Genomic DNA, 57,671 nt, shown 5'->3' with positions numbered 1-57,671 from the left:
ATCGAGAGCGCGATCTTCTCGGTCAGCCTCGACGGAAAATCCTGGACCACTCTGGGGGAATACTCCAACCAGGTCAGCTCGCTCTATTCGGCGACGCCGTTCCTCTTCCTCAAGGTGGAGGACACCAGCCCGGTGATCGCCGGCCATGGCCGTGACGGCTATGACATCGACGCCATCGGCTTCGAAGAATATGTCGCCGCGGTTCCGCTTCCGGCGGCGGGCCTGCTGCTGATCGGTGGTCTGGCCGGCCTGGGCGCCATAAAGCGCCGCAAAGCGGCCTGAGCCTCAAGAAACGATTTTCGGAACGCCGGTGCGATTGCGCCGGCGTTTTGCTTTCCGGGCTGCTTCCAAGGTTTCCCTTGCATCCTGGGCGTTGCTGGATCACCTCTCAGGCATCATGCGGCCCGACAAACCCCTTCCCGCCCGTCAGCGTCCCCGCTTCCCGCGGCGGGAGGGCATTCTGACAGACCGAATGCGCGCCATGCCGGTGGTGCTCGTGCTGTTCGTGGCCTGCCTGATCCCGGAACTCATTCTCTCCGGAGCTGATTACGGGCTTTGGGGCGATCCCGGCTGGCGGCTCTGGGCCTGGCAGCATGGCGGCTTCTGGACGGGGCTTCTGGGCAACTGGCGGCCCAACTATGCCGCGCAACCCTGGCTCATGTTCCTGACCTACGGCTTCCTGCACGGGGGGATGATCCATTTCGGGGTGAACATGCTCACCCTGTTCTCTCTTGCGCCGCCGCTGGTGGAGCGGATGGGGCAGGGACGGTTCCTGCTGCTCTACATGGCCTCCATGATCGGTGGCGGTCTGGGCTTTGCGCTGCTGTCCCAGTCCCCGCAGCCGATGGTGGGGGCGTCGGGGGCGCTGTTCGGGCTGGCGGGCGCGGTCATGGCGCTGAGCTGGCAATATCTGCGGGCACGGGGGGAGAGCCTCAGGCCGGTGATCCGGTCCCTTCTGTGGCTTGCCGGGCTGAACCTGGTCCTCTGGTGGGCGATGAGCGGGATGCTGGCCTGGGAAACCCATCTGGGTGGTTTCGTCGTCGGCTGGCTCATGGGCCTGTGGCTGGTGAGGGATGGGCGATAGCTGCATTGCAGCGACTTGTCATGCTCCGGCTCTGCTGGCAGGCTGCCATGACGACTTCGGAGAGATATCTTTGACGAAACATGTATTGGTCACTGGCGGAGCAGGGTATATCGGTTCCCATGCCTGCAAGGCATTACAGCGCGCCGGCTATGTGCCCGTCACCTACGACAGCCTGGTTACCGGCTGGCAGCAGGCGGTGCGCTTTGGCCCGTTCGAGCAGGGCGACCTCGCCGACAGGGCGCGGCTGGATGAGGTCTTTGCCAGGTGGAGGCCGGTCGCGGTGATGCATTTCGCCGCCCTCTCCCAGGTGGGAGAGGCGATGCGGGAGCCGGGGAAATACTGGCGCGGCAATGTCGCTGCCTCCCTCACCCTGCTGGAGGCGGCAGTGGCGGCGGGCTGCCTCGACGTGGTGTTCTCCTCCACCTGCGCGACCTATGGCGATCAAGACGGCGTGGTACTGACGGAGGAGACCCCGCAGGCGCCGATCAACGCCTATGGCGCCTCCAAGCGCGCGATCGAGGACATGTTGCGCGACTTCGGCGCGGCCTACGGACTGCGCTCGGTGATCTTCCGCTACTTCAACGTGGCGGGGGCCGATCCGGAGGCGGAGGTGGGCGAGTTCCACGACCCCGAGACGCATCTGATCCCGCTGATCCTTGAGGCGATCTCCGGCAGGCGCCCGGCGCTCACCGTCTTCGGCACCGATTACCCGACGCGGGACGGCACCTGCATCCGCGACTATGTGCATGTCTCGGACCTGGTGGATGCCCATGTGCTCGGCGTGAAGGCGCTGGAAGCGGGACGGGTGGCGGATGGCGGGGTGGAGGTCTTCTGCCTCGGCTCCGGCAGCGGTTTCTCCGTCCGGGAGGTGATCGAGGAGGCCCGTCGCATCACCAATCGCGAGGTGCCGGTGGTCCTGGGGGAGCGGCGCGCGGGCGATGCCGTGGCGCTGGTCTGCGGCAGCGAGAAGGCGGGGCGCGAACTGGGCTGGACCCCGGCCCGCTCCGACCTCGGCACCATGATCGAGGATGCCTGGCGGTCCTATCGCACTGTGGGCTGGGACAGGACGGTGGCGGGTGGCCCGGCGCTGGAGAATGCCTGAGCCGGGCGCGTGATCCTGCGCCCCTCCGGCACGACCCTGCCCGGAGACGGCGAAAGAGCGACGGGCCCCGCCACCGGGCATGGTCCCTCCCGTCCGGTCGGTGCACCCGGATCCATGCCGCCATGCCGCCTCTCCTGCCAGCAGAGCTCCGCCGAAGTGCGGGCAGGGGATGTCACAATCGCGATTGGCTGTGCCGGCGCGGGTTTTCTTGGCGGGATGACGTGTATATTCACCTCCCGAGGGGCGGGACACCCGCGGGATTCGGAACAATAAAAGGAACGACATGCGCCAGCATGCCATCTTCTTCTGCCTCCCGCTGATCCTGACTGCCTGCACGGATGGTTTCGTCTATTTCCCCGTCGATGAAAGCGGCCAGGAGCGTGCGGCGCAGGAGGAGAATGTCGATATCATCCGTCTGACCCCGGATAATATCGCAAGCTTCGCTCAGCCCACCAAGGGCCATGTCGCCACCAGCATGCCGCGGGGCGGGCGCTGGAACTATCTCGTCGGGCCGGGCGACATTCTTGACATCATCGTCTTCGATCATCCGGAGCTGACGCTCCCTGCCGGGCCGCAGCGGGCGGCGGAGGATTCCGGTTTCCGCGTGCAGGCGGACGGCAGTTTCTTCTACCCCTTCATCGGCCAGGTCCGGGCCGAGGGCCGCCCGCTCGAGCAGATCCGCGAGGAGGTGACGCGGCGGCTGGCCGAATACGTCCCGGAGCCGCAGCTCGAGGTGCGTGTCGCCGCCTTCAACTCCCAGAGCGTCGTCGTCTCGGGCGAGGTGAAGATGCCGCAGCGGCTGGAGATGACGACCAGTCCCCGCACGCTGCTGGAAGCGATCAGCGAGGCGGGCGGTTTCACCGAGAATGCCGACATGCGCCGCGTCCGCGTCCAGCGCGGCAGCCAGTTCTACGACGTGGATGTGGAGGGCTATCTCTCCGCCGGAATGGCCGCCAACAACCCGATGCTCCGGTCGGGGGATGTGGTCTCCGTGCTGCGCAAACGCGCGCAGGAGGCCTATCTGATGGGCGAGATATCGGAGGCGGGGCCGGTCGACCTGTCGCTCGACACCGTCTCTCTCACCCAGGCGCTGGCCCTGCAGAAGGGTGTGCGCTCCACCCGGTCCGATGCGCGCGGCGTCTTTGTCTTCCGCAACGTGCGGGGGCGCATGACCGTCTTCCAGCTCGAGACGAGTTCCCCCACCGGGCTGCTGCTTGGCACGCGCTTCGTGCTGGAGCCGGGCGATGTCGTCTATGTCACGCGCAACCCGCTGCAACGCTGGAACGACACGATCTCCAAACTGCTGCCGACGGTGCAGGCGACGAATGTGGTCGCGGCGACCGACAATGCGCTGAACTGATCCTGGAAGAGCCCATGATTTCGAATGTGATGGTCGTCTGCGTCGGCAATATCTGCCGTTCCCCGCTGGGAGAGCGCGTGCTGCAGGCGGGTCTGCCGGGGGTCAGAGTGACTTCGGCGGGGATCGGGGCGCTGGTCGGCCATGCCGCGGATCCGCTGGCCGCGGAGGTGGCAGCGGAGCATGGCATCTCGCTCGAAGGCCATGTGGCGCGGCAGTTCACCGCCGAACTGGGCGGCACGCAGGATCTGATCCTGGTCATGGAGCCGGGGCACAAGGCGGAGATCACCCGCCTGGCCCCCGCGCTGTCGGGCCGCGTGATGCTGTTCGATCAATGGACCGGCGCCAAGGGGATCGCCGACCCTTATCAGCGGTCGCGGGAATTCCACGAGGCCGTGCATGGGGAAATCGCGGCGGCGGCGCAGGGCTGGATCGCCCGGCTCGGCCCCCGGCCTAGTTCCCGCCCAGGTTCAGGTTCCGGAGCCGGGGCATGAGCCCGAAGCCCCCGCGCGAGGCGGAAGCGAAGGAAGTCGATCTCGCCGCGCTGGCCGAGGAGCTTTGGGCCGCCAAGGGCAAGGTCGCTGGATTTACCGCGGCCGGGCTGCTCGCGGGGGTTCTCTACATCTTCCTCACCGCCCCCACCTATGAGGCGGATGCGCTGATCCAGCTGGAACCGAAGACCGGCAACCTCGCCGTGCCCTCGGGGCTTTCCGATCTGATGGGCGGTGGTCAGACCCAGGCCACGACCGAACGGGAACTGATCATGTCGCGTCTGGTGCTGAACCAGGCGGTGGCGGATGTGCATCTGGAATGGACAGCCCGGCCCCGGCAGTTCCCGGTGATCGGCTATGCGCTGCGGTCCCGCGCGCTGCCCTTCAAGGGAATGAGTTTTCTGCGGCCCTATGCCCAAGGGGGGGAGCGGATCCGCCTCGATCTGCTCGCCGTGCCGCCGCACTGGACGGGAGAAACCTTCACCCTCACCAAGGGCGACGGGGATACCTTCCGCGTGACCACCCCCGACGGCCGCCTGTTCGAGGGCCGCGTGGGGGAAGTCCTGCAGGATACCGATATCGGCTTCGCCCTCCGCGTGGGGGAATTGGAAGGCCAGCCGGGACGGCAGTTCGAGATCGCCCACCGCGAGACGCAGGATGTCATCGAAGGGCTTCGCCGGTCCCTGTCGGTTGCCGAAAAGACCCGCGATTCCGGCATCCTGGAGTTGTCCTTCACCTCCCGCGACCGGGTGGAGGCGCAGCGCACGCTGGCCGCCATCGCGCAGGCCTATGTCCGCCAGAATGTGGAGCGCTCTGCCGCGCAGGCAGAAAACAGCCTTGGCTTCATCCAGCAGCAGATCCCCAAGGCCCGGCAGGACATGCTGGATGCACAGGACCGGCTGAACACCTATCGCGAGTCGCAGCGTTCCGTCGATATCCAGTTCGAGACACAGAACCTGCTGACCCAGATCGGCACGCTGGAGACCGAACTTCGTGAACTCCGCTCGCAGGAGGACGAGGTCGCCGATCTCTATACCAAGAACCACCCGCGCTACCGCCAGCTTCTGGCGCAGCGGGAGCGGCTGGAGGATCAGCTCAACAAGCTGCGGGGGGAGATCGGCACCCTGCCCGACACGCAGCGGGAGATCCTGAACTACACCCATGACGTGGAAATGGCGCAGGAGATCTATACCGAGCTTCTGACCCGCGCGCAGGAAGTGGATGTCATGCGCGCCTCCACCGTCGGCAATGTGCGGATCGTCGATCCGGCAGAGACCCAGATCCGTCCCGTGGCGCCCCGCAAGGCGCGCGTTCTCGCTCTTGCCCTGTTGCTGGGCGGAATGCTGGGGGCGGGCTATGTGCTGCTGCGGAACTGGCTGCGGAAGGGTATTCAGAGCGCTTCCGACCTGGAGGACATGGGTCTCACGGTCTTTGCCACCATCAACAAGAGCCCGGATGCCGAAAGGCCGGAAGGCGGGCGCGGCGGGCGCGTTCCGCTGCTGGCGGCAACCAAGCCCACCGACCTTGCCGTGGAGGGGCTGCGTTCGCTCCGCACGGGGCTGCATTTCGGGATGCTGGACGCCCCCTCCCGCACGCTGGCCATCACCTCCACCGCGCCGGGTGCGGGCAAGAGCTTCCTGTCGGCCAACTTCGCCGTCGTCTCCGCCCAGGCGGGACAGTCGGTCTGCCTGATCGACGCGGACATGCGGCGCGGGCGCCTGCGGCGGATGTTCGACGTGCCCCGCGATGCACCGGGCTTTGCCGATATCCTGACCGGACAGGCGCGGCTTGAGGATGTGCTGGTGCCAACCGGGGTGCAGGGGCTGGTTTTCCTGCCTGCAGGCAAGTTCCCCCCGAACCCGGCGGAATTGCTGCTGCGCCCGACGCTTCCGGCGCTCATCCGCGAGCTGGACCAGCGGTTCGATCTGTCGATCTTCGACTGCCCCCCGGTTCTGGCGGTCACCGATCCGGTCATCATCGCCAAGGCAGCGGGGGCGAGCCTGCTCGTCGCCCGCTTCGACGAGACGCCGGAGGGCGAGATCCGCGCGGCTCAGGCCGCGATGGAGGCGGCAGGCACCGGCTTCAAGGGCGCGGTTTTCAATGCCTATGATCACCGCAAGGCCAAATCGGCGCAGAGCTATTCCTATCGCTATGAATACAAGGCGAAGGAGGAGTAACCTCCCTTTCGCCCGGAAAATGAAAGGCAAAAGATCGCCGATGGCGGCACAGGAGCAACATGGTCTGATGTGCCTGGGCCGCAAAACGATAAACATGGGTCGGCGACCGTTGCCGTTTGCCAATCATGAGCGATAATGATGGGCGTAGTTCGTGAGCCGTGCAGGACAATCGAATGAGACTTTACACCGGCAGGGCCTCCATGAATGCCTCCGGGTAGACGGTCCGGAGGGATGAGCCGGCGCCGGATGAAAAGGGCGGTCGTTCCTCCCCTTCCTTCAGGGCACCTGTCAGACTTGGGACAGCCCTGGAGGCAGTCCTCCACGATCCAGCCTCCTCGGAGGCCTTCTTTCCGGGCTGTCGCGGCCCGGTGCAGCGGGCAGTATTTCCAATGTGGCGGGATATCACCCGCCCACCTCAAGGTTCCGGCATGATCTTCGTCAACGCATTCGCCTTCGCGATCCTGGCAAGTTGCCTGTTCGCCACCGTTCTCGTCCTGACGCGCCATTTGCATGGGCATCTGACCCTCGACAGTCAGGTGGGCGTGCAGAAGCTCCATGCCGTGCCGACCCCGCGGGTCGGCGGGCTTGCCCTCATGGTCGGTGCGCTGGCGGGTGGTTTTGCCCTGCCGGATGGCGGGCGGGAGCTGTGGTGGATGATCTGTCTTGCTGCGATCCCCGCCTTCGCCTCCGGGCTGATCGAGGACGTGACCAAGCGGGTGGGCGTACGCACCCGCCTGCTGGCCACCATCCTGTCGGGGCTGATCTTCTGCCTGCTCTCGGGCTACGCCATCCGGGGGGTGGACCTGCCGGGGGTGGACATGCTGCTGGCCATCGGCCCGATTGCCGTGCTCTTCACCGCCTTCGCCATTGGCGGCATCGCCAATGCGCTGAACATCATCGACGGGGTGAACGGGCTGGCTTCGGGGACGGCGATCATCATCCTCGCCGGCTTCGGGCTCATCGCCTGGCAGACGGGGGATACGGCGATCATGGGTGTCTGCCTTGTCGCCATCGGGGCCATCGCCGGGTTCTTCCTGCTGAACTATCCGCTCGGGCTGATCTTCTTCGGCGATGCCGGCGCCTATGGGACGGGCTATCTGCTGGCGGTTCTCGCCGTCGCGCTCCCTGCCCGCAACCCGGAGATCTCGCCGATCATCGGCATCCTGCTCCTGGCCTATCCGATGATCGAGACCTTCGTGTCGATCCACCGCCGCACCGTGCGGACCGGCAGCCATCCCGGCCAGCCCGACCGGTTGCATCTGCACAGCCTCGTCTATCGCAGCCTCGCCCGCCGTATCGCACGGGGGCTGGGCAGGCCCCAGCTGCGCAACCCCGTGGCCAGCACGATCCTCTGGGCCTTCCCGCTGCTGTCCACCGTATTGGCGGTGTTCTGTGCGAAAAGCTCGCTCGCCATCTGGGGGGCGCTGCTCGTGGTGGCCTGCTGCTACCTGCTGCTCTACCGCCGCGTGGCGCTGCTGCGCGGCCGGGGCGGGAATGGTCCTTCCGGGCGGAACATCCGTCCGCATCATCCTGCGGCCCATCCGGCCGAATAGGCCGCAAGGAGCGGCGTATCATCCCCTGAGCGGGATGCGTGCTCCGGCCGGGACAGCGCCACCCTTTTCCGCGACGACCCGGCGGACGATCTCCAGATAGCTTTTCGCGCGTTCGGTGGGGCTCATACCTGCAAAACCCTGCGCGCGGATCATCTCCCGCTCCTCATCCGACGGGGGGGTGGCCAGTCCTTCGGCGATACAGGCGGCCGCTGCCTCCGGTGCATGGGGGTCGAAATAGCGCGCGAAGGGTCCGCAGATGTCCCTTACGAAGGGCCGGTCGGAAGCGAACACCCGCAGCCCCATCGCCATCGCCTCCAGCGGCATGACGGAGAAGCATTCGAGCAGGCTCGGGAAGATCGCGGCGTCCAGCCCCGCGTAGAAGGAGGGGCACTGGGCGAGGTCGAGCGGCCCGACATTGGTGACCGCGCTTCGGAACTCCGGGCTGCGTGCCTGCCATTCTGCTTCCGTCAGGGTGACGAGGAACTCCACCGCAATCCCATGCCGTTCACGGAGCGCGCGCGCCACCTCCGGCAGGATGGACAGGTTCTTGTGCGGGTAATCCCGGCCAAGAAAACCGATGCGCAGCCCCTTACGCTCCGGCAGCGCCACCGGCCGCCAAATCTCCAGCTGACGGAAGATGTCGCTCACGCAGTTCGAGACCACGCTCACCTGTCCTTCGCGGAACAGCCCGCGGGCGACGAGCCGCTCCTTCACATGCCCGGCCTCCACGATGGCATGGTCGGCATTCCGCCGCAGGATCGCCGCCTGCAGGCCGTATTTCAGCCGCGATTTCGCTTTGGCGAGCGGGGAAAGGCCTTTGTAGATGTCATTGTCGGGATAGATGATCCACGGCTGGGCAAAGCCCATCACGCTCACTTTCGGGCGGCGGCGGGCATAGAGCGGGCCGAATATGGTAAAGACCGCATCGGCCCGCGCGATCTCCTCATCCAGCACGGGGTCGAAGGGCGAGAGACCGGGAACGGAGCGCACCCGGTAGCGCGCAAAGGCGCCCGTGTCGCAGCCGATCTGGGCAAGGTTGCGGTCCACCCCCTCGCAGGCGAGCACGCTGATCTCCATTCCCTCCGGGCCGAGGCGCGCGATTTCGTCGATGGCGGAGATGCCGACCTGCACCACCCCGCCGACACGGAGGTTGGAAGCATTGATCAGAAGGCGAAAGGTCATGGGATATCCGGGCTGGGATCAGGGGATGTAATAGCCATCGCCCCAGGCATAGATGTTCTCGACGAAGGGGATGGTCTTCAGGCTGAAATAGACCAGAAGCGCCAGCATCAGCGGATGACTGGCCCGCCGCTCCGTCACGGCAAGGTAGAGCAGGAATGTGACTGCCATGACGTTGATGCGGGAGGCCCCGAAGACCGCCGCCGCCATCGCGATCGGAATGAGACCCACCAGGAATGCCTGCTTCCGGCGGAGCACGACCACTCCCACGATGATGAGCAGCCCCATGCTGGCCAGTTCGGCCACCCCGCCCCCCTGATACGCGGCCATCTTGCCCTGAATGGCGGGCAGGAAGCGCAGCACAAAGAGCAGAAATCCGATGATGGCGACCGGAATCCCCATGAGGATGAGAAGCAGCTGTAACGGGGTGACGTAGCGGCGCAGGAAGTCGGCAGACCCGACACGCAGACCCGCCCCCGCCGCGATCAGCAGGAAGGACTGGAAATGCGCCGTCATGGATATGAACAGGATCAGCGCCCTTTTCCACCCCGACACCAGCATGGCGAGCGTCAGCAGGATATAGGCGAGCTTCAGGCGTTCGAGCGACGTGAACAGCGTGATGAGGTAGAAGTTCGTAAAGATGAGAGCGGTCGGCAGCACACCAGCCCGATAGCGACGCAGGAACAGGAAAAGGACCAGCGCCAGTATTCCGTTCATCACGGAAATCACGACATCCTTGTCCAGCCCCGCGCTGGAGGTGACCCACATCAGATAGCCATAGAGCGGTTCGGCCGAGCCGGTGGTCATCGCCTGAACGATCGGCACGGCATCGGCCCGCACACCCCGTACCTCGTCATAGAAGGCGCGGTAGTTGAGCTGGTCTCCCCCTGTATAGGCTCCCAGCAGCGAGAGGGAGATGCCGAAGGCCACCAGGAAGACGAGCATCCCCGCCAGCAGATCGGCCCCCCTGAGGCCTGCCCGGAAAGGCTGTGCGACCGGACTGGCGTCAATGGCGCGGCTCGTCATCGCTTTCCCATGCTTGGCCTCCGGGGCGGGGTGCCGCCGGTGGCGGTACTATATGCAGCCCCGCTGCCGAGGTCGAGCCGACAGGGCGTCACGACCGGATGAGGACCTGCGCGCCGGAGCGGGCGGTCACGGTGCATCTGCGCCTGACGATTTTGTGGCATCGGAGCGGCGCGCGCCCGAAGCAGGAGGAGGGAGGCCGATGCGACTGGCCGTGTGCATCCCTGCTTCAGGAAATGCCGTACTCAAAATACCAGACTCAAATACCGGGCTCCCACGAAATACTGGGCTCCCACGAAATACCGGCCTCAGCGAAATACCGGGCTCACAGGCGGGCCGTGGCCATGCGGGCCTCCGGGATATTCTGTCGGGGGAGACCGGGGGGAGAGATCCGTGGGGGGAGATCGGGGAGAGAGGCCATCGGTTTCGCCCTCCCGGTCGGGTCGGTATGGGGATCCGGGAGGGAGAGGCAAGGAAGGCCCGTGGTCAGGCCCCTGCCTGCCCCTGCCCGGGTACCCCCTTGCCTGCTGCTTCTCCCTACCCCCCCGTGTCGCGTCCTGCCCAGCCTGCCCCCGCCCAGCCTGCCCCCACCCAGTCTCCACCTACCCACTCTCCTCCCGCCCGGCCTCCTCCTGCACCGCCTCGTCCTGCCCGGTGCAATCGACACCAGGCCACCCGCCATGGCAAAGCCGGTCACCGATATCGTGAGGGCGCCGCACTCCATCCCCTTCCGTGACATGGGGCCATTGGCGATTAAGGGTCGGGAGCCGGTCGAGGCGAAGCGGCCCCTTCCGCCTGCTTCCGCGCCAGGCGCAGCAATCCGCCTGCCCGCCCCTTCCCTTCCCTTTCCATGACGGCCCGCCCGTGCTAGGCGGCAGAACCAACCGAAGGCCCAGGATACCCGAGCCACCGCATGAAGATTTCCGCCGTCATGGCCTGCTACAATTCCGGGGCGACGGTCGCGCGGGCGGTTGAGAGTTTTCTCCTTCAGGACCATGCGGAGCGGGAGCTTGTCGTGGTGGACGGTGCGTCGAAGGACGAGACCTGTGCCGTGGTGGAGGGGTTCGCCAGCCCGCTCATCAGTCTCGCCTCCGGGCCGGATCGCGGCATCTACGACGCGATCAACAAGGGTATCGCCCGGGCGGAGGGAGAGGTGATCGGTATCCTGCACTCCAATGACCGTTACGCCCATCCGCATGTCCTCTCCCGCGTGGCGGAAGCCTTTGCGGGGGGTGATCTCGATGCGGTCTTTGCCGATGTGACCTTTCATCCGCCCGGCCAGCCGGACCGGGTGATCCGGCGCTATGACAGTTCCCACTTCCGGCCCGAGCGGATCGCGGCGGGGGCGATGCCCGCCCATACCGCGCTGTTCCTTCATCGCCGTGTGTTCGAGGCGCATGGTCTTTACCGGACAGATTACCGCATCGCCGGGGATTTCGAATTCGTGGCCCGCGTGTTCCGGAAGGGCGACATCCGCTGGCGGCATGTCCCGGAGGTCTGGGTCAGGATGGAGGCGGGCGGCGCCAGCACCTCGGGGCTGAGGAGCAAGATCCTCGGCACGCAGGAAGTGCGCCGCGCCTGCCGGGAGAACGGCATTGCCACCAGCTATCCGCGCATCCTGTCGAAATATCCCCGCAAGCTTCTGGAACTGGTCCGGCACTGACATGACCTGTCTCCCGGACAATTGCCCTTGCGGCATTCGCCATTCCCGTAGAGCCGGCCTGCCCGGCCGCGCTTCTGCAGCCCGCCCCGCCCGCCCGCAGGAGGTGCCGCTCTTCGTCCGTCGGCGTCCCGCGGTTATTTCCGCTCTTGTCCGCGCCCGGCGGATTTTCACGATAACCGCCTGCAGTCCGCGGGCGCCTTCCAGCCATCCCCGCCCGCTTTCAGCCAGGAGACCCCGATGAAAAAGGCCCTTATCACAGGTATCACCGGCCAGGACGGCTCCTATCTGGCGGAATTCCTGCTCGCCAAGGGCTATGAAGTCCATGGGATCAAGCGCCGCGCCTCGCTGTTCAACACCCAGCGGATCGACCACATCTATGAAGACCCGCACAACCCGGACCCGCGGCTGAAGCTGCATTACGGCGACCTCACCGACACGTCGAACCTGACGCGCATCCTGCGCGAGGTGGAGCCCGACGAGGTCTACAACCTCGGCGCGCAATCCCATGTCGCGGTGAGCTTCGAGGCGCCGGAATACACCGCCGACGTGGATGCGATCGGCACGCTGCGGCTTCTGGAGGCGATCCGCTTCCTCGGGCTGGAGCAGAAGACCCGCTTCTACCAGGCCTCCACCTCCGAACTCTACGGGCTGGTGCAGGAGATCCCGCAGAAGGAGACGACCCCCTTCCATCCGCGCAGCCCTTACGCGGTGGCCAAGATGTATGCCTACTGGATCGCGGTGAACTACCGCGAGGCCTATGGGATCTATGCCTGCAACGGCATCCTCTTCAATCATGAGAGCCCCCGCCGCGGCGAGACCTTCGTGACGCGCAAGATCACCCGGGGCCTGGCCAACATCGCGCAGGGGCTGGAGCAGTGCCTCTACATGGGCAATATCGACAGCCTGCGCGACTGGGGCCATGCCAAGGACTATGTCCGCATGCAGTGGATGATGCTCCAGCAGGAGGCGGCGGAGGATTTCGTCATCGCCACCGGCAAGCAGTATTCGGTGCGCGAATTCATCCGCTGGTCGGCGGCAGAGCTGGGGCTGACGCTGGAGTTCACCGGGACCGGCGTGGAGGAGGTGGCGACCGTCACCGCCATTACGGGGGACAAGGCGCCCGACGTGAAGACGGGCCAGGTCATCATGCGCATCGACCCGCGCTATTTCCGCCCGGCCGAGGTGGAGACGCTGCTCGGCGATCCGACCAAGGCCAAGGAGAAGCTCGGCTGGGTGCCGGAGATCACCGCGCAGGAGATGTGCGCCGAGATGGTGGCCGAGGATCTGCAATCCGCCCGCCGTCACCGGCTGCTGCGGGAGCATGGCTTCCACGCGCCGGTCTCGGTCGAAGCGTAAGGGGCGGGACATGAAATACTACGTCGCCGGACATCGCGGCATGGTGGGGGGGGCGATCCTGCGCCGCCTGCAGGCCCGGGGGGCGGATGTCGTCACCCGCACCCATGCCGAACTCGACCTGACCGACCAGGCCGCAGTGCGGGCCTTCATGGCGGAGGAAAAGCCCGATGCCGTGATCCTCGCCGCGGCCAAGGTGGGCGGCATCCATGCCAACAACACCTACCCGGCCGAGTTCATCTATGAAAACCTGATGATGGAGGCGAATGTCATCCATCAGGCCCACAAGGCGGGCGTGCAGCATCTGCTGTTCCTGGGATCCTCCTGCATCTATCCCCGCGCCGTCGCTCAGCCGATGGCGGAGGATGCGCTGCTGACCGGGGTGCTGGAGCCCACGAACGAACCCTATGCGGTTGCCAAGATCGCGGGGATCAAGCTCTGCGAGAGCTACAACCGGCAATACGGCACCGACTACCGCTCGGTGATGCCCACGAACCTCTATGGTCCGGGCGACAACTTCCACCCCGAGAACAGCCATGTCATGCCCGCCCTCATCCGCCGCTTCCATGAGGCCGCGCGCGAGGGCCGCGACGAGGTGGTGATCTGGGGCACCGGCACGCCCATGCGCGAATTCCTGCATGTGGATGACATGGCGGAGGCCTCGCTCTTTGTCCTGGGCCTGCCCCGCGCGGTCTATGAGGCGAATACCGAGCCGATGCTGTCCCATATCAACGTAGGGACAGGTCAGGACGTGACCATCGCGGAGCTGGCCGCGATGATCGCGAAGGTCACCGGCTTCGAGGGCCGTATTTCCTTCGACACGACGAAACCCGACGGGACGGCGCGGAAGCTCATGGATGTCTCCCGCCTCGCCGCGATGGGCTGGCAGGCGCAGACCGGGCTGGAGGATGGCCTGCGCGATACCTACGGCTGGTTCAAGGATCATACCACCGCGCTGCGGGAGGCCTGATCCCCGATGAGCCATCCCGTATCTCCGCCCGAGGCCGCACTCCCGGATACCCGAAACCCCGATCCCCGCAACCCCGCAGGGGAAGCCCCGCGGGGTGTGGAGCCGGGTGTAAAGCCGGCCGGTTCCCTGCCGCGGCTCGTCTTCCTGTGGGAGAACTTCGGCCCCATGCATGCCGACCGCTGCGACGCCGTGGCAGCGGAGGTCCGCGGAGAGGCGGAGGTGGTGGGCCTCGAACTCTATGGGCAGAGCGACACCTATGACTGGGTGCCGGAGACGGGCGAGGGCTTCCGCAAGGTGACGCTCCATCCCGCGTCCCGCCCGACGGGGCTGGCGCTCCTGCGCTCTCTCGCGGCTTTCCGGCGGCGGGAGGGGCGGGCCATCTGGTTCATGTGCCACTACAGCTGGATGCCGGTCTTTGCCTTTGCCTGCCTGCTGCGGCTGCGGGGGGACCGGGTCTATACCATGGGCTGCTCGAAGTTTGACGACATGCCGCGCAGGCCCTTCCGCGAATGGGTGAAATCGTGGTTCTTGAAACCCTATCAGGGGGCGATCGGATCGGGCTTCAGGACGCGGGACTATTTCCGGTTTCTCGGAATCCCGGAGAAGCGGATCACGGGGGTATATAATACCGTCTCTCTGGACCGCATCCGCCGGATGTCGGAGGGCCAGCCAGCCCCGGAAGGTATCCCGTTCGGGGAACGGCATTTCACCATCGTGGCCCGGCTCGTGCCGAAGAAGAACCTCTTCGTGGCGCTGGAGGCCTATGCGCTCTATGCCGCTGCCGATCCCGCGCCGCGCCCGCTCCATCTCTGCGGCTCCGGCCCGCTGGAGGCAGAACTGCGCGCCCGGGCCGAGGCGCTCGGCATTGCGGAGCGCGTGATATTCCACGGCTTCTTGCAGACCGATGCCATCGCGCGATTGCTCACCTCCACCCTGGCCCTCGTGCTGACAAGTACCGAGGAGCAGTTCGGAAACGTGGTGATCGAGGCGCAGGCGATGGGTGTGCCCTCAATCCTCTCCGATATCTGCGGCGCGCGGGACAGCCTGGTGCGCACCGGCGTGAACGGCTTCGTGGTGGAGCCGGACAATCCGGAGGGCTTCGCCTTCTTCATGCGTCTCCTGGCCACGGACCGCGATCTGTGGGAACGCCAGTGCCGCGGCGCCGCCGACTACGCCCCCCGCGGCGACGTGCCCGCCTTCGCCGCCGGCGTGCGGGAACTGATGAAGTGAGCTGACGGCTCCGCCCCGCGGGGGAGCCGGGCAGAAGCCGTGAAGATCATCCCAGAAGCGCGCGTTTTACCCGGGCGGCAAGGCCGAGCGTCATGACGGCCGGCCAGAGCGCGGACCCGGTGTTTCGCCGGTAGAAGGCTGCATGTTGCCGCCAGCTGTCCGGCCCCCCGAAATGTTTCTTCCAGCGTTTCGAAAGGGTCGAAAGATCCGCCGGGGGATTGCGGCTCGCATATCCGACCGGATTGCCGATCACGATACGGCGCACGCCGTTCCGGCCAAGCCCGTAACCCAGGTCGATATCGCCATAGGTGTGGTTGTAGCTTGGGCTGAGCCCCCCGAGCGCCTCGAACGCGACCCCGGGCACCATGACGAAGTTGCCGTTGAACGTGTCGCAGGCGATGTCCTGGCCCTTGGGAAAGACCGGCGCGACGGTCAGGGGGAAATGCCGCGATTTCCGGGCGTAGCCGCTGTATGTCGGCTCCCGGCTGTCGGGGTCGAGGAAGGAGCCGACACAGGCCGTCGGAGCTTCGCGATTGTAAGCGTCATAACGGGAAATGAAATCGACCACCGCCTCCCGGATCAGTACGGAATCGTCATTGTAGAGCAGATAGGCATCCCACGGCCCCTCTTCCCGGGCGGCGGCCTGGGCGCGGCGCATCCCCTGGTTCCAGAAGAGGTTTCCCGTTCCCTCTATGACCCGCACATCCGGAAAGCGGGTGCGAACCGCTTCCGCCGTTCCGTCGGGAGAGGCATCGTCGAGCAGGTATATCTTCCACTCCAGCCCCGGTGCGGAGGCGAGCGCGTTCCGCAGGCTTTCAAGGCCCTGGAGCGTGACGGCAACACGATTGAAGCTGGCGCACAGGATGGCAAGTCTCATGAGGGATTACCTACAGGCCGGAGATCGAAACGGAAAGGGAGCAGAGGCGGAGGATCACGTTGGTGCCTGCTGGTGCAGGAAGCGCTCGTTCATCCGTCTGAGGATGATACTGCCCAGGCCCGTTCCTGCGGAAATGGCCGCCACCGTGCCGTAGGGCCCGAAGATTTGCCCGATCACGAACCCCAGCGCGAAGGTCAGGGCAAGGGTGGCAAGGGCCGTCCAGATATTGTGGCGGAGATTTCCCGTCACGAAGCCTATCGATGCGCCGGGCGCATTGAGGAGGGCTGTGAGGATCCCCAGGGTCAGGATCACCGTGAACGCCCAGTAGCGCAGATCCACGTGCCCGAGCCAGAGCCAGGAGGCAACCGGTGCACCGAGGCAGATCGCCACGCCGACCGCGACTGTCACCTGCGCGGTGCGGCGCAGGATACGGCGATAGAGGGCACGGCTTGCTTCCGGATCGGTCTTGGTCTGATAGCTGAACGCGGGCATGGAGGCCTGAATGCTGGCCATCACGACGGAGCGGGGCAGCATGACCGTCTTGTAGGCCAGTTCGTAGATCCCCTGAAGCGCGGCATCGCCGAACAGGCTGACGAGCAGTTTCGTGGCAGGCTCGAAGAAGTTGGACAGCGTGCTCGCCACCTGAGCGCGCAGGCTGTAGCCGAGCATCTCGCGGAACCGCTCGCGGTTGAAGTGATACGGCACCCACCCGGCGGAAGGCACCCAGTGATGCAGCAGAAGCCACCCGACAATCGCCAGGGCGAGGTGCATCGCGATCTGGGCCCAGGCCAGTCCCAGCAGGCTGAAGGCCGGAATGAGCAGGAGGGCCAACAGAAGCTGCAGGATGTTTCCCGCCACGGAAAGCCGGGCCGCCACATAGCCGGCATGAAGGCCCTGAAGACTGCCCAGAACGATCCAGGACAGGTTGCTCAGAAAAGACAGAAGAAACAGCCAGGGAAGCAGCGCTTCCCCCTCCGCCAGATGATCGGCCGAGACAAGATAAGGCAGGGCCCATGTCAGGATGAGCCAGCCAAGAAGATTCAGCAGTCCGAAGATGGCGCTGTTGGAAAGTATCCCCGTTTCGATCGTATCCCGGATGACTTCCTGCTCATGATCCAGATCATGCCGTGCCACGAACCTCAACGTGGCCGTGGCAAGGCCCAGATCGCCAAGCCGGATCAGCGAGGTCCAGGCAAGCAGGAGAGACCATGTTCCGACAGCCTCGATCCCGCTGCGCTCGATCAGGATGCGGTAGGTCAGGAAGGTGAGAGCCAGGCTGACGGCGAAGGAGAACGCCTGATGGAGGACATTCTTCCTCAGGTTGAAGCGGGCTTCCGTCATGACAGATGCTGGTTCCCGGGGCGCAGATCGGCAGGGATCCCGTCAGGGCGGGACAGGGTCGCGGAGCCGCTCAGGGGGCCTCTTTCCGTACCGCAGTCCCGCGCATGGGGCGTGTCATGGACTGTCCCCTTGCCGGCAAGCACGGGGGGGATTGCGGAACCGAGGCTGCTTGCACCCTCCCGGTCGGAGAAAAGGGGTCGCGGTTGGGGATGATGCAGGTCCATAAGCTCTCCGGTCGGGAGATGGGCGGCTCGGAGGGCCACCGTCTCGCGCACCGGGACGGGAATAAAATCTGGCGAAGGGATAGGCAATGCCCGCCTGTGCTCCCAAGGCTAGAGCGGCAGGATTCCCGCGCGAAAGGCAAGGTTGCGCAAGTCATTCCTCATCCGCCTGCCGACCCCCTGGGGCGGCAGGCCCTGCCCTGAGGAACCCGACACGCCTTGCAGGCGCGGGGCGGGCCACATCACATAGCTGCGGGGAGGAAGTCCCTCCAACCCGTCGCGATAGCTGTGCTCAAGGTAATATCCCGCCGGATCGTCGACATCGCGGTAGCGATCGCGAAGATGGCGGTCGAAGAAATCGCGCGCGACAAGATAGAAGCGCGTATCGATGCTGTCGATCCGGGTGCGGCCCCAGAGATTGAAGCCAGCCTGCCCATTCCACCCCCGAAGACAGGCGGAAAAGTTACTGAGCCACAGCTTCCCCGTGCATTTGGCGAAAGCGGGGCTGTTTTGCAGGATCCTGCTGTGGCCGAGGGCATGAAGGACGATCTCGCCCTCGCCATAGCCCTTCCCTCGCCGGGCAACCATTTCCTGATCGTTGCGAAAGGAAAGGGCTTCATACCGCATATGGGGATGGGCCTGGCGCAGGGGAGCGAGATGCGGCTCCAGATCGTAACCCGAACCGTCGCAGATCACGATTTCCTCTACACCCGGCGTCCTGCTCCATTCCGCCAGACTGTCGAGATGGGCATCAAGGCGCTGTTTCGCATCGGTCAGGTTGGTCAGGGGCGCAGAGACATGGATGGCCGATGTCAGCAGGAGGGGAGGAGAAGGCGTCACAGGGTCGGCTCCGGTTGCGCTGCCGGGCAGAACCTGCCCCGGACCCTCCATAATGCCGCTCTCGCCGCCTTCGCAACCGCTTCGCTTCAGGCGCAACCGCTTCGCTTCAGGCGAAGAAGGGATAGTTGCAGACCGCATCGCCGACCAGAAGATGCATGCCTTCCAGAAGAAACTCCTCATCGCGGGACGTTTCGAACACGAGGCCGATGTGGAAGGAGGACACCTCATGCGGAACAAAACATGTCAGCCGGGTGATCCCGAGACCGGTGTCGCTCCGGGTGATGCCCTGCTCGGGAGCGGCGGTCGCCGCCGCCTGGGCAGAGGCGGGATCCGCATTCGCCCAGTAGGCGGCGCGCACCAGCCGTCCCTGTCCTGAACCATTCCACGCGCCGATGGCGGCCATCGTCACATAGCCTGCGTCCAGGGGCGCAAGGATCTGGAGCGGCACTTCCAGCGTCACCGCCTGACTGGCCGAACCACCGGCGAGATGCAGAAGGCTTGTCTGCTCGCCGGTCAGGCCGGATACCCGGGGGGAAAGGCGCAGGGTTCTGGAAAGGGATGTGAGACGCTCGGGCGGGATGCCGTTTCGCCAGGGGGACAGCCTGCCGGTGCGAAGCTGGCCCTGCTCCACGAGAGCTGTATCGAAAGCGGGATTTCGCCCGATGTAGTTGCCGCGAAAGAGCGCGACCTGCCAGGGGTTCGTCACGGCCCGGAACCCGGTCGCCTGGCCCAGGATATTCAGGTTGCGCAGGGTAACCAGGCCGTTCCTGTTATCCACCAGATGACGGCAGGTTTCATTGCCGATGAAGAACTTTGTCCCCTCGACAGCAAGCGGGGTGCCGTTCAGGACATAGGGGGCGCCTTTGTCTATCGTTGCGCGAAAGACCACGGGATAGTCGATATGTTCGATCCATCCTCCCAGCCACTGGACGGTGGAGAAGCTCCTCGCCTCCACGACCGCGCAGCTGAACTGTTCGGCCGAACAGTTCTCGAATGTCCAGCTCGCCCCGCAGCGCAATATATAGGCCGCCGGGAAATCCTTATCCGCGGCGCAGTGGTAGTGAGTGGTGTTCGTGACCTTGTTCAGGTTCACGGGGCAGCCGGTCGAGTCGGACCATGCCTCGAAAACCCTGAACGCCTGCCCGCCTCCCTGCCTTCCCCCGAAGAAGCCGAAGCGGCAGTCGTCGATCGACCAGTAGATCGGCACGCAGCGGAAGAGGAGCTGGAATTCGTTCGATATCTCCAGACGACGGATGCGGAAGCCGCCGGTGTATTTCTTCTGTGCGGGGCTGTCGTAGAAGATCACGCCGGGGGCGGCTGCCTGTGCGAAGAAGCCCTCCAGAACCGCCGCATAGATCGGTTTTTCATCCCGGTCACGGAAGATGGCCCCCCCTTTTACCGTGCAGACGAGGCCGTAGCGCCCCGCCTGAAGCTCTCCCCCCGGGCCTTCGATGCGCATGCCGGTTACGGGCTGGATCTCGTTGACCGCATAGGTATGCGGCCCGAGGCGCACCTTGCCGCGGGCGATGGCGCGTGTCAGGGCCGCGCTGTCATCCGTCCGCCCGTCGCCCGCTGCCCCGAAGGCGTCGAGATCCACGTAGCCATCCCGGTCCGCCTCCACCGCCAGCGTCGTTCCCCCCGCTGTGACCAGGTCGGGGGCGGCCGTCCGGTCTGCGGCCAAGGTGACATAGCCGAAGCTCCCGGCCCGCAGCCTGTCGCCCGGATCGAACGGATGCCGCGCCGCGCGGAGGCTGGCCACATCGGGGTAATGCGCCCCCGAGAGGAGCCGCCAGCGGCTGCCATCCTCATGGCGCGTGGCGCCCGCCGGGTCGCGCCGGTAAACCAGTTCCAGCCCGTCCCCCATGACCCGGGCGAGGCGGGTTGCGGGATTGAGGGGCGCGGAGAGGAACTCCGCCTTGCCGGGCCAGGGCATGGGCGTGGCGATCAGGCCCGCCTGCTCCAGCATCGCGGCAGCGGTCTCCGCCGTCTCCACAGTGGTCCGGCCCCAGTCGAGCCCGCCCGTCTCCGTCCCCACCAGCGGGCGCCCCGGCTGCGGATGGAGCGGCGCCACCGGCATGTCGAGCCTGAGCGCCGCATCCAGCCTCCGCGTCTGGTCCTGCAACGCCCGCACGATGAGGTCGAGCTGTGCCTCCAGTCCGTGCCGCCCCCCGCTCCGTCCCCAGCCCTGCGCAAGCTGGCTCTGCCGGAAGGGCAGAAGCAGACCCCCCGCCAGCCGCTCCGCCGTTTCGGGCGCGAGCAAAAGCTCCCCCGTCGTAGAGGAAGCGGGCGGGATCAGCCGGAACTCCGCCTCCGACAGTTCGATCCGTGTATCGTGATGCAGGACCAGCACCCCGATATCCCCCGCCTCATAGGGATGCGGGATGGCATAGGGGCCGGGACCGGAGATGCCCTGCACCGGCGAGGGGACGAAGTTCGGAACGGCCACGACGCGCCTCCTGGGGGCAGACCCTGGCTGGAGCCTTCCAGTCTTGGTGGTTTGGGTCAAGCGCGGGAATGTCGGGGCGGATCATGGCGGCTGGTTTCTGCTCCTGCCGCCATCCGATATTTCCGGTGAGCCATCGCCCGCCGGAGGGGCGCTCAAGGCAATTCAGGAGGTGGAAGTGGCCTGTGGCCCGGAGCTTTCCCGCACGGGGCTCCGCAAGCAAAACTCCTTCACGCGGGCATAGGTCGCGGCCAGTTCGTGCCGCGGTGCGTTGAAGAGTTTCTGCTGGTCGGCGGAGGCGAGTTCCGCACCGCGCAGGCGATCCCGCGCGAAGGTGGATTTCGCGCGCAGCCGGTAGAGCAGGGTCTTGTAGCCGGCAAAGCGCCGGGCTTCCGATTGTATCCGTGCCCATTCCCGCGGATTGTCGGACCTGTCCTTCGCCAGCACATAGGCGCGGTTGAGGATATGCATGACCCCCATCGCCCGCCCCGCGTCCCGCCGTTCGGGGGCCTTGTGGTGATAGATGAACGCCTGCGTCGCAGCCACGACGCAAAAATTGTCGAGCGTCCGCAGGGAGGCGTCGATATCCTCGAACAGCGCGTAACGGCCCAGCCCTTCATCGAACTGAAGGGCACGGATCACCTCTGTCCGGAAGGACATGCGGAAGCCGGTCATGTAGGGAACATGGATCGCCTGCACCTCTTCCAGCCAGTCCGGCTGCCGCAGGCGCGCAAGTTTCTGCGCGGCAAGGGTCAGGAAAGGGTCGGGGATCAGCCGGTCCTCCATCCGCCGCCGGAGGGGCAGAAGGGCAAGGGACATCGCATCGCTCCGCCGGCGGCGGTAGCCGGGGCGGTCGCTGGCCCCGGCGATGCCGGCGCTTTCATGAGGGGCATGGGCTTCCGCCGCGCAGACCCCTCCGATCAAACCCTCGGTATCCCGCTCATAGACCCGCATGATGTGATCCATCGCATCGGGATAGAGAAGGGAATCGTCATCGGGAAACAGCACGACTTCGCCGGTGACATGGCGCAGGCCGAGGTTGCGCTGCGCCGCCGCGCCCGGTCCGCTGCGGATGTAGCGCACAGGCAAGGGAGCCGCGGCCGCGAACTCTTCGACAAGGCTGCGGACGGCCGCTTCATCATCACTTGAATCAACGACAATGATGTCCTGAGGCGGACGGGTCTGGCCGAGCAGCATCGGTATGCTGAGCTTCAACGCTTCCAGCCGGTTCCGGGTCGCAATCACGCAGGAGTAGTTCATGGTGAGATCCTCGTACTCGTACTACGGCAAGGGAGTCACCACCAATGATCTTCAACATGATAATGTTTTACAAGATAAGACGTGACCGGGAGGCCAAGCTCGTAGCAAAAAATTTCCGGTCTGCATGCCTCTTGTGCGAAAGGCGTGCGGTCAGTCCAGAAATTCGATGTTCGGAACATGGGTGAGGCTGGTCCGATAGATCGCGCGTATCTTGTAATCGTTGCCGCTGTACAGTTTCACTTTGCGTCCAACGATCGCCGCACCGATGCCGATATGTAACCGGTCGGTCACGATTGTTTCATACCGGGCGATCTCGCGCAGGAAGTCGTCGCCGTTGGACATGTGATTGCCAAGCGCGCTGATGTCAATGTTGCCCGCGGCCTTCTCGAACCGATGAGAGGATTCCCGATCGCGCCGGTAGGCGTAGCCTACAGGGGTTTCCGGGGGGCCGAAATCGTACTTCAGTCCCTTGGCCATCAGGTAGAGCGCCATATCATGACAGAAAAGCGACCGCGGACAGGCTTCCTTGCTCTCATATTCATCTCGGCGAAACAGGGTTCCCCGCACTTTTGGTGCCTGATGGTATAAAGTGGAGGGTAAAACGATGAGATTGTCTGTGAAATAGGAAATAAAGGCACAGATATCGCCAGCGTGACGATAGTTGTGCCCCCAGGCGGACCCGCCCGAGTAGATGAAGAGATACCGGTTCCTGCGGGCGAGATAGGGCGCCAGGAAATAGCGGGCCGATCCCTTGCCGAGATGAATTTCGGTATGGGGAATCCGGTAGTCATACAAGAACCGCTTCGCCCCGTGACGGATCAGCCCATCCCCGAAGTTGCCGGGATTGGGCAGGAAAATGACCTGCCGCCCCGCCGATTTCTCCTGGATGACACGGGCCAGCGTATCGAAGGCAGGCAGGAGATGGCTGCTGGAAACTTCTGCAGGCGCTTTGGCCAGGGGGGTGACGCGCTCCGAGGAGGTGGGAAAGGGCAAGAGATTCATTTCAGGCTCCGGGAAGAGGCTCTGTTACAATGTCGATTGATTGCCACAAAAGGCAATGCAATACATTTTATTTTTTAAAAATAAAAGAATAACTCTGTTTCCTGGTCGGCGGCCGGGGCGATGTGAATCGGCAGGGAGACCGTCGGACCGGGTGAAACAGAAACAGCCCTGACCCGGAGGCAGGGCTGTTTCCTCCGGAGACTCCCGGAGATCCGTTTCCCGTGTCGCCCGTCAGGCGGCGGGCTGACCGGTCGCCACATGGCCGTCATGGGCAAGCATCCGCCAGATCATGCCCCCGATCACCGCGCCGAGCAGAGGCGCCAGCCAGAAGAGCCACAGCTGACCAAGCGCCCATCCCCCGGCAAAGAGCGCCTGGCTGGTTGAGCGCGCCGGGTTGACCGATGTGTTGGTCACCGGAATGGCGATCAGGTGGATCAGCGTCAGGGCCAGCCCGATCGCGATTCCGGCGAAGCCCGCGGGGGCACGCGGATGGGTCGCGCCAAGGATGATGATGACAAAGAAGGCGGTCAGGATCGTTTCGATCAGGAACGCCGACATCATCGAGTAGCCCCCGGGCGAATGGTCGCCATAGCCATTTGCGGCAAAGCCGCCGATCTCGAAGCCCGGCTTGCCCGTTGCAATCAGATAGAGTGCGGCGGCGGCGAGAATGGCCCCTGCAAGCTGCGCCACGACATAGGGCACGACATGGGCGGAGGGAAATCGCCCCGCGACCGCCAGCCCGACAGAAACCGCGGGGTTGAAATGCCCGCCCGAGATCCAGCCGACAGCATAGACCATGGTCAGCACGGTCAGCCCGAAAGCGAGAGCCACGCCTGCGAACCCGATCCCGAGTCCGGGAAACGCCGCGGCAAAGATGGCACTGCCACAACCGCCAAAAACCAGCCAGAAGGTTCCAAGCCCTTCGGCAACCAGCTGCTTCTGCATGATGGAGAACTCCCGAAATTGGGTAGACGTACTGAAAACCTCGTTAAGTTTGCACCCGCTTATCCCTTTAGACAAGATGCTGCGATCATCGCTCCGATATCCGGCCGGATCTGCGGTCTGCTTGTACCCGGGGCGAGGGCCGAGTGTATCCGTTGTAACATGACGTTTGTTCAGGCCCGCACGTCGCACGAGCGGGTTTTTTATGCCGCCTTTGTCAGGGACCATGCCGTTTGCACGGCATATAACGCCTTAAATGAACTCTGGCATTGACCGCCCCGGAGCGCCGACGCCTCCGCAGAACAATATCAATTGGCCATGCGGAGTTACATCTTGACCGGGGCATGACTTAGTGAAGGAGAAAGTCATTATCCCGCTCTGATGATTCATCATGATGATACCATAAGCAATACTATTGATTTTGGCGTAAATAATCGCGATTCATTGAAATCGATCCTGCAGACCCATTTCCAATACAAAAGATTTCATAAACTTCATAATATGTTATAGAGATCGGCATTCGGAAATCATGTGCCAGAATTGAGGTGCTGCGGGAAAAGAGATTAAATCATATCAAAATGAACTCATTTTACTTCTTTATGTATGGCCCGGGGCAGCATATTTATGAAGCCAATCGACATGTTCGATGCCAATAAAATCCTGTTGACGAAGACCGATAGGCTATATTAATTCCGAACCGGATTTCTTGACGCCAGAAATAGAAATGGTCACCCTGCGATGACTTAGTGATTTCGGATTATTACTGGCCGCATGTCCGGCCATGTATATTATTATATAGATATTTATATTAATCATGTCGCTTGCTCAATGCTTCCAGAGATAAAAATCGCCTGCGCCATCGCGATTATCGTCGTCACTGTAATATATTTTGCGCTTTCTGTTTCCACGCGCGAGGATCAGGAATGTCAGGATGAGGGCGGCGAGGATCCCGATTACCTAGATACTTTCTGGTGAGATAGGTCCTGATCACCCGCGATCAGAGGGGGGGCCTATTGTCCTGCTCTCTGCTGCGCATCAGGCGGAGCGCATCGGCGAGCCACAGGCGGGCGAGGCCGTGATAGAGCGGCTCCGGCGTCAGGATCCGGGCCACCCCGTAGCCGATGAGCGCCGTGGCCATGACGGGCAGGATGTCGTCATGATTGCCGGTCATCTCGAAGACGATGACGAAGGCGGTCATCGGCGCCTGAACCACTCCGGCGAAATAGCCCGTCATGCCAAGCACCGCCGCCATGCCGCCCGGCGTGCCGATCAAGGCCCCGATCACGCTGCCCAGCCCTGCGCCGACGGAAAGGGAGGGCGCGAAGAGGCCGCCGGGAATCCCCGAGACGGTGGAGGCCAGCGTGGCTGCGAGCTTTGCCAGAAAAAACTCGGGTCCCAGCGTCTCGCCCCCGATCGCCGCGCGGGCGTGGTCATAGCTTGTGCCGAAGGCCGCCCCGTGCGTGGCGATGCCCGCCACCGCCACGACCAGCCCGGCGATCCCTGCGACCGCCACGATCCGCCGCGCAGGTGATCCGGGATTCCAGCGCCGGATCCGCCGCGTGAGCCAGAGGGCTCCGGCAGAGAACCCGGCCCCCAGAACGCCGCCCGCCACGCCCGTGGCAAGGATCAGCGGCAATCCCTCCGCCAGCGCCAGCGTGCCCTGCGAGGCCCCGAAATAGGTGTAATGCCCCTCTATCGCCAGGGAGGCCAGGCCGGCGATCACGACGGTGGACAGCACAAGGCCATTCGTGCGGGCATGATAGCTCCGCCCCATTTCCTCGATGGCGAAGACGATCCCGGCAAGGGGGGTGTTGAAGGCCGCGGCGATCCCCGCCGCCGATCCGGCCAGGATCAGCCCCCGCGCCTGAGTCATGCCGCCGAGCCGGGCGGAAAGCAGCATGATCGCCGCGCCGATCTGCACCGTCGGCCCCTCCCTCCCGATGGAGGCGCCGCAAAGCAGGCCGGCCACGGTCAGCAGGATTTTCCCCACCGCCGTTCGGATCGAGAGATAGATGAGCCGCCCCCGCCCTTTCAGCTCTCGCGCCGCGATGGTCTGTGGGATGCCGCTGCCCTGCGAGCCGGGGAAATAGCGCCAGGCGATGAGGGCGCAGGCGATGAACCCCGCAGGGGTCAGCAGGAGCGTGGCCCAGAGCCGCCACGGCGGGCCGGAGATCATCCTGCCGAACAGATGTTGCGCGGTATCGGCGGCATGGGCAAAGGCCACGCTGACCAGCCCCGTGACAAGCGCGCCGATCCAGAAGACGAGCCTTGCCCGCCAGCGGGCCGGGGAAACGAGCAGCGCCTGCGACCGGCGGAGAGCCCCCCGGCGCAGCCGCGCCCGGACCGGGCGGGAGGGAGCACCGCCCTCCTCCGGCCTTCCCGCAGGGCCCGACCGCAGATCCTGCCCCAGATCCTGCTCAGGCTCCTGCTCACGCTCCTGCCGCGCATCCGGCTCCCCATCCGCCCGGAACATGGCAGAGGGGGGAGAGGTGCCGCTTTCCCCGCCTCCGGCATTTGCGGTGGAGGCAGGTCCGGCTTCGGCCGGTTCCTGAAGCGGGTGCGTGGCGGGGGGCCTCTTGTAGGGCATGACACCTCCGGGATTTCCTTTCCCGCCTGCACCCGTTCGGCGCTGGACGCAAGCTTCCTGCCCGTCCTGCGGCTGTCCAGCCACCCCCTCTGGCCGATCTTTACTGACAGCCCATCGTTCCTCCAAAGGGAAGGATGGCCATTTCCCGCTTTTTCGCTGTTTTTAGGGGTGGCTTTTGCACCCATTGCGATATGTCTACAAGTTCGGGGCATTCCGTGCCGGGACGGATACGGAAGGACCCCTGCAGGAACGGCTTTCCAGAGGGAGGTTCCATGTCACTCGTTCAGACGCTTTTAACCACGGTATTGTCCGGTCCTGTCGTGGACCGCATCGCCGGGTTGATCGGGGTCGATCCTGCCAAGGCGCGGCAGGCGATCACGGCGGCAGCCCCTGCCTTGCTGGCGGGTCTCGTCAGCGCAGCCACCAATCCGCAGGGCAGCAAGGCGCTTGTCTCTGCGCTTACCGGGCTCGGCAAGCAGGAGGGGGATCCGCTGGCTGACGACCTGACCGCCACCGGGGCGGGCGTGACCGGCGTGGGGGGGATACTCTCCTCCCTCTTCGGAGAGGGGACGCTCAAGACGCTGTCCTCCAAGGTAGGGGATTACGCCGGTCTTTCGCAGGAGAAGTCGGCCCCGCTGATGGGGGCCGTAGGCAGCCTCCTGCTCGGCTCGCTCGGCAAGGCCGTGGCGGCGCCGGGGGCTACGCCCGCGGGTATCCTCGATCAGCTCATCGCCGGAAAGGACGAGATCGCCAAGGCCCTGCCTTCCGGCCTGGCCCAGAGCCTCGGCGCGGCGGGCGGGTTGCTCGGCGGGCTGGGCGGGGCTGCCGCCTCTGCGGCGACCACGGCTTCGACTGCCGCGGCGAGCGGCGTGGAATCCGTGACGGCCAAGGCCGCAGCCGCCAAGACGGCCGTGGAAACACCGCCTGCCGCCACAGCGAAACCCGCGGCCACCCCCAAGAAAGAGACACCGCCGGCCCAGAAAAGCCCTTCGAAACTGCCGTTGATACTGGGGGTCGTGGTACTGGCCCTGCTGGCCGCATGGGCACTCGGCGCCTTCCGCTCGCCGCCCCCGGCTCCGCCCGCTCCCCCGCCCGCGGCAGCCCCGGCGCCGACATCTACGCCGCCGGCAACCTCAACGACCCCCGAGCCGGCGACTCCCGCACCAACCCCCGCACCGACTACCACCCCGGCTCCGTCCGGCGGGCCGACGGATGTGATCACAGGGGCTATCGACCGGCTGCGCAGCACGCTTGACACCGTGACGGACCGCGCCAGTGCCGAAGCGGCGCTTCCCGCCCTGCAAGGGGTGAGCGACAGTCTCGGTTCCGTTGCCTCGATGGTGAGCGCCCTGCCAGATACCGCGAGGACTGCGATCAACGGGGTCATCAACAGTGCCCTGCCTGCCCTGCAATCCACACAGGAACGGCTCTTCGGCAATAGCGAGATCGCCGAGGTGATCCGCCCGGTGCTCACCGATGTGATGAGCCGCCTGCGCGGGCTGGTCGAGTAACAGGTCGACTGATCTTGCGGGAGGCGGCACGAGCCTCCCGCAATTTGGCAATCCGGGTCACCCCTGTCCGGGGAGCGGCTCCTTCCTGCATGGGTCGGAAAATCCCCGTAGAGGTCGCCGCCCTGCTCCTGTTGCGGGGCGAAGGGACAGGGCCAAGGGACAGGGAACAGGGGACGACCCCACCCTTCCCTTCGGCGCCAGCCCACTCGCCGTTTGCTGAGCCGATCCACACCTTCAGCCCGCTTCCGATGAACATGGCGTCGTCGCCAGCGCCCCTGGTTCGCTCAGCGCCGTGGCGGCGTCCTGAAACGCCGCCCCTGGCAATGGCACGACCGCGACTTCGGCAGAGCGCCTCCACCCCGGCAGCGGCGGCGGCCCCATTGCCAATGCATTGCGATGCGGTGCGGCATGTGGAACCGCTGCGCCAGCCGACAGAAGGGCCCATGCCGGCGCCTTTCCGGCCCGCGGAAAGACTGGCATTTCGGGGCGATAGGCCGGAATGGGGGCGATCACGCTCCGCCCGATCAGCGGCGCTGGGCCACGCGTCGCAGCCCTTCTGGCGGATGACATCGACCTGACCGAAGCCCCGCCGGTGTAGGAAGGCGACCTTGGGCAGCCAGCGCAGGGGCTGTGGCAAAGGGGCCGCGCGGCAGCTCGCTATCCGCATGGCCTCCGGCGGACGACCGGGCCTCATGCTGCGGGAGGAGCAGGCCCTTGGCGTCTCGGTGAGTAAGTTTATCGGTAGAAATGGTAGAAATGATGGCGATGACGGGGATCGACCCGCTCCCGCGACAGCCTTGCATGCTCATCGGATAGGGCAGCCTTGCTGGCGAAGGGCCGCGAAAGGCAGGAAGCCAGACTGCAGGTCAGGGAAACATCATGACCCGCAGGATCCGCAACAGGACGGGATTCAAACGCGGATTCCCCTGCCGCCCTCCCCTTCTGAGGCCATTCAGGCCCTGCCCTGTTCCCCCTTCTGGAGACCTGCTGCCGGCCGTGACCGGGCGAGAAGGCTTCTCAGAACTCCCGGCAGCCGTTCCTGCAACTCGCCGAAACTATGGGCGGAGAGCCTGAGACCGGCGATATCGCCGGAGGTGGCCGTCCAGACTCCGGCGGCATCGTTCCAGCGGGTACTGACGGTAATCTTCGGCTGTGGCATTCCAGTCCTCTCGATCATCTTCTGTTCCTCAATCTCCGCACCCCCTGCCGGGTTCCCGCGTCTTTTGCGTCTGCGGCGATGGGGCGCGGCGCCTGATTGCTGTGATGTGGCTGCTGGGGTGGCCCGTCTGCGACCGGCCTGCAGTACTCAGGCCCGGAGCAATCGGCGCTGGACACCCGGCCCGGAGCATCCGGCCTAAACACCTGACCCCGAACACCTTGGACACTTGGCCCGGACTTGGTCGCCTTCGTGCCCATTTAGCGCGCACCGCCCGCCAAAGAGGCACAGGAAGAAGACAAATATCTCACCTTGTGTGACAAAGCGACACATGACACTCCCTTCGTTATGTGCCGAAGGCCCTTTGGCGGGCGCATCGGTTGCCTAGGGCAGGTGCGCCGATTATGGGGGCCTCATTGTAACAAGGGAGTGAGGATGACCCAGCAATCCCAACAGGCCGCCGAGCCGAAGTGGAGCATCGTCGGGCCTGGGCTCGTCGTGGCCGCGACCGGCGTCGGGGCGGCCGACCTTATCGCCACCACTGTCGCAGGCAGCAAATACGGCTATGCCCTGCTGTGGTCGGTGATCGCAGGCTGCATCATGAAGGTGATCCTGGTGGAGGGTGCTGGTCGCTATACCCTCGCCACGGGCAACACGATCTTCGAAGGCTGGTCGAGCCTTGGCAAATGGACCAGCTGGTATTTCGGTCCCTATATCGTCATCTGGGGCTTCGTCTATGGCGCGGCCGCCATGGCGGGCACGGGACTTGCGCTCTATTCGCTGTTCCCCTTCTTCAGCGTCGCCGTCTGGGGCATCATCTCGGGGCTGCTGGGCATGGCGCTCGTCTGGTCGGGCAAATACGACCTGTTCGAGAAGGTGCTGACCGTGATGGTCATCCTGATGTTCATCTCGATGGTCGCCGCCGCCGCCTTTACCGTACCGAACCTCGGAGAGATCGTGCGGGGGCTCGTCCCCCATATCCCCGAAGGCGCGATGATCAACGTGCTCTCCGTCGCGGGCGGCGTGGGCGGCACGATCACGCTTGCCGCCTATGGCTACTGGTTGCGGGAAAAGGGCTGGGACACGCCGCGCTACATGAAGGTCATGCAGATCGACAACGGCGTCGCCTATCTGGTGACCGGCATCTTCGTCGTGGCGACGCTGATCGTGGGCGCGGAGCTGCTTTACTCGGCCAATATCGCCATCGGTGGTGGCGATCAGGGGATGGTGGACCTCGCCACCGTGCTGGGCGAACGCTATGGCACCTGGATGAGCAAGCTGTTCCTGATCGGCTTCTGGTCGGCGGCCATGTCCTCTCTCGTCGGCGTGTGGAACGGGGTGAGCCTGATGTTCGCGGACTTCCTCGGCCATGTGCAGGGCAAGCCGCATAACGACCCCGACCGGCTCGCCGGCGGGCGGTATTACAAGTTCTACATCGTCTGGCTGACGATCCCGCCCATGGTGATGCTGTTCCTGGGCCAGCCGGTCTATCTGATCCTGGCCTATGGGGTGCTCGGCGCGCTGTTCATGCCCTTCATGTCGGTGACGCTGCTGTGGATCCTGAATACCGACCGCGTGCCGAAGCAATGGCGCAACGGGCTGTTCATCAACATCATGCTGCTGCTCTGCACGCTGGCCTTCGCCGCTCTCGCGGTGGATCAGCTCCGCGGCGCGATCATGCGGGTGTTCTGAGCTGCCCTGAAAACCGGAAAAGCCCCGCCTTCGCGCGGGGCTTTTTCATTTGGGGCTTCTCCTTTCAGGCAGAGGTCGGGCATGGTCGGCCCCCGGCATGAGGGAAACCATGGCCCAGAACATCTACGACACCCCCGATTTCTTTGCCGGCTACAGCCAGCTTCCGCGCCAGGTTCTGGGGCTGGCAGGCGCGCCGGAATGGGACGCCATCCGCGCCCTGCTGCCGGATGTGAGGGGCGCGCGCGTGGCTGATCTGGGCTGTGGCTTCGGCTGGGCCTCCCGCTGGTTCCGGGCCGGGGGCGCCGCCTCGGTTCTGGGGTATGATCTGTCGGAGAACATGATCGCACAGGCGCGGGCCAGAACCGATGATCCGGCCATAGAGTACCGCATCGCTGATCTGGAAGAGCTCACCCTGCCCGCGAGTGCCTTCGATCTGGTCTACAGCGCGCTCACCTTCCATTACATCGTCGACTTCTCCCGGCTGGCCGAGATGATCCATCGGGCGCTGGTGCCGGGGGGCAGCCTGGTCTTCACCATCGAACATCCGGTCTACATGGCCGCGGCGCATCCCCGCTGGACGGAGGATGAGGACGGCCGCCCGACCTGGCCCGTCAACGGCTATGCCGATGAGGGGGAGCGGCGCACCGACTGGTTCGCACCCGGAGTGGTCAAGCAGCACCGTAAGCTCGCCACGACGCTCAACACGCTGATCGCGGGCGGTTTCGATCTGCTGCGGCTGGACGAATTCGCTCCGACCAGGGCACAGGTCACCGCCATGCCGGAACTTGCGGTGGAGCGGGAGCGGCCGATGATCCTGCTCGTCGCCGCCCGGAAGCGCTGAGATATCGGGATCGGCACTGTAGGGGCCATCAGGCGCCGTCAGGGCGCGGGCATGGACCATTGACGGATTTCCGTTTTCTTCCAGCCATACTTTCTGTGATCACAGCAAGGGAGATGCGGCAAAGTCAATCGTGACTATCGGAAAATGTATGTGCGTTGGTGCACATATCATGTGTGATTACGGTACTTATCTACTTTTATGTTTGAGCCTATATCAGTGCCGTAGCCGATGGAAAGATCGGTGGACCGCAAGAGTGAAACTGCAAGACGGTCCAAACGAAGGATGAAAGAGATGTTTGCCAAATCCATGCTCGCCGTTGCTCTTCTGGGTCTTGCCGCTCCCGTCATGGCGCAGGGCGTCAATCCCGGCAAAGCCCAGCTTGCCCAGCAACTCGGTGTGAACCCCACGGAATTCAGCCTGAACGAGCTGGTCCAGCTCGACAATGCGAAACGCAACAATGACCATGAGCGGATCAACCTGATCCTCAGCCATGATGCGATGGTCACCCGCGGTGCCAACACCCCTACCGCGCTGATCGTACCGGATTACGTTGACGACTGATCCCCCGGATCACTGCACCACTCGCACAGGGCACGCCATTCGCGTGCCCTTTTGCTTTGCCGCCTGTGTGCCGATCCCGGGCAAGCAGGCGGACGACGGGGGCTTTTCCGCCATCGCCGCCCGGTGCGGCTTTCCGGGATATTTCCGGCGTTCCGCTCACCTTTCGGTGCTGCGGAACGCCGCAAGCCCGCCCCCAGCCTCATCAAAGAGAATAAGGGCCTGACCGGTGGGATCTATCTGCCAGCGCCGCGCCGCTTCGAGCGCCTGGAAAAGCGCCATTTCCTGCCCCATCGCGATGGGCGGACAGGCCATCATCGTGCTGGCGACGCGGCCGAAATCGATCCGCTCCCCCTCTATCCTCGCCTTGCCGGTGATCATGTTGCAGCCGCCAGAGCCGGACAACGTGCCATCTGCCGCAATCTCGATCACCGACTGGACGCCCGCCTCCGCCGGCTGACCCATGAGGCTTTCGAGCCGCCAGAGGCCCGCGGGGCTTGCGGCGGGGGTGGCGACGCGTTCCACCACGATTTCGGCCTGCCCTGCCGGGTGCTCGAAGGCCGGATGATGGGCTGTGGTGATGAAAAGCAGCTGCCCCCCTGCCGTGATGCGTGCCTGCAACGCATAGCTGTGGTTCGGCACGATGGCGGCCGCGTCATAATCCAGAGCGAAGGGAAACGGCGCGGCATGGTCGGACTGCAGCGTGGTTTCGCCAAGAACCGTCGCCGGCGCATCGGCGCGGGAGACATCGACGAGCTTCACCTCCACTTCGGCTCCGGGCGGCAGGGCCATACGCTCCCGATAGGTGACGGTTCCACGCAGGGTCTCGGCGGAAAGGGGACTGGTGGAAAGGGAACCGGTCAAGACAGCCGCGGCCAGCATGGCGCAGGCAGGGAAGCGGGAACGGATCATCTGCGGCCTCTTCATGTAAGGGCATGGACCGGCAGTGTAGCAGGGGTAAGGCCACTCTGTGGAGCAGTCAGCCGCTTCCTGACATTCTTTCGCCCGCGCCCCCTGTGATCACATGTTCAGAGCGGCGGGCCGCAGGGCATCGGGGGGCCATGCCTTCAGGAAGCGGTGAGTGGCATGGCAATGGCGCGCGGCGCAATGACGGCTGATGTCGACAGGTGATGCATCTGCATTCCACGGCCGAGGCTGTCCTTGGCCATTTGGAGAAATGGCTGCCGCCTGTTCCGCTCGTGGCAGCCAGCAGGCCGACCGCCCTTCAGGCCAATGCCCGATGGCTGGCGACCTCCTGCCGCCTGCATGGACCAGAAGAGGCAACCACAGAACCGCTGGTCGATGGAGGATTCACCCGCCGCCACCGTGATCTGTAACAACACGCCTGTTTACTGAGATATCGGATACTGTAGGCGCAGAATTTTGCGATTCCGCGCGCCACATGAAACGACCAGACTGTCCTCCATCATTACCGATAAGTTGCGCTTATCGAATGAGATGCAATAATGACAACGCGGCGTCTGAGAACACCCCGTAATGATCGCATGAATCGCCGAAATGGGCGGGTATCCGGGATTTATCGTGTTCTGAAAGTCCTCCGTCCCGCCATCCCTACGGGCCGCGATGACCCCGGCGGGTGCAGGGCGCAAGAATGATGCCGAAACGGGTTGCCTTCTTACCGGTGCTGCGCTGGCTGGCCGCTTCTGTGGTTCACGGCGGAGGCGCATAAAATTCTGACCCCCGCACATCGTTCTGAGTGACAGGGCCGTGGTATTTTTGCATCCAGATGTTCTCGACGGGAGCCAATTGGCCGCCACAGGGCTGTCCGGGAACGGGGCGGCGGGTGCCTGAGTCCCTCCCTGCGCCCGATCGACAGCACGGGAGGGTCCTGTTCGGTCCCGCCACGCCTCACTTGCCGATCCACTGTCGTGACAGAAAATCGTTGGCGACAGCCAGATCTCCACTCCTGGCATGCAGGGACCGTTTCCTCCGCTGCGGGCTTTCCTGCTGCCCCGCTCACAGATAGCCACCGCCATTGAGCAACGCCTTCTTCCACGGGGGATCCTCATCGGATGCACGCCGTATTCGGCCGCCAGCTCCGACACAGGGCGCTCGCCTTTCACGGCTTTCAGCGCGATCGCGCCTCCGTCACTGTTTCGGGGGGAGCTCAGCCCGCGCTCGGTGGAAATGGTCTCCTCTCGGAAGACCCCGGGGCCGATGGCCTATCGGGAACCGGATCGTCCCATCTCGCGTGACCTGCGGCGTGTATTGCCACAATGGGTTGAAGGGAAACACCGATGTCTGGGAGGGCAACCGCGACTATTCTACGAGTAACATCGTCCCTGGCCCAATGCTGCGTGCATAAGGAACCTGAGCATGGCACTATTTCGGTATCGGCCTCGGGCTGCCAGGCTCGCGGGCAGCAGGCTCACTTCCTCGCCTCTCTGATCGCGAGATCGGGCTACGGCTTGCGTGCGCCACACGAGGAACCCGTTAGGTATACGACAGTGGGAGCAGTTATGTCGGGCATGCTGGACCATGACCCATACCCTTCGATCCGGGACGGCGTGCCGAATTTCGCTATGGACGGCTGGGTCTATGGGCTGCGCGGGGACGAGATCGAGGCGCTGGAACGCGCTGTGACCTTCTCTGGCCCGGCTCACGCCACCTTGGAGGGGATGGCGGTCGAGTTCCGCCTTGTCGGTACGGGAGGCGAGGCGGTCACCGGCTGGGTAAGCGCAGGCAGGATCACCGGTGGGGCATGGAGCGTCAGGCGGTCGATCCCGGCCACGAAGCATTGGTGCTGGCGGGAGGTCCGCCTGACAGCCAGCCCGGAGATCGTGGCGCGGAGCGTCGGGCGCTGCGCTGTCGGGTTCAAGCATCTGCTGGTTGGCCCGTCCTCGCTGGCGCGCGGAACCCAATGCCCCAATCCGAGCGTCTACGGCGCGGCGTTCACCATGCCTCCCCTGCCCGACATCGGAAAAGTTGCCTACTGCACCTTCTGGGAAGGGAAATCCACATTGGCCGGAGGGTCTGATGAGGCTCCTGCCCGGTACGGAATTACAGGGTCGGGGACGCCCCCCGTCAGCACGACCAATCCCGACAGCTTCCAGAACTGCGGTCAGATGCTCCTTGCCCAACAGCTTGCCAGCATGGTTCCGGGCATCCACGCCATCGTCAACGCCTCGGAGGCGGGGCGAGGCGTCTGGGGCGGGTCGAGGAACCTCCTCCGAATGCAAGCCGAGATTGACCAGCTTCAGACGATGATCGACCTAGCGGGAAACGACATCACGGTCCTGCTGTTCAACGAAGCCGTCAACGCGGGCAGTGCCACACAGACGCTGGCCTCCGTCCTCCGAGGGGGGGCGCCCGGCCAACTCATGCACTTCGACCAGATCATTCAACCGGGCTATAGGCTGGTAAATGCGCCCGCGCGTGGCCAACAGGCGGTCAATTCAAAACCTGCCAAAGACCAATATATCCAGTCAGCCATCCAATTCGCCGCTGAAGGGGGCGTGACGGGTGTCCTCGCTCTTACGCGCATGGATTTGCGCGACACCGCAGGCTTGGTCGGAAACCTTACAGCGCATCCGAGGCAGGACGTTACGAATGGCGCTGTCTTGCAGGCCCCGATAACAGGCATGGCTCTGGCAAGCGCTCTCGGACGCGGCCCGGGCATTCCTCATTTCGGACAAGCCAGATTTGGCAATGCGCGTCGAACGGAGATCATCGTGCCTGTCGTCGCGGCGAACCGCGGGAATATATCGGCCCTCAATCCGAAGAACATCTCGGGTTTCATGTGGACAGACGTGGCCGGCGGGACGACGAGTTCGTATCTCTTGGCAAGCCTGTCGGATGGGGAAGTCACGATTGTTCACCCCGAGGGAAAGGCGTTCCCGGTCAGCACCAAAGTGCGCATCACTCCGAGCCTCTATCACAGCGCCGGGGGCTACTTCCAGCAATGGCCGGGAAATGGGCAGCCGGGGGCGACTGCGATGAACGATGCCGGAGATCAAACCGTTTTCGAGGGGATCGTGTGGGAGGCATATCCGAAGGGGTTGTTCAAATACGGCCTCCCGGTGATAGGGCAGGTCAGCAAGGATGGGCTATATCTGCCGGTCTACGAGAAAGCGGTGCTGCCCTACGCCCCCTGACGCGCCTTGCGCCTGCGCCCGACTGCCCAAAGCGCAGCCGTCCCTGCCAGCAGCAGCGGGGCGGCAGCAGGAAGGGGGACGGGGGCAAGGGTTGATCGCACGACCGTAGAGGGTATTCGCTCGCTGATATCATCATATCCCTGTTCAAAAAGTTCATCCCAGAACGGGTTCCAGCCCGGCCCACCAAATATGTAATCTTCACTTCCACCGATAGCTTCAGAGCCAGAAAAAGATACTATCTGCCCGACGCTATCGAACGATATCTCAATCGAGTTTTGCATCGTCACAGGGTATCCGACAGGCCAAGCCCCTGAAAAGATAAGTCCGATTTCATGTAGAATGGTCTGCCCATCATCATCGGTTGTAAAGGCGTCGTATGTAGAGGATCCCGCTATACTTACTTCCGCCACCTGCGGCCAATAGTTCGCAGTAAATCTGAGTGTAGTGTTCGCAATTGAGCGACCAGGGTAGAGGGCTTCGTTTATAATTAGAGAACCACCAGATCGACGGAAATACCCTCCATTCACTGTGTCATCATTGATATTGGGGTCCCAGCTACGCTGTGTCCACTCAAAGTCGAACTTGTAAATCGCTGCATCAGCCTGCCCCACCGTCAGGCAAGCCGCAGCCGCCAGCGCAAACGCTCTCATCCCAAATCCTCCGATTAACCAATCGCCTCACGGTGCCGTGAGGCCGACGATTCGAGCAAGTGCAAAGATTAAGATGTATCAGTCCGCAGGGATGACGGATGCCTCAAGGCGGATCAGCGCCTTCGTCGCGCCCAGCAGGGGTGAAGAGCGTGGGGTTTTCTGATCGGAGACAGCGCCTTGTAAAGGCCTCCCGGCTCAGGCCTGCGTCTCGGCCCCCCGGCGACATGCCACGGGCGCGATCGGCCCCCGGTTGGGGCAGCAACACCAGCGGGGAGGCCAAACCACCGATCACACGGGGCAGGATCCAGGGGTATTATCGGACCGGACCTCGGAGGAAGCCGATCCCTGGAGATCGGCCCGAATATTATAACGAATATCGTTAAATATCGTACTGAACGAAGATCCTTCGGGCACCAACGCAGACCCTCGGTTCGTCCAAATTCAAGCCACAGGCTTGCGCAGCGCCTCCCAGAGCATCTTGAGTTCGACCTCCGAGAGCAGCCGGTGGAGGCTGCGCTTGATCGACTTCGCCGGCACGGTCAGCAAGTGACAAAACTCCTCCGTGGACACCACAGCCTGGGCGCTATCACCCAGCATGCAATGCAGACGCTTTCCTTAATGTTCGCCCGATGCCCGCTGTGCATCCGCACCGCCATCAGCAGCTCGCAGCCGACATCGGGTGCGCGGTGGAGATGAATGCCACGAAGAACACAACTCGGTAAGGTTATGCTTGCTTGAATCTCTTCGCACCCGCAGAATCCTGAAGTCCTCGTGTGCAGGAGAGAAAAATGCAGCCGGCCGTGTCCCGCATCTCTTCCATCGACCTATTTCGCTATCTCACCGTTAGCTTCGCGCTTTTTTCTCACACACTTCTCTTCTTGAAGTCGGACGCCTTCTCGGGTGGCGATGTGATACTGGGGCTGAAATCGATCACCCGCACCGCAACGCCTGCCCTGATGATCCTGTTCGGGGTCATGGCAGAGATTGTCTACCTGAGACGCTACCGAAGCGACCCGGACAGGGCAGCGCAGGGCATGATTTCGCGCGCGATCATCTGCTACATCTGCTATGTTGCGCTGGTCGTTCTCGCCTTGGTCTTCGGCCATGTGAGAGGAGGACAGGCTATACGGGCGACGCTGCTGGTGGCGCCCTCACCTTATGCCAATATCTTCAAAATCTATACCTTTCTGCTGCCGATTACACTCCTGCTTGTCCAACTCCGGGCGCGCACGGGCCTCCTAGGGCCTTGGGTGGTTGTCGCAGGCATCTGGCTGCTAGACTGGATTGTGCTGGACCACTTGCCCGCTCCTCCCGTTTTCGCCCACTTCGCGGGCTTCCTGTTCGGCATCGGAACCTCATGGGGACCGAGTATCCTGCACAGTCTAACACTCGTCGTGATGGGCATGACCCTGGGTGCCGCTTTCTTCAGCCCTTCCCGGCTGACAGAGAAGGCCGAGATGCATGCGGCCCGCCTCTGGCTCGGCATGGCCACTGGCCTGAGCCTGCTGCTGTTAGGCACGAAACTCGGCTGGTTCGGGTTGCATGGCGTTCTGCTGCGGATCGCGGACATCACGCAATGGCGGGGGGATAATGACATCGGCTATTACGCCTATGGCCTGCTCTCCGCCCTCGGGCTTCTGTTCCTCGCCCGATCAATCTGCATTATCGCTCCCCAGTGGGTCGTCACGCCGCTGGCCCGGATCGGCGGTGCGACGCTGGCCTATTTCTTCATTGGGAATGCGCTTCTCCTGATTCTGCCATCGCTCGACTGGCTACCCTTCTGGGGCAAGGCATCGTTCACGGTGGCTTTCCTTGTGTTCTGCGGAGGCGCCACCCTGATCTGGGACCAGCTAAGGAAGGCATTCCCGGTCCTACAGACGCCGGTTCGTGTCGCACAGCAGATGACCGGCCTATTGCTCGGACACAGAAAAAGCCGCACCCTGTCCAATCCCTAGCGGATGCCCTCTTCGACAGATAGCTGTGGTCAGAGCGCGATCCGGCCCAGCAGGCCAATATCGAACCGCCCTGCGTCGGTGAAATCATGCGCGGGGCGTTCCTCACCCTCGGCGCTGACGAAGCGCGCCTCGCAGTCCATCCTGTAGCCTGTACGGGCGTGGACAGTCTGCCGGATATGGGCAATCAGGGCCAGAACCTCGTCCGATGTAGCGCCGCCCCGGTTGACGATGAAATTCGCATGGAGCGGCGAGACCTGAGCCCCGCCCAAGGCAATGCCCTTCAGTCCCGCCTCCTCTATGGCCTTGCCGGGCGGGCCGACCACCGCATACATCGCGGGGTTCGACAGGAAGGTAGAGCCGCAATTGGGCAGGTTCTTCGGGAATTTCCGCCGGCGGGAGGCAAGGATGTCGATCATCTCGCGCCGGATCGCCGCCGGATCTCCCGGTTCCAGTTCCAACTCCACTTCAGTGATGGCACAGCCACGGCCCTGCAACGCCGAATGGCGATAGGAAAAAGCCATCTCTTCCTGCGTGAGACTGCGGATATCTCCCTCCGGCGTCACCACGGTGACGCGGCGGACATGAGCGCCGACGCCCTTGCGCTGGCTCCCGCCGTTCATCAGCACGAGCCCGCCGATCGTTCCAGGAATGCCTGCCACATGCTCAAGCCCCGTGAGCCCGCGCCGTGCCAGTTCCAAGGCCAAGCGTGGCACCCAGAGGCCACCGCCGCAGATGACCCGCGTCCCCTCGATGTGCAGCGCGGACATGGCCCGCCCGATCCTGAGCACGAGGCCGCGGTAGCCGTGGCTGTCCATCAACATGTTGGAGCCGTCGCCCAGAATGAAGACCGGTACGCCATGCGCTCGCGCCAACCGCAGACAGGCCGCCACCTCCGTGCTGCTTTCCGCCTCCACCAGCAGATCAGCCGGCCCGCCGATCCGCCAGCGAACCTCTTGGGCCAGCGGCCGCCCTTCGGCGATACGGGTCACTCCCGCCTGACGCAGTGCCACGAGAAGGGCCGCGATAGGTGCGGAGACATTTGCCCGCAGCAAAGCTGCCTCAGGCGGCATGCCGATCCTCACGCACCTCTATACGGCCACCGATGGTGCGCAGCTTGCCCTCCAGGTCGTTGTACCCCCGAAGCGCCATGTGGACATTGTTGATGATCGACCGCCCGTCGGCACAGAGCGCAGCCATCACGACAGCCATGGAACCGCGCAGATCGGTGGAATCCGCCACCCCCGGCTTGAAGCGCGCCGACCCGTTGATGGTGATCTTGCCCCGTTCCGCCGTCAGGTGGTCGCCCTGAACGAGCTTTGCCAGTTCACCCACGAAAGCAATGCGCTCCGGGTAGCGGTAGTCATAGACCCGAGAAGTGCCCGCCGCCGCCAGCGCAAGGATGACGTAGAAGGACTGCATGTCCGAAATCACACCCGGATGCGCCCCACAGGCCAACTCAAACGGCTGGACAGAACCGGAGGTCAGGCATCCCGGCGTCACATGCACCGAACGGGAGTTGCGGAAGAAGTCGATACCCGCCTGCTGCAGATGCAGAAGCGGCACTTCCATGCTCTCGAAAGGCACGTTATGCACGGTGAGTTCGCCGCCTGAGAGGATGCCGTAGACGATCCAGGTCAGCGCCTCGATCCGGTCGCTCATCACCGACATATGAGTGCCACCGAGCGGCTGGCCCCGCCCCTCCACCACGATGTGGCTGGAGCCGAAGACCTCTATGTTCGCGCCCATGCGGCGCAGGAAGGCGATCAGGTCCTCGACCTCCGGGGTGATGTAGGCGTTGTATATCTCGCTCCGCCCCTTGGCGATGGCAGTGCAGATCAGCGCCGTCTCCGTGCCGCCGACGGTGGAGATGCTGAAACGGATTTCTCCGCCCTGAAAGCCTTGGGGGGCTGTGATCTCGATATGGTCGTCCTTTTCCGTCACCTCGGCGCCAAGCGCCTTCCATACCATGATGTGCTGGTCATAGCCGCGCCCGCCGGCCGAGCCGCCGCCGATAGGGCAGCCGCCGGGATAAGGGATGCGCGCGATGCCGGAGCGGAGTACCTGCGCCGCCGAGAGCAGATAGGTCGTGCGGATCGGCACATCGTAGTCGTTGCGGGTTAGCAACCGGGACTTGAGCGCCTGCGCGCTGATGGAGGCCTGCTCCGTCTCGCGGTCCAGCGTGATCTCGGCCCCGAGCTTGCGGCAGAAGTTTACCTTGTGACCGACATCGACCAGTTCTGTGGGAAAGTTGCGCAGCGTGACGGGCTCATCGCTGAGCAGAGCCGCCGAGAGAAGCCGCGTTGCAGAATTCTTCGCTCCACTCACCCGGACATGGCCGCGCGGGATGATCCCGCCGTCAATGATTGCGTACATCCGCTTTCACCTAATGATGCTTGAAAACATACTGTGAGGCTCCACAGGCCTTGTCTCGACCGTAAACCAGTTTCTTCTTCCTGCCAATCGCTGCAGTGCAAAAGATACCGCTAACGATTCTATCGGCATATCTCTTTTTTCTAACAAAACATGATGGCAACCTCCAGACCCGCCGATTCATCTCAAAGTTAATCTCTGCATTGCAGCACGGCCACTTGAACCCCCGGATCCATTTGATACTGTTGAGAGGCAGTGGCCTTCCTGCAGGGTTCTTGCGAACCGGATTGGATGAGAATGACTCCTTCCCACCCCCGATCTCCGAAAGTTTCAGTCGTCTGCGCCTGGTACAACAGGGCGGATTTCGTGCGCGATACGGTAGACAGCCTGCTGGCCCAGGATTTCGATGATTACGAGATCGTGCTGGTCAATGACGGCAGTCCCGATCCCCGTGTGCGAGAGATCCTCGACAGCTACGATACTCCGCGCCTCCGGGTGATCCATCAGGCGAACGCAGGCTTCGTGAGCGCGATCCGCAAGGCCATCGACAGCTCAGGCGGCGAATACATCGCTGTCATGGGAGCCGGCGATGCTTCCCTGCCTGCGCGGCTGCGCAAGCAGGCTGAATTCCTCGACACCCACCCCGATCATATCGGCGTCGCCTGCGGTCTGCGGGAGGCGGAGGTAGATCGCGACTGGAAGATCGTCAAGGTCCGCGACCTTGGCCTCAAGGCGCGGCCCGAAATCACGCATGAGCAGGTTCTGGGGCGCATCCACTCCCCCTTCACCCATGGCGAGGTGATGTACCGGCGCTCCGCCTACGAGGCGGTGGGCGGATACCGGCCGTTCTTCCGTTTCACCCAGGATCTGGACCTGTGGTGCCGGATGTCGCGCTACGGGGGCAAATATGCCGTGATCCCGGATGTGCTTTACGAACGCCGGCTTTTCGCGGGCGATGGCATCGCCACCGACATGCAGAAACATGTCGCCCAGATCACCCTGGCCGTCATGGCGCTGCAATGCGCCCGTGAATGGGACCGGCAGGGGTTCGATTCCATCGATGTTTTCGGCATGCAGGCCGGGATGTTCCGGGAACCCAGCGCCTATCTGGCCAGCTATCTCGCCCGGATCGCGGTAAAATACCTCAAGGCCGGACTGGTCGAGGAGGCGCGCTACTTCGCGGCCCTCTCCTGGAAGGAACACCATACCCGAGATGGCCGCCTTGCTCGGAGCATGATCGCCATGCAGGAGGGCCGCCTCTCCCGCCCGCTGGTGCAGGCGGCCTTCCGCTTCCGCAAAATCCAGGATCCGCGCCAGGTCAAGCCGATCCCGGTCCTCAGGCAATCCCGCCCCTTGTGATGGTCCATCCCTGAGCCGGGCCTGTGGTCCGCCGGGTGGAAATCGGCGCACTTGCGCGCCATGAGGTGCCGGTCGCGACGCATGTCCTCATAAACCTCGGGTGTCACGGGATCGGGATTGTAACTGCCCGGCGTCCAGCGCATGACGGTCGGTCCCTGTCTGTCGGCCTCGAAGCCCAAAGGGGCGAAAAGCATCTGGAAGAAGACTTCGTCGCTGCAGAACGTTCCCCGGAAGGCTTTCGCGCACCAGGGATTGGCCTTGTGGAAATCCCGGAGACTATGCCGCCCGGCGCTCCAGCAGCCACCACTGCCAGCCCGCATGGGAAACGCGCCCGCGCAGCAGCACCTCCGCCTTGCGCCGGGGAAGGATCCGGGCTGCGCGTTCAAGCCAGATCGCCACGCCCGGCGGATTATCCCGGAAGAACCGTTTCTCGATCCTGGTCATCGGCTTGTCGGGAAAAGGCATTCTGGCGATCTCCAGGAAGTTCCCGCCCTCCCCTCCCTTGTCCCGCGTTGCGCCGGCGATCCCCTGGCGGATCTCCTCATCGCTCCGAAGCGGATAGTCCTGGCCGCTCATCAGGTAGAGATGGGTCACCTCCGGGTTTGCCAGCGCCGCCTCGATCAACCGCAGCGTCGCCTCGACCTGGGAAAAACCGCCCCAGTAGACTGCGACCCGGTCGTGCAGGAAGTCGGCCTTTCCGAAAAGCGGTGAAAAAATTCCGATGTCGGACTTGGCATCTATATGGACATACCGTGCCCAAGCTCCCCCGAAAGCCGGTCGAGCAGTCTTTCCATCAGGTCCGGGCGGTGATGCGCTTGAATGAGGGCCGCGATCTTCATGAAAGAACCCCGTGGAAGTCAGATACGATAATACTCTCTGTACCACTCCACGAAACGGGCCACCCCTTCATTGATGTCGGTCTTCGGCAGGGGATGGCCCAGCAAGCGGGTGATGAGTGTCGCATCCGCCCAGGTGGCGGGCACGTCGCCGGGCTGCATGGGCAGGAAGTTCTTCTCCGCCTCCCGGCCCGTCGCCGCCTCGATGGCGGAGACGAAATCCATCAGCGGCACGGGCGCGCCATTGCCGATATTGACCACCCGCCAGGGCGCCACCGGGGAGAGGCTGTCGAATTCTCCCACCGGCTCCTGCCCGGGCGCCACGTCGATCAGCCCCGCGATCCCCTCCACCAGATCGGCGACATAGGTGAAGTCACGCTTCATGTCGCCGTGGTTGTAGATGTCGATGGGCTTGCCTTGCAGCACGGCCTTGGTGAACTTGAACAGCGCCATGTCCGGCCGGCCCCAGGGGCCGTAGACGGTAAAGAAGCGGAACATGGTCGTCGGCAGGCCGTAGAGATGGGCATAGGAATGCGCCATCGATTCCGTGGCCTTCTTCGTCGCGGCGTAGAAGGACATCTGGTGGTCGGCCCTGTCCGTCTCCGCATAGGGCATCCTGGTATTGGCGCCATAGGCAGAGGAGGTGGAGGCCAGCAGCAGATGTGCGGGCGGCACCGCCCGCGCCGCCTCCAGCACCTCGAAGGTGCCGATGAGGTTCGCCTCCACATAGGACCGCGGCGCATCGATGGAATAGCGCACCCCCGCCTGGGCTGCGAGGTGGATCACCGCATCGGGGCGGAACTCCTCCATCAGGCCGCGCACCAGCCCCGGATCCTCCACGCGGCCGATCACCGCGCGGAAGCCGGGATGTGCGCCCAGCATGGCGTGGCGCTTCTCCTTCAGCGAGACCTCGTAGTAGTCGCTCATCGCGTCGAGGCCGAGGACCTGCCAGCCATCGGAGAGCAGCCTTTCGGCCAGATGGTAGCCGATGAACCCGGCCGAGCCGGTGATGAAAGCCCTCTGCCCCGCCATCTTCTCCGTCCCCTCAGCGCCCGACGCCGGCATAGGCGGCAAACCCCGCCTCCAGCACGCCGGTCTCGTCATAGACGTTGCGCAGGTCGGCCATCCTCGCCACGGCCATCGTCTCCGCCAGCCGGGGCAGGTCGAGGGCGCGGAACTCGTTCCATTCGGTCAGCAGGACGACGCAATCGGCGCCCTTCGCCGCCTCATAGGGATCCTCGCTCCAGGCGACGCCGGGCAGGAGCTTCTCCCCCTCGCGTTTCCCTTGCGGATCGACGACGGAGACCCGCGCCCCCGCGCCCACCAGCGCCGGTACGATGGTGAGCGAGGGCGCGTCGCGCATGTCGTCGGTGTTGGGCTTGAAGGTCACGCCGAGGACGGCGACCTTCTTGCCGTTGACCGAGCCGTCGCAGAGGTCGACGACCTTGTCCACCATGCGCCGCTTGATCGCGTCGTTCACCGCAATGACCGTCTCCACGATCTGCATCGGCACGGCATGGTCCTGCCCGATGCGGGCCAGCGCCGAGGTATCCTTGGGGAAGCACGACCCGCCGTAGCCCGGCCCCGCATGCAGGAACTTGTTGCCGATCCGCCCGTCGAGGCCGATGCCCTTCGAGACCTGCTTCACATCCGCGCCGACCTTTTCGCACAGCCGCGCGATCTCGTTGATGAAGGTGATCTTGGTGGCGAGGAAGGCGTTGGCTGCGTATTTGATCATCTCCGCCGTTTCCAGATCCGTGTAGAGGATCGGGAAGTCGCGCAGGAAGAGCGGGCGATAGATCGCGCCCATCACTTCCTTCGCGCGCTCGGAGGTGACACCCACCACCACGCGGTCGGGGCGCATGAAATCGTCGATCGCAGCACCTTCGCGCAGGAATTCGGGGTTGGAGGCCACGTCGAAGTCTGCGGCCGGATTGGCGTCCCGGATCTCTGCGGCCACCTTGGCATTGGTCCCGACGGGCACGGTGGATTTCGTCACGATCACCGCATAGCCGGTCAGCGCCTCGGCCACCTCGCGCGCGGCGGCGAAGACATAGGTCAGGTCCGCATGCCCGTCCCCCCGCCGCGTCGGCGTGCCGACCGCGATGAAGACGGCATCCGCACCCTCCACCGCCTCCTTCAGATCGCCGGTGAAGGACAGCCGTCCGGCCTGCACGTTCTTGGCCATGAGCTGATCGAGGCCAGGCTCGTAGATCGGCACCTCGCCCCGCTTCAGCATCTCGATCTTGCGGGGGTCCTTGTCCACGCAGACCACGTCATGTCCGAAGTCGGAAAAGCACACGCCGGAGACGAGGCCCACATAGCCCGTGCCAATCATCGCTATCTTCATGGGGAGGTTGCCTTTTGATGCTTGTTCAAGGGGGTGTTCAGAAAAGGAGGGGTGTTCGGGAAGGTTAAAGCGACAATCATCTGCCCGCACAACTGCGAAACGTTCCGCCTCATGCAGAACTCCCCTCTCGCTGCCGGCGGGCGGTGCGCGCGAGCTCGAAGAAGACATAGCCGCTGGAGAACAGGTAGAAAAACACCATTATCATGCTGTAGCTGGCCACATAGACCTCTGCCTCCGCCCCGGTGCGCCGGCAGGCCCAGTAAAGAACCAGCAGCAGGGCCACGCGCAATCCGTTGATGATCAGATAGGCCGCCAGATTGCCCATGATGTTGAACACCTGCATGAGCGGCGTCGAAGTGACCTGGAACAGCATGTAGAGCGCGAGCCATGAGGCGAAATATCCCGCCTGCGCCCAGTTCGCCCCGAAGACCAGGGAGAAAAGGGACGGTCCCCAGAAGGTCACGACGAGCGTGGGCAGGATACCCACCAGAAACAGCCGCTTCTGGATGATCTTGCTCAGATCGAAGATGCGGCCCGCCTGACGCCGGCCGAGCTTGGCGATCTCGCCGTAATAGGCATTGCCGAGGGTCTGGGAGATGATCACGATCGGCAGCGCCATGACCTGCATGGCAAGGCCGAACTGCCCCGTCGTCGCGGGATCGTAGAGCGAAGCCGAAAAGATGAGGGGCGCCTGCATGGCGAAGGCCAGCAGGAAATGCGAGGGCAGCCGGAAGATCGGAAAGCTGCGGAAGCGCCAGGCGAAGTAGCGCATGCGCCGCCAGGAAACCATGCGGAAGCTCTTGCGGAAATCCGGCAGGAAGGCGCGCAGCATCCGCCCCGACCCTCCCCCGCTTGCAAGAACCCCGCCGAGCAGCAGGCCGATCGGCCCGGCAGCGGCAAGGCCGAACCCGATCTTGGCGAGGCTGCTGGTGATGGACTGGCTGATCTGGGACTGCGAGATCACCCGGTAGTTCCGCCGCCTGACGCCCCAGGACAACAGCATCTCATAGGTTACCGAGGCGATCAGGCCCACGGGGACCAGCCACCACCAGGGCGCCAGATCCTCCATGGACATGCGGGCGAAAAGCCGCTCTCCCCAGAAGAACAGCACAAGCGTCACGACCGCGATTATCGTCAGGGCGCAGGTCAGGGAAAGCACGAAGAGGTTCATTGCCGCGCCGTCGCTGCGCTGCTGGGCGATCGGCGTGCCATAGCGCAGCGTCAGCAGCGGCGCGATCATCCCGGTAAAGGCGAGCATGAGCGCCGCGATGCCGAAATCATGGGAACTGTAGAGCCGGGTCACGATCGGATAGCTGGCAAAGCCGATGACCCGGGCCGCCATCCCGCCGATCGCCAGAATGCTCATGCCCCGGAACACGGCGCCCGCGGGCCCGCCGAACAGGGCTGATTTCAGTTTCTGCCGCATGGGTGCTCCGCGGGAAGGAAGGGGGGATTGCATGCCAACGGGCGTTCCACTCTGGTCGGGTTGCCGCCCTGCGGCGGGATCGGAGGTCATCGTTCCGCTGTCACTCGCCACTCCGCCATCATCCCTGTCACCCGATACCGAGATCCCGCGCCAGACGCAGGTATCCCTCCCCCAGCCGGTCGGGAGGCAGTTTCAGCAGCTGATCGAGCGCGCGGAGCGCGTCGCGCGTTCCCTTGAGTTCCGCCCGCGCCTCTGCCGAACGGATCCGCGGCAAAAGCCCCATCATCCGCAACCGGGCATAGGAATAGGTGCGCGCACGGATATCGGCGACCTGCGCCGGAGCCAGCCTGCCCGAGCCGAACTGCTTGGCGAAGATGAGGCCACGGTTCAGGATGCTCATCGCGGCGTGATGATACGGATCCGGCCGCCCGGCGGGGGCACGATGGTGATAGACCCGTGCCCGCCTTGCCGCCACGAGCGCACCGAACCGCATGGCCTGAAAGCTCGCGTCGATATCCTCGAACAGGCCGTAGCCCGCGAAAGCCTCCTCGAACCCGGAGGGGCGGATCGCCGCGGTGCGGAAGGACATGAGATAGCCGGTCATCCAGCCGACCTTCACCGCATCCTCCTCCTCCAGCCAGTCGGGAGCGGGCACGAGATCGGCAAGCGCATTGCCCATCGCGGGGAAAGGATTGCGGTCGGCGATGCCCCGTTCGAGCCGGTGCCGGAGCCGCTTCATCCGTGCCTCGCTCCGATGGGCATCGCTGATCTGGTAGCTGCGCCCCAGATCGATGCCGGGGGGCGGCTCGGGCGCATCGACGCAGCGCACGCCGGCGATCATCTCCTCCCCGTCCCGCTCATAGATGCGCAGGAGCGCCTCCGTCGTGCCCGGATGACAGAGGGAATCGTCGTCGGGGAAGAACACGACCGGGGCCGTCACTTCCGTCAGGCCGAGGTTGCGCTGCCGCGTCAGCCCCTTGGCCGACCGCATGAGGCGCAGCGGCACGTCGGACTGCGGGCGCAGCCGTTCGACCAGATCGGCAACGGGCGCCGCATCGTCCGAGCTGTCGACCACGATGATCCTTGAGGGCCGGCGGGACTGCCCGATCAGCAGGGGAAGGCAGAGTTCAAGCGCATCCGGGCGGTTTCGGGTAGCCACGACAACGTCGAAATCCATAAGTCTGGCAGCCCTTACGCTAGTTCGTCCCCGCATCGGAAGGCCCCGATACATTCTTCAATATAAACGGAAGTTCGGGAAACACAAAGTGGGTTCTGCATTGCAGCATCGGAGGGATGGCCTGCAGGCAGGGCTGTGCTTCCGGGGCACTCCCCTCCGTGAGGAAAGCCCGTGCCCGCGCGGCCTCCCCCTCCCTCCCCGGCTCCCGCGGGTTGCCGGGGCCCGAAACGGCGCGATGAGGGGCAAGCGATCAGGAAAAGATTTCCGCCCGGAGACGGGTGAGCAGGTTCTGACGGGAGAGGGACTCCTCCGCCTTCATGGGGGCGAGGTCCGGCTCCGACAGAAGGGCTTGCAGATCCTCGCGCGTCTCGGCGATGTGGATGCCGGGGATGCGGTTCATCTGGGAAACCGTCGCGAGCTGGTGATCGTTGCGGTGTTCGCCGAAGGCCACGCGCCGCGCCATCAGGACAAGGGGTTTCTCCGCCTTCAGCCCCGACAGGATCGTGCCGATCCCCGCATGGCCCACGATGACGCGGGCCGCGTCGAAATGCTGCTTGAACTCACGCGGGGCCAGGAAATCGACGCTTTCAAAGTTGGCAGGCTTCACGCGGGCATTGCCGATCTGTCCGAAGATGGCCTCCTGGAGGCTGGGCGCGACCTCGTCCATCGCCTTCACCAGACGATCGAACGGCAATTGGGTGCCAAGGGTCAGAAAGATCATATGACGCTTCCCCAGTAGGCCGGCTGGCTCTCCTTTTGCGCCAGATGCTCCCATTGTGTCAGGGTCACGTGACAGAATTTTCGGGCCAGCTTGCCGCTCAACGACAGCTTCTCGGAATTGGCGATGCTGTCGATCCAGATGGTCTTCGCCCCGAAGACCCGGCCCCAGAGCAGGCAAAGAAGCCCGGGAGCGGCGCCGGTGGACAGAATCACATCCGGTTTCAGCCGGCTGACCAGAACGAAGGTCTCCCCCAGACCGCGCAGCATCTTCAGCGGTTCGTTCTGGTTGTAATCCCGGAGCGAAAGAAAGGCGGGCAGATCGTAATGCTCCGCCTGGCGGGCGTCGGTGCAGGCAAAGGTGACGCTCCCCCCCTCGAAGGCGGGGGCGATCTGCATGAGCTGCTCCCAGTGCCCTCCCGTTGATGCCACGGCCAGAATTTTGGGGCTGTGGGATGAGCCACTCTTCTTCATCATGGGGAGTTCTCGGCTGACAGGGTCACCCGCATGAAACCGGAAGTTCGCTCCGCGTGCAAGCGGTTGCAGGGGCTTTGGCGGCGCGTTCTTCGGCTTGGGCGGGAGAGAGGCTGCCCGGTCACAGGCCGGCGGGGGAAGCTGGAAATGTCATAGAAGATCGACAGGCCGGAGATTGACAGGCCGGAGATCGACAGCCCGGAGATTGACAGGCCGGGGGTCTGCAGGGTCGGGAGCGCCAGGTCGGGTACAGGTCGGGTATCGGGCTCCAGGCGCTGGCCGGCCGGTGCTGGTCGGGAAACGCTGGCCGGGAGACGCTGGCCGGAAGACGCTGGCCGGGAGGCCGGGCCGGGGATGGAGGCAGGAAGAATTCCGCATCCGCCTGATACCGCAGCGGCCATGCGGGGCGGACAGGCCAACGGCTGGTCTCACATCTTCAGGGGCTGCTGGTTCAGGTGCTGCTGGCGCGCGCAGTCCGGCGCGCAGGACATGTCTCCGTGCGGAGCGCTCATCCGACCCTGTTTCGCGCGCGAAACATCCGAAAGGAAAGACCGCCCGAAGGCGGCCTTTCCCGGCAAGGATAATCCGGTATCAGGCGGCTTTGGCGTCCGACCGGCGGGTGCGGGAGACGATACCCGCCGCGCCAAGGCCGGCCAGCAGCAGAAAACCGGCGGCCGGAAGCGGCACCTGGGGCACCGCCTCGGATATCAGGGTGAGCGTCACGCCCACCGGGCTCGCCACGCCGTCAAAGAAGGTGACGTAGAAATCTTCCGACGTCGTGAAGCTGGGCAGCGTCCCGCCGGCGGTGGCAAGCTGCGCACGCCCGAAGAAGGTGCCGAAGGTGCTCCAGGTATAGGCTTGACCGCCGTTGATGGAGAAGGTCACGTCGAGCAGATCGGTGAAATCGCCCGATCCGGCCAGACTGAAGTCGAAGGTCATCGGGCTGTCCACGATGACGTTGAAGACCACCGTGCCGCCCGGAGAGAGCACGTCGGTGGCCGAAGTCAGCTCGCCTGCAACCGGTGTTATGGTGACCGCCGGAGCCGCGACGGGGAGTGCTGCAAGAAACGCAGCCGCGAGAAGATGTTTCATGTTGATCCTTATTGTTTGGGGCCGTCAGACCGCTTTGGGGGAGCGGAAAAACATTAATTCAACTTTTAGTAGCAAGACCAAGGTAACAAACTGAAAGAATTACAACAATAGGGTTAATACCGGCTCTCGAATGCATCTTTGAGGTGCATTCCGTCAACAATTTAACAACCTGAAGGCGATCTTATGTAACAAAGACAACCTTTTCGTTTCTTGCCCCCCGCAGATGCCTCGGAAACTCGCCTGACTGTTTTCCGATCCGCAAAGAACCGCCCCCCGGAATCCGGCGGATTGTTTACGGCGAGAGAGGCGCGCCCCGCCTGCCCTGCCCTCCACAGACCGGTCCGCGTGAAGCTACGATTCGGGAATGTTTCGCGCGCGAAACATCGGGTCAGCCCTTCTCCGCCGCCCGCGCCCGGACATAGCCGAGGAAGGCCTTCCGGGCGGAGGCCAGCCGCGGCCGCCCGGTCGCGGCCCAGTAGCGCCGCCAGTCCGCCTCCAGCGCATAGATATCCCAGCCGGGGGCCAGCGCCCGCGCCTCCTCGATCGCCTCGGGCGTGAGCTGCGGCGCGCCGAGCGGCGTGCGCGCCCGCTCCACCACCTCGCGCGGCGTGACGCGGAGCACATCGCCCGCCTCCTCCGCCAGCGTGTAATCGGGCAGGGTATCGGCGGCGATCATGTCGCGGATCATCTTGCGGAACACCCGGCGGGGAGAGGCGGAACCGGATTTCTTGTGCAGCACCTCGATCGACACCCGCCATTCCGGCTGCCGCCCGCAGTGCTTGCGCGCCAGCTCATAGACCCGCCGCTCCAGCGGCTTCCTGAGCCGGAAGTAGTCCCGCGAAAGCGTCAGGACCGATTTCGACAGCACGGCCCGGTAGAGCCAGTCCGACAGGGTGACGGAGACGGAGATCATCCGCCCGCCCCGGCTATGCCGCACGATCTGCCAGGCCTCGATCATGCCGAAGCCGGTGGTCGTCTCGGTTTCTCCGGTCACCATGTTGGTGGTGATGCGGGTGCCCGCCAGCCGCTCGAAAGCCTCGCGGAGCCGCTGGTAGCCGTCGCCCGACGCCTCCCGCCCCGTGGCCGCCATCAGGTCGGCCGCCTTGAGCCGGAGGCTCCGCGACACCGGGCGACCGGCGTTGATCGCGGCCATGAGCTGGCTCACGCAGAAGATCAGGATGTCCTTGTCGTGGATCGTGGCGAGGCCGCGGACGGAGGGGGTCACCGTGATCTCCACCCCGTTATGGGCATAGGCGAGGATGCGCAGGTCCGGCCGGGTGGAGAGCGAGAACATCGGATGCTCCATGCTCCCCAGATCGTCCTTGGGCAGCGCATCGAAGATATCCGCCACGAAGAAGCCGCCCCGCGGCAGTTCGGCCGGAAGGCTCGCAGCGGGCACAGTTTTGGGCACCGGCAGCCCCTCCGCTCGCGGGGGATTTCGGCGGCGGGAACCGGCGGCCGTCATGCCCCCCGCCCCCGGCTGCCGCCCGGTTCCGCAGCCTGTGCCGCGCCTGTCTTCCGCATCTGCCCGACCCTCTCCGGTCCCCTCTGACGGGGTGACTCGTTTCGTGGTTTCAGTGACACCCTAGAAAGCGCGCGTCCTTCCGTCCAGCGCCGCGGGGGAGGGCGATGCAGATCCTGCGGCCCGCCGAGCGTGGGATTGGAATCGGAGCGACGTGGTTTCCGAGTCGAAGAAACGGGGTTTCGGATTCACTCCTGCGCCTGCGAGCCACCGCTCACCCCGTGAATTCAGGGCTTTGCGGAGAGAGCGCGATCCCGTAACTATGAAATAACTCCATACCTAACACCGCCCCCCGCTGAAGCCGTGACAAGCGCGCCACAAATGAACGAAAAATTGCGCGCGCCCCTCCTTCGGAACCCCTTTATTTGCTGAGAAAAAATCGGCTGTGTTCGCTTTTATGTTTCATGTACCGCGTTTTGTGATATGTGTTAAAAAAAGCGATACATTGGTGGATAACCGCCGCGCGAAAGGGGCAGGTGCAGACCTGCCGGAGGGATGCAGATGAGCACGGGACCGGAGGCCGATCCTCCCTATTTCAACATCTCGCCCGATGCGGCGCTGGCGGAACTGGGCGCCCCGGTGACCAGCCGCGGCTTTGCCGAGATCGCCGCCGCCTGTGCCCGCGGGCGGGAGGATCTGGTGGGCCGGGGTCTCGATGCGCAGGGGCAGAAACGGCTCCGGCTCTTCTCCACCTGGGAGATCACCAGATACCTGATCCCCGTCGCGCCCCAGCATTTCCGCCGGGTGCTGCGCCAGAACCCCGAGCTGCCGCAGGGCGCCTCGGAGACGGAGGGTGGCGCCAAGTGGTTCACGCTGGATGAGGTGCTCAGGCTGCGCGCCCATTTCGCCGCCGAAGGCTCCCGCGCGAAGGAATACCAGCCCTACCGGCCGAAGGGTCAGCCCGCCAAGATCGTCGCGGTCGCGAACTTCAAGGGCGGGGTCGGCAAGACCTCCACCGCCGCGCATCTGGCCATGTCGGCGGCGCTCGACGGCTACCGGGTGCTGGTGGTCGATCTGGACAGCCAGGGGTCGATGACCTCGATCTTCGGTGGTCAGGTGGCGGATGAATGGGGCACGGTCTTTCCGCTGCTCGCCCGCCACTATGCCCGCCACCTGCGCGTCTCCAATGCCGGGCGGATCGACCGGGGGGAGGCGCCGATCCCGATCGACGACACACTGAACGACGCGCTGAAGGTCACGGCGGAAGAGCTGATCCGCCCGACCCACTGGCCAAACATCGACCTGATCGGCGCGCAGCTCAACCTCTACTGGGCCGAGTTCCAGATCCCCGTCTGGCGCATGGCCGCGCGCGGCTGGAAGCTCTGGGACGCGCTCTCCGAAAGCCTCGCCGAAGACGGGGTGCTGGAGAAATACGATCTCGTCTTTCTCGATACGCCCCCCGCGCTCGGCTACCTGACGATCAACGGGCTGTCGGCGGCGGATATCCTGCTCGTCCCGATGGGGGCCTCCTTCCTGGAGTTCGATTCCACGGGGCGGTTCTTCGACATGCTGCATTCCACCTTCGCCTCCATCGAGGAGGGGGAGAATGTGGCGGCCCGCGCGCTGGGGCGGCCGGAGCTTTCCTTCGAATGGGATGCGGTGCGCGCATTGGTCACCCGTTACGACGGCGCGCAGCAGGCAGAGCTGGCGGGGCTGATGCAGGCCTATCTGGGCCGTACCCTCTCCCCCTCCCGCCAGGGGTTCACCGCGCTGATCGGCCAGGCGGGGGAGCAGGTCGCCGGCATCTACGAGGCCGATTACCGCGACTTCAACCGCGACACCTATATCCGCGGACGGGAGACATTCGACGCGACCTATGCGGTGTTCAAGAAGCTGCTGCTGGGCTGCTGGCGGCGGGATGAACTGGCGTCGCGGGAGGCGGCCGAGTGATGTTTCGCGCGCGAAACATCTCGGGTCGTCCAGAGCTTTTGCAGGCCGGGACTTTTGCAGGAGCTTTTGCAGACCGGCGCAAGCGGCGTGATCCCGGTGCTGGCCCGCCCCGATGCGGCCCGGATGGCGGCCCATGGCGGCTTGCCGCCGGATGTGTCGCGGCGGGCTGGGGCAAACCCCGGTGCCCGGCAGAAGCCGACCAGAGCCGGCGGGGATGTCCTCATGTCCTGCCGTCCCGCCAGCAGGGCCTGCCCCGCATGGTCTGCCTGCCATGGGCAGCCCAACCAAATCCTGATGTTTCGCGCGCGAAACATTCCTGACCCGGAGGAGTCTCATGGCCCGTAAGCGCCTCACCCTGCCCTTCGCCGCCGAGCCTGATCCGGCCGATATGCCGGAGGGCCCGCTGGAGACGAAATCCATGCCCTTCGGCCCGGCCTCCCGGGCTGTTTCGCCCGTCCCGCCCGCCGCCCCCGCGCCGCGCCCGCCCCCCATCTCCCGCATCGCGGCGGAGACGGCGGCCACCGCCGCGCTGGAGGCGCTGGCGGGAGAGGTGGCGGAGGCCCGCGCCACGGGACGGATGGTGGAGGCGCTGCCCCTCGACACCATCGACACCGGCCATCTGGTGCGCGACCGGGTGAGTTTCGATGGCGAGGATTTCGACGCGCTGGTGGAAAGCCTGCGCCTCCATGGCCAGCGCGCCCCGGTGGAGGTGATCGACCTCGGCCAAGGTTTCCGTTCAGATCTGCACCCCAGTTCTGCAGACGGCGAGACCCGGGGCAGGGTGATGGGACAAGGCGATGCCGCGCGCGATGCCGCTCCCGAAACTGGGCGCCGCTACGGCCTGATCTCCGGCTGGCGGCGGCTCTCCGCGCTCCGGCGGCTCCATGCGGAAACGGGGGAGGCGCGGTTCGCAACCGTGCTGGCGCTGCTGCGGACACCCGAAAGCTCGGGCGCCGCCTATGTCGCCATGGTGGAGGAGAACGAGATCCGCGCGGGCCTGAGCTATTACGAGCGGGCCCGCATCGCCGCCAAGGCGGTGGAGGCGGGCGCCTTCGCTGATCGGGGAGAAGCGCTCCGCAGCCTTTACGCCACGGCGAGCCGGGCCAAGCGGTCGAAGATCGGCTCCTTCCTCAACCTCTACGACGCGCTGGATGGCAGTCTCCGCTTCCCGGCAGCAATCGGTGAGCGGCTGGGGCTGCAACTGGCGCAACGGCTGGCGGAGGAGCCGGAGGCAGGGGTGGCTCTGGCCCGCCTTCTGAGCAGCGGGGAGAGCGCGGATCCGGCCATGGAACTGGCCACTCTTGCCCGGTGGGCCGAAGCACCGCGATCCGCCCTCCGGCAGAAGACCGCCGCACAGGAGATCCTGCCCGGCCTTGCCATGACGGGTGGCGCAAGGCGCATCGTCCTCAGCGGCCCGGCAGTGACCCCGGCGCTCCGCGACCGGCTCGCGGAATGGCTGCGTCTGCAGGGCTGACGTTTCGCGCGCGAAACACGGGGGAGCTCGTGTTCGCCTTCGGGGCCAGGGGCCAGGCACCCGGGGACCAAAAATCCGGGGGGCCAGACTTTCGCAAGCGAAACAGGTGGGAAGGCCGAGCGTGTCACCCTTGAGGGAGCTGAATGTTTCGCGCGCGAAACATGGCCAGAGAGGGAAGCGGCCCCGAATAGCGGTGACGGATCGGGCGAAAACAGGATGGTCCTGCACATCTGCCCTTCCGGCCGCTCCCCCGGGGGTGGCGCGCGGCCCCTGCGCAGGGCCAGAGCTCTGGGCGGGATCGGAAAGTGATTTGCATTGCCGTCCCAAGGCGTCAGTCTCAGACGGACGGGCCTGCCGCTCCCCGCCGGGCCGCCAGATGCGGACGCTGACGCCATGATCCTCCCTGCCTTCCCCCGCCGCCGGGCGACGATCCATGCCCTTTCCCGGGCGAGGCACCGCTCGCCGCCGGGAAAACGGGGCACCTCGGCCCTCCGCCTGCTTCCCGCGACCTTGCTATGCGCCCTGCTGGCCACCGCCCTTGTCGCGCTGCCGATGACGCGTCCCGCGGCCGCCTCCCCCCCTTCCGGGCAGGTCGTGACGCCGGAGCCGACGGAGACCTTCACCGTCAGCTCGTCCGACGGGACGGTCCAGATATCGGGTCTGATGCCGGAAGGATCGCAGATCGGCTATACGTCGGACCCGCAGCGTCAGGCCGTCATCGTACCGCCTGCGGGCGGTATCGTGCGCATCGTGTCGCGCAGCCCTGCGACGACGACCGATGCCTATGGCCGGACGATCCACGGCGCCACGCTCAATCCGGGGCCGGAGCGCCGCGGATATGATCAGCGGGCCAAGTCCCAGGACGGCCGTATCAACGCCATGCATCAGCCCGAGGCGGTGGCGCAGTTCCCGCTCGAGATGCGGCGGGGGGACATCCTGGTGGCGGCCCGGTCCCATATCCGCCGCGCCGGAGACTCGGGCACGTCGCTGGTGGACGAATATTTCGGCCTGATGATCGGCGACACGCTGCCCGGGCCCAACGACTTCGCGCCCCCCGTGAACCGGGCGGCGGTGGCGCCCATCGTTCTGGAGCGGGTGGATGTGGATCACATCCTGCGCGCCCTTCCGCGCCGCTCCGCCGCCGGCACCCGCCCGCCGCGCGACCTTGAGGCTTATCTGGCGCGGGCGGAGAAGTTTCAGGCCTCGCTCGGCACGAACACCATTCCGGGAAACGGCGCGGAGCAGGGCGGTTACCGGGAATACATGCCCTATGGCACGGGGGTGATGGACAGCAACTACGGGCGGGAGGTCGCGGCGATGCAGGCCGCGATCCTGCCCCTCCTGTGGACCGATGCCGGCAGCCCCGAGCAGGTCAGGCGCGCGGTGCGGGCGGTGATTTCATGGGGCATTCAGGTCCGCGGTCTCGATCTCGGCCCGAACGGGGGGCTGTGGTCCTTCATGTTCCCCATGGTCTATCTCGAGCAGCACTGGGCGGGGGCGGATCTCTCAGGGTTCATCATCGGGGACCGGGGGCAAAGCTCCCCCGCGGGCGGCAACATCCTCGGCCAGTATTACGTGGAGACGGAAGAAAGCCTCGCGCGGTACCGCACCCCGCATGAAAGCCTCGACCTGCCGTTGATCACCCGCATCCGCACCGTTGTCAGCGTGGCGGGGCCGAAGGTCACCATCTCCAACAGCGAGACGGAACGGCCGAACAGCAACATGAGCAAGGGGGGGCTGGCGGGCCTGCTGCTGAAATCCGTCGATGGTGCCAAAAGCGCCCGTATCTCCCAGCCGCGGGGGGGCAATGT

46 protein-coding genes (1 of these 46 running past the window's edge) are annotated in these 57,671 nt (G+C 64.7%); 21 read left to right on the top strand and 25 right to left on the bottom strand.

What is annotated here, in order from left to right; genetic code table 11:
- From CN97_RS16170 to CN97_RS16140, 7 genes are all read left to right on the top strand, one after another.
- Positions 1 to 282: the 3' portion of a VPLPA-CTERM sorting domain-containing protein gene (locus CN97_RS16170; RefSeq protein WP_035713547.1), read on the top strand. 270 nt of this gene lie to the left of the window's left edge; 282 of the gene's 552 nt are visible here — the last part of the coding sequence; its start codon lies off the left edge, out of view; its stop codon occupies positions 280 to 282.
- 115 nt (positions 283 to 397) lie between these two features.
- Complete coding sequence (locus tag CN97_RS16165) at positions 398 to 1,084, top strand: rhomboid family intramembrane serine protease (RefSeq protein ID WP_248700107.1); 687 nt, start codon at positions 398 to 400, stop codon at positions 1,082 to 1,084.
- Positions 1,085 to 1,154: 70 nt separating this feature from the next.
- Complete coding sequence (gene galE, locus CN97_RS16160) at positions 1,155 to 2,186, top strand: UDP-glucose 4-epimerase GalE (protein ID WP_051911324.1); 1,032 nt, start codon at positions 1,155 to 1,157, stop codon at positions 2,184 to 2,186.
- A gap of 283 nt (positions 2,187 to 2,469) precedes the next feature.
- Positions 2,470 to 3,546, top strand: a complete 1,077-nt coding sequence (locus CN97_RS16155; protein WP_035713543.1) for a polysaccharide biosynthesis/export family protein — start codon at positions 2,470 to 2,472, stop codon at positions 3,544 to 3,546.
- Between the two features lie 14 nt (positions 3,547 to 3,560).
- Positions 3,561 to 4,037, top strand: coding sequence for an arsenate reductase/protein-tyrosine-phosphatase family protein (locus CN97_RS16150; RefSeq protein ID WP_051911323.1), 477 nt, complete (start codon positions 3,561 to 3,563; stop codon positions 4,035 to 4,037).
- Positions 4,034 to 6,211, top strand: a complete 2,178-nt coding sequence (locus CN97_RS16145; protein WP_035713541.1) for a polysaccharide biosynthesis tyrosine autokinase — start codon at positions 4,034 to 4,036, stop codon at positions 6,209 to 6,211. The genes CN97_RS16150 and CN97_RS16145 overlap by 4 nt, the downstream gene beginning before the upstream one ends.
- 428 nt (positions 6,212 to 6,639) lie before the next feature.
- Positions 6,640 to 7,764 (top strand): MraY family glycosyltransferase, encoded by a 1,125-nt coding sequence (locus tag CN97_RS16140; protein ID WP_084684215.1) that lies wholly within the window; start codon positions 6,640 to 6,642, stop codon positions 7,762 to 7,764.
- Between the two features lie 18 nt (positions 7,765 to 7,782).
- Here the strand turns inward: CN97_RS16140 and CN97_RS16135 are convergent, their stop codons facing one another.
- Both CN97_RS16135 and CN97_RS16130 read right to left on the bottom strand, forming a co-directional pair.
- Positions 7,783 to 8,946: a glycosyltransferase family 4 protein gene (locus CN97_RS16135; protein WP_051911322.1), complete on the bottom strand. Its 1,164-nt coding sequence runs from the start codon at positions 8,944 to 8,946 to the stop codon at positions 7,783 to 7,785.
- Between the two features lie 18 nt (positions 8,947 to 8,964).
- On the bottom strand, positions 8,965 to 9,969 hold the full coding sequence (locus CN97_RS16130; protein ID WP_035713539.1) for an EpsG family protein: 1,005 nt from the start codon (positions 9,967 to 9,969) through the stop codon (positions 8,965 to 8,967).
- Positions 9,970 to 10,879: 910 nt separating this feature from the next.
- Here CN97_RS16130 and CN97_RS16125 point away from each other — a divergent pair.
- The 4 genes from CN97_RS16125 to CN97_RS16110 all read left to right on the top strand — a co-directional run bounded on the left by CN97_RS16125 (position 10,880) and on the right by CN97_RS16110 (position 15,182).
- A complete protein-coding gene (locus CN97_RS16125) occupies positions 10,880 to 11,629 on the top strand; it encodes a glycosyltransferase family 2 protein (protein WP_035713538.1) in 750 nt (249 codons plus the stop codon).
- A 237-nt stretch (positions 11,630 to 11,866) separates the two neighbouring features.
- A complete protein-coding gene (gmd, locus tag CN97_RS16120) occupies positions 11,867 to 12,985 on the top strand; it encodes a GDP-mannose 4,6-dehydratase (RefSeq protein WP_035713535.1) in 1,119 nt (372 codons plus the stop codon).
- A 10-nt stretch (positions 12,986 to 12,995) separates the two neighbouring features.
- Positions 12,996 to 13,952 carry a GDP-L-fucose synthase gene (gene fcl, locus CN97_RS16115; protein WP_035713533.1) on the top strand — a complete coding sequence of 319 codons (957 nt, stop codon included), beginning with the start codon at positions 12,996 to 12,998 and terminating at the stop codon, positions 13,950 to 13,952.
- A gap of 6 nt (positions 13,953 to 13,958) precedes the next feature.
- Entirely contained in the window at positions 13,959 to 15,182 is a 1,224-nt protein-coding gene (locus CN97_RS16110; RefSeq protein WP_084684214.1) for a glycosyltransferase, read from the top strand.
- A gap of 46 nt (positions 15,183 to 15,228) precedes the next feature.
- On the opposite strand, the gene CN97_RS16105 is transcribed toward CN97_RS16110, so the two are convergent.
- The 8 genes from CN97_RS16105 to CN97_RS16060 all read right to left on the bottom strand — a co-directional run bounded on the left by CN97_RS16105 (position 15,229) and on the right by CN97_RS16060 (position 26,695).
- Positions 15,229 to 16,059, bottom strand: coding sequence for a glycosyltransferase family 2 protein (locus tag CN97_RS16105; protein ID WP_035713530.1), 831 nt, complete (start codon positions 16,057 to 16,059; stop codon positions 15,229 to 15,231).
- 54 nt (positions 16,060 to 16,113) lie between these two features.
- Positions 16,114 to 17,400: a lipopolysaccharide biosynthesis protein gene (locus tag CN97_RS16100; protein WP_035713528.1), complete on the bottom strand. Its 1,287-nt coding sequence runs from the start codon at positions 17,398 to 17,400 to the stop codon at positions 16,114 to 16,116.
- 332 nt (positions 17,401 to 17,732) lie between these two features.
- Positions 17,733 to 18,461, bottom strand: coding sequence for a hypothetical protein (locus tag CN97_RS16090; protein ID WP_140418197.1), 729 nt, complete (start codon positions 18,459 to 18,461; stop codon positions 17,733 to 17,735).
- Positions 18,462 to 18,567: 106 nt separating this feature from the next.
- The gene (locus tag CN97_RS16085) at positions 18,568 to 20,907 is read right to left on the bottom strand and encodes a hypothetical protein (RefSeq protein WP_035713523.1); all 2,340 of its coding nucleotides are present in this window, start codon (positions 20,905 to 20,907) and stop codon (positions 18,568 to 18,570) included.
- Positions 20,908 to 21,069: 162 nt separating this feature from the next.
- Positions 21,070 to 22,164, bottom strand: coding sequence for a glycosyltransferase family 2 protein (locus tag CN97_RS16080; RefSeq protein ID WP_035713520.1), 1,095 nt, complete (start codon positions 22,162 to 22,164; stop codon positions 21,070 to 21,072).
- A gap of 150 nt (positions 22,165 to 22,314) precedes the next feature.
- Entirely contained in the window at positions 22,315 to 23,166 is an 852-nt protein-coding gene (locus CN97_RS16075) for a polysaccharide pyruvyl transferase family protein (RefSeq protein ID WP_035713517.1), read from the bottom strand.
- A gap of 231 nt (positions 23,167 to 23,397) precedes the next feature.
- The gene (gene aqpZ / locus CN97_RS16070) at positions 23,398 to 24,111 is read right to left on the bottom strand and encodes an aquaporin Z (protein WP_035713514.1); all 714 of its coding nucleotides are present in this window, start codon (positions 24,109 to 24,111) and stop codon (positions 23,398 to 23,400) included.
- Positions 24,112 to 25,105: 994 nt separating this feature from the next.
- Positions 25,106 to 26,695, bottom strand: coding sequence for a chloride channel protein (locus CN97_RS16060; RefSeq protein WP_248700106.1), 1,590 nt, complete (start codon positions 26,693 to 26,695; stop codon positions 25,106 to 25,108).
- Between the two features lie 272 nt (positions 26,696 to 26,967).
- Between CN97_RS16060 and CN97_RS16055 the strand changes: the two genes are divergently transcribed.
- Positions 26,968 to 28,206 (top strand): DUF937 domain-containing protein, encoded by a 1,239-nt coding sequence (locus CN97_RS16055; RefSeq protein WP_035713508.1) that lies wholly within the window; start codon positions 26,968 to 26,970, stop codon positions 28,204 to 28,206.
- A 952-nt stretch (positions 28,207 to 29,158) separates the two neighbouring features.
- On the opposite strand, the gene CN97_RS16050 is transcribed toward CN97_RS16055, so the two are convergent.
- Complete coding sequence (locus CN97_RS16050) at positions 29,159 to 29,383, bottom strand: DUF1902 domain-containing protein (RefSeq protein ID WP_035713504.1); 225 nt, start codon at positions 29,381 to 29,383, stop codon at positions 29,159 to 29,161.
- 414 nt (positions 29,384 to 29,797) lie between these two features.
- On the opposite strand from CN97_RS16050, the gene CN97_RS16045 reads away from it, so the two are divergent.
- From CN97_RS16045 to CN97_RS16035, 3 genes are all read left to right on the top strand, one after another.
- Positions 29,798 to 31,054, top strand: a complete 1,257-nt coding sequence (locus tag CN97_RS16045; RefSeq protein WP_035713501.1) for an Nramp family divalent metal transporter — start codon at positions 29,798 to 29,800, stop codon at positions 31,052 to 31,054.
- 109 nt (positions 31,055 to 31,163) lie between these two features.
- Positions 31,164 to 31,895 (top strand): class I SAM-dependent methyltransferase, encoded by a 732-nt coding sequence (locus CN97_RS16040; RefSeq protein ID WP_035713498.1) that lies wholly within the window; start codon positions 31,164 to 31,166, stop codon positions 31,893 to 31,895.
- A 291-nt stretch (positions 31,896 to 32,186) separates the two neighbouring features.
- The gene (locus tag CN97_RS16035) at positions 32,187 to 32,456 is read left to right on the top strand and encodes a hypothetical protein (RefSeq protein ID WP_088217279.1); all 270 of its coding nucleotides are present in this window, start codon (positions 32,187 to 32,189) and stop codon (positions 32,454 to 32,456) included.
- Positions 32,457 to 32,612: 156 nt separating this feature from the next.
- On the opposite strand, the gene CN97_RS16030 is transcribed toward CN97_RS16035, so the two are convergent.
- A complete protein-coding gene (locus CN97_RS16030) occupies positions 32,613 to 33,365 on the bottom strand; it encodes a YbaY family lipoprotein (protein ID WP_051911321.1) in 753 nt (250 codons plus the stop codon).
- A gap of 1,568 nt (positions 33,366 to 34,933) precedes the next feature.
- Here CN97_RS16030 and CN97_RS16020 point away from each other — a divergent pair.
- On the top strand, positions 34,934 to 36,568 hold the full coding sequence (locus CN97_RS16020) for a hypothetical protein (protein WP_035713490.1): 1,635 nt from the start codon (positions 34,934 to 34,936) through the stop codon (positions 36,566 to 36,568).
- Here CN97_RS16020 and CN97_RS20765 read toward each other — a convergent pair.
- Together CN97_RS20765 and CN97_RS20760 are read right to left on the bottom strand one after the other, a co-directional pair.
- Complete coding sequence (locus CN97_RS20765) at positions 36,556 to 37,218, bottom strand: hypothetical protein (RefSeq protein WP_140418234.1); 663 nt, start codon at positions 37,216 to 37,218, stop codon at positions 36,556 to 36,558. The genes CN97_RS16020 and CN97_RS20765 overlap by 13 nt on opposite strands.
- A 441-nt stretch (positions 37,219 to 37,659) precedes the next feature.
- Entirely contained in the window at positions 37,660 to 37,815 is a 156-nt protein-coding gene (locus CN97_RS20760) for a hypothetical protein (RefSeq protein ID WP_156969593.1), read from the bottom strand.
- Positions 37,816 to 38,006: 191 nt separating this feature from the next.
- On the opposite strand from CN97_RS20760, the gene CN97_RS16015 reads away from it, so the two are divergent.
- Positions 38,007 to 39,173, top strand: coding sequence for a hypothetical protein (locus CN97_RS16015; protein ID WP_035713487.1), 1,167 nt, complete (start codon positions 38,007 to 38,009; stop codon positions 39,171 to 39,173).
- A 29-nt stretch (positions 39,174 to 39,202) separates the two neighbouring features.
- Here CN97_RS16015 and murB read toward each other — a convergent pair whose 3' ends face one another.
- Together murB and CN97_RS16005 are read right to left on the bottom strand one after the other, a co-directional pair.
- Positions 39,203 to 40,243, bottom strand: coding sequence for a UDP-N-acetylmuramate dehydrogenase (gene murB / locus CN97_RS16010; RefSeq protein WP_084684211.1), 1,041 nt, complete (start codon positions 40,241 to 40,243; stop codon positions 39,203 to 39,205).
- Positions 40,233 to 41,546 (bottom strand): UDP-N-acetylglucosamine 1-carboxyvinyltransferase, encoded by a 1,314-nt coding sequence (locus CN97_RS16005; RefSeq protein WP_035713485.1) that lies wholly within the window; start codon positions 41,544 to 41,546, stop codon positions 40,233 to 40,235. Before CN97_RS16005 ends, murB begins: the two co-directional genes overlap by 11 nt.
- Before the next feature lie 288 nt (positions 41,547 to 41,834).
- Between CN97_RS16005 and CN97_RS16000 the strand changes: the two genes are divergently transcribed.
- A complete protein-coding gene (locus tag CN97_RS16000) occupies positions 41,835 to 42,902 on the top strand; it encodes a glycosyltransferase (RefSeq protein ID WP_140418233.1) in 1,068 nt (355 codons plus the stop codon).
- A gap of 276 nt (positions 42,903 to 43,178) precedes the next feature.
- On the opposite strand, the gene CN97_RS20365 is transcribed toward CN97_RS16000, so the two are convergent.
- From CN97_RS20365 to CN97_RS15955, 9 genes are all read right to left on the bottom strand, one after another.
- Positions 43,179 to 43,787: a beta-1,6-N-acetylglucosaminyltransferase gene (locus CN97_RS20365; protein ID WP_084684209.1), complete on the bottom strand. Its 609-nt coding sequence runs from the start codon at positions 43,785 to 43,787 to the stop codon at positions 43,179 to 43,181.
- Positions 43,760 to 44,770 carry an NAD-dependent epimerase/dehydratase family protein gene (locus CN97_RS15990; protein WP_035713578.1) on the bottom strand — a complete coding sequence of 337 codons (1,011 nt, stop codon included), beginning with the start codon at positions 44,768 to 44,770 and terminating at the stop codon, positions 43,760 to 43,762. The genes CN97_RS20365 and CN97_RS15990 overlap by 28 nt, the downstream gene beginning before the upstream one ends.
- Positions 44,771 to 44,783: 13 nt before the next feature.
- Complete coding sequence (locus tag CN97_RS15985; RefSeq protein WP_035713482.1) at positions 44,784 to 46,088, bottom strand: UDP-glucose dehydrogenase family protein; 1,305 nt, start codon at positions 46,086 to 46,088, stop codon at positions 44,784 to 44,786.
- A gap of 109 nt (positions 46,089 to 46,197) precedes the next feature.
- A complete protein-coding gene (locus tag CN97_RS15980) occupies positions 46,198 to 47,514 on the bottom strand; it encodes a lipopolysaccharide biosynthesis protein (RefSeq protein WP_035713481.1) in 1,317 nt (438 codons plus the stop codon).
- 127 nt (positions 47,515 to 47,641) lie between these two features.
- Complete coding sequence (locus tag CN97_RS15975) at positions 47,642 to 48,691, bottom strand: glycosyltransferase (RefSeq protein ID WP_035713479.1); 1,050 nt, start codon at positions 48,689 to 48,691, stop codon at positions 47,642 to 47,644.
- A gap of 250 nt (positions 48,692 to 48,941) precedes the next feature.
- A complete protein-coding gene (locus tag CN97_RS15970; protein WP_035713477.1) occupies positions 48,942 to 49,412 on the bottom strand; it encodes a glycosyltransferase in 471 nt (156 codons plus the stop codon).
- On the bottom strand, positions 49,409 to 49,807 hold the full coding sequence (locus CN97_RS15965) for a glycosyltransferase family protein (protein WP_211253707.1): 399 nt from the start codon (positions 49,805 to 49,807) through the stop codon (positions 49,409 to 49,411). The genes CN97_RS15970 and CN97_RS15965 overlap by 4 nt, the downstream gene beginning before the upstream one ends.
- A 666-nt stretch (positions 49,808 to 50,473) precedes the next feature.
- Positions 50,474 to 50,974, bottom strand: coding sequence for a VPLPA-CTERM sorting domain-containing protein (locus CN97_RS15960; protein ID WP_035713475.1), 501 nt, complete (start codon positions 50,972 to 50,974; stop codon positions 50,474 to 50,476).
- A 388-nt stretch (positions 50,975 to 51,362) separates the two neighbouring features.
- On the bottom strand, positions 51,363 to 52,385 hold the full coding sequence (locus CN97_RS15955) for a replication initiator protein A (protein ID WP_248700105.1): 1,023 nt from the start codon (positions 52,383 to 52,385) through the stop codon (positions 51,363 to 51,365).
- 612 nt (positions 52,386 to 52,997) lie between these two features.
- Here CN97_RS15955 and CN97_RS15950 point away from each other — a divergent pair.
- The 3 genes from CN97_RS15950 to CN97_RS15940 all read left to right on the top strand — a co-directional run.
- The gene (locus CN97_RS15950; protein ID WP_035713472.1) at positions 52,998 to 54,386 is read left to right on the top strand and encodes an AAA family ATPase; all 1,389 of its coding nucleotides are present in this window, start codon (positions 52,998 to 53,000) and stop codon (positions 54,384 to 54,386) included.
- A 334-nt stretch (positions 54,387 to 54,720) separates the two neighbouring features.
- Complete coding sequence (locus CN97_RS15945; RefSeq protein WP_051911319.1) at positions 54,721 to 55,860, top strand: ParB/RepB/Spo0J family partition protein; 1,140 nt, start codon at positions 54,721 to 54,723, stop codon at positions 55,858 to 55,860.
- Between the two features lie 393 nt (positions 55,861 to 56,253).
- On the top strand, positions 56,254 to 57,671 hold a 1,418-nt coding region (locus tag CN97_RS15940; RefSeq protein WP_035713469.1), incomplete at its 3' end, for a hypothetical protein.

This window comes from Haematobacter massiliensis, assembly GCF_000740795.1.
Lineage (GTDB): Bacteria > Pseudomonadota > Alphaproteobacteria > Rhodobacterales > Rhodobacteraceae > Haematobacter > Haematobacter massiliensis.
Note: the sequence above shows the minus strand (reverse complement) of the source record. Positions and strands in the feature narration are given on the sequence as shown.

Coding starts and splice junctions, on each gene's coding strand:
- CN97_RS16165 (WP_248700107.1), top strand. CDS start 398: ATGCGGCCCGACAAACCCCTTCCCGCCCGTCAGCGTCCCCGCTTCCCG.
- CN97_RS16155 (WP_035713543.1), top strand. CDS start 2,470: ATGCGCCAGCATGCCATCTTCTTCTGCCTCCCGCTGATCCTGACTGCC.
- CN97_RS16150 (WP_051911323.1), top strand. CDS start 3,561: ATGATTTCGAATGTGATGGTCGTCTGCGTCGGCAATATCTGCCGTTCC.
- CN97_RS16145 (WP_035713541.1), top strand. CDS start 4,034: ATGAGCCCGAAGCCCCCGCGCGAGGCGGAAGCGAAGGAAGTCGATCTC.
- CN97_RS16140 (WP_084684215.1), top strand. CDS start 6,640: ATGATCTTCGTCAACGCATTCGCCTTCGCGATCCTGGCAAGTTGCCTG.
- CN97_RS16135 (WP_051911322.1), bottom strand. CDS start 8,946: ATGACCTTTCGCCTTCTGATCAATGCTTCCAACCTCCGTGTCGGCGGG.
- CN97_RS16130 (WP_035713539.1), bottom strand. CDS start 9,969: ATGACGAGCCGCGCCATTGACGCCAGTCCGGTCGCACAGCCTTTCCGG.
- CN97_RS16125 (WP_035713538.1), top strand. CDS start 10,880: ATGAAGATTTCCGCCGTCATGGCCTGCTACAATTCCGGGGCGACGGTC.
- gmd (WP_035713535.1), top strand. CDS start 11,867: ATGAAAAAGGCCCTTATCACAGGTATCACCGGCCAGGACGGCTCCTAT.
- fcl (WP_035713533.1), top strand. CDS start 12,996: ATGAAATACTACGTCGCCGGACATCGCGGCATGGTGGGGGGGGCGATC.
- CN97_RS16110 (WP_084684214.1), top strand. CDS start 13,959: ATGAGCCATCCCGTATCTCCGCCCGAGGCCGCACTCCCGGATACCCGA.
- CN97_RS16105 (WP_035713530.1), bottom strand. CDS start 16,059: ATGAGACTTGCCATCCTGTGCGCCAGCTTCAATCGTGTTGCCGTCACG.
- CN97_RS16100 (WP_035713528.1), bottom strand. CDS start 17,400: ATGACGGAAGCCCGCTTCAACCTGAGGAAGAATGTCCTCCATCAGGCG.
- CN97_RS16080 (WP_035713520.1), bottom strand. CDS start 22,164: ATGAACTACTCCTGCGTGATTGCGACCCGGAACCGGCTGGAAGCGTTG.
- CN97_RS16075 (WP_035713517.1), bottom strand. CDS start 23,166: ATGAATCTCTTGCCCTTTCCCACCTCCTCGGAGCGCGTCACCCCCCTG.
- aqpZ (WP_035713514.1), bottom strand. CDS start 24,111: ATGCAGAAGCAGCTGGTTGCCGAAGGGCTTGGAACCTTCTGGCTGGTT.
- CN97_RS16060 (WP_248700106.1), bottom strand. CDS start 26,695: ATGCCCTACAAGAGGCCCCCCGCCACGCACCCGCTTCAGGAACCGGCC.
- CN97_RS16055 (WP_035713508.1), top strand. CDS start 26,968: ATGTCACTCGTTCAGACGCTTTTAACCACGGTATTGTCCGGTCCTGTC.
- CN97_RS16050 (WP_035713504.1), bottom strand. CDS start 29,383: ATGATCGAGAGGACTGGAATGCCACAGCCGAAGATTACCGTCAGTACC.
- CN97_RS16045 (WP_035713501.1), top strand. CDS start 29,798: ATGACCCAGCAATCCCAACAGGCCGCCGAGCCGAAGTGGAGCATCGTC.
- CN97_RS16040 (WP_035713498.1), top strand. CDS start 31,164: ATGGCCCAGAACATCTACGACACCCCCGATTTCTTTGCCGGCTACAGC.
- CN97_RS16035 (WP_088217279.1), top strand. CDS start 32,187: ATGTTTGCCAAATCCATGCTCGCCGTTGCTCTTCTGGGTCTTGCCGCT.
- CN97_RS16030 (WP_051911321.1), bottom strand. CDS start 33,365: ATGATCCGTTCCCGCTTCCCTGCCTGCGCCATGCTGGCCGCGGCTGTC.
- CN97_RS16020 (WP_035713490.1), top strand. CDS start 34,934: ATGTCGGGCATGCTGGACCATGACCCATACCCTTCGATCCGGGACGGC.
- CN97_RS20765 (WP_140418234.1), bottom strand. CDS start 37,218: ATGAGAGCGTTTGCGCTGGCGGCTGCGGCTTGCCTGACGGTGGGGCAG.
- CN97_RS20760 (WP_156969593.1), bottom strand. CDS start 37,815: ATGCTGGGTGATAGCGCCCAGGCTGTGGTGTCCACGGAGGAGTTTTGT.
- CN97_RS16015 (WP_035713487.1), top strand. CDS start 38,007: ATGCAGCCGGCCGTGTCCCGCATCTCTTCCATCGACCTATTTCGCTAT.
- murB (WP_084684211.1), bottom strand. CDS start 40,243: ATGCCGCCTGAGGCAGCTTTGCTGCGGGCAAATGTCTCCGCACCTATC.
- CN97_RS16005 (WP_035713485.1), bottom strand. CDS start 41,546: ATGTACGCAATCATTGACGGCGGGATCATCCCGCGCGGCCATGTCCGG.
- CN97_RS16000 (WP_140418233.1), top strand. CDS start 41,835: ATGAGAATGACTCCTTCCCACCCCCGATCTCCGAAAGTTTCAGTCGTC.
- CN97_RS15990 (WP_035713578.1), bottom strand. CDS start 44,770: ATGGCGGGGCAGAGGGCTTTCATCACCGGCTCGGCCGGGTTCATCGGC.
- CN97_RS15985 (WP_035713482.1), bottom strand. CDS start 46,088: ATGAAGATAGCGATGATTGGCACGGGCTATGTGGGCCTCGTCTCCGGC.
- CN97_RS15980 (WP_035713481.1), bottom strand. CDS start 47,514: ATGCGGCAGAAACTGAAATCAGCCCTGTTCGGCGGGCCCGCGGGCGCC.
- CN97_RS15975 (WP_035713479.1), bottom strand. CDS start 48,691: ATGGATTTCGACGTTGTCGTGGCTACCCGAAACCGCCCGGATGCGCTT.
- CN97_RS15970 (WP_035713477.1), bottom strand. CDS start 49,412: ATGATCTTTCTGACCCTTGGCACCCAATTGCCGTTCGATCGTCTGGTG.
- CN97_RS15965 (WP_211253707.1), bottom strand. CDS start 49,807: ATGCAGATCGCCCCCGCCTTCGAGGGGGGGAGCGTCACCTTTGCCTGC.
- CN97_RS15960 (WP_035713475.1), bottom strand. CDS start 50,974: ATGAAACATCTTCTCGCGGCTGCGTTTCTTGCAGCACTCCCCGTCGCG.
- CN97_RS15950 (WP_035713472.1), top strand. CDS start 52,998: ATGAGCACGGGACCGGAGGCCGATCCTCCCTATTTCAACATCTCGCCC.
- CN97_RS15945 (WP_051911319.1), top strand. CDS start 54,721: ATGGCCCGTAAGCGCCTCACCCTGCCCTTCGCCGCCGAGCCTGATCCG.